This window comes from Achromobacter sp. UBA5777, assembly GCF_002418565.1.
In the GTDB taxonomy this organism is placed as follows: Bacteria; Pseudomonadota; Gammaproteobacteria; order Burkholderiales; family Burkholderiaceae_B; genus Achromobacter; species Achromobacter animicus.
The window spans coordinates 1-44,731 of record NZ_DIEJ01000038.1; the positions used below are offsets into that span (position 1 = coordinate 1).

46 protein-coding genes, 4 tRNA genes and 1 riboswitch are annotated in these 44,731 nt (G+C 64.7%); of the genes, 25 read left to right on the plus strand and 25 right to left on the minus strand.

Annotation, left to right across the window (positions count from 1 at the left end; translation table 11 throughout):
• The coding region (locus B3446_RS02485) for a monooxygenase (protein WP_291377197.1) at nucleotides 1-807 on the minus strand (807 nt) is incomplete at its 3' end.
• A gap of 78 nt (nucleotides 808-885) precedes the next feature.
• On the opposite strand from B3446_RS02485, the gene B3446_RS02490 reads away from it, so the two are divergent.
• Nucleotides 886-1,350, plus strand: coding sequence for an NINE protein (locus B3446_RS02490; RefSeq protein ID WP_191577727.1), 465 nt, complete (start codon nucleotides 886-888; stop codon nucleotides 1,348-1,350).
• Nucleotides 1,351-1,366: 16 nt separating this feature from the next.
• Here the strand turns inward: B3446_RS02490 and B3446_RS02495 are convergent, their stop codons facing one another.
• The gene (locus B3446_RS02495) at nucleotides 1,367-2,710 is read right to left on the minus strand and encodes an aminopeptidase P N-terminal domain-containing protein (protein ID WP_191577726.1); all 1,344 of its coding nucleotides are present in this window, start codon (nucleotides 2,708-2,710) and stop codon (nucleotides 1,367-1,369) included.
• A gap of 146 nt (nucleotides 2,711-2,856) precedes the next feature.
• Nucleotides 2,857-3,048, plus strand: a riboswitch (yybP-ykoY riboswitch).
• Between the two features lie 43 nt (nucleotides 3,049-3,091).
• On the opposite strand from B3446_RS02495, the gene B3446_RS02500 reads away from it, so the two are divergent.
• The 5 genes from B3446_RS02500 (at nucleotide 3,092) to B3446_RS02520 (ending at nucleotide 10,261) form a co-directional block, all read left to right on the plus strand.
• Nucleotides 3,092-4,096, plus strand: a complete 1,005-nt coding sequence (locus B3446_RS02500; RefSeq protein ID WP_175123193.1) for a sodium:calcium antiporter — start codon at nucleotides 3,092-3,094, stop codon at nucleotides 4,094-4,096.
• A 438-nt stretch (nucleotides 4,097-4,534) separates the two neighbouring features.
• Nucleotides 4,535-4,867 carry a hypothetical protein gene (locus B3446_RS02505; RefSeq protein ID WP_175123192.1) on the plus strand — a complete coding sequence of 111 codons (333 nt, stop codon included), beginning with the start codon at nucleotides 4,535-4,537 and terminating at the stop codon, nucleotides 4,865-4,867.
• Between the two features lie 429 nt (nucleotides 4,868-5,296).
• A complete protein-coding gene (mgtA, locus tag B3446_RS02510) occupies nucleotides 5,297-8,125 on the plus strand; it encodes a magnesium-translocating P-type ATPase (protein WP_291377202.1) in 2,829 nt (942 codons plus the stop codon).
• A gap of 51 nt (nucleotides 8,126-8,176) precedes the next feature.
• The gene (locus B3446_RS02515) at nucleotides 8,177-9,280 is read left to right on the plus strand and encodes a porin (protein ID WP_291377203.1); all 1,104 of its coding nucleotides are present in this window, start codon (nucleotides 8,177-8,179) and stop codon (nucleotides 9,278-9,280) included.
• 108 nt (nucleotides 9,281-9,388) lie between these two features.
• Nucleotides 9,389-10,261: a cytochrome c oxidase assembly protein gene (locus B3446_RS02520; RefSeq protein ID WP_291377205.1), complete on the plus strand. Its 873-nt coding sequence runs from the start codon at nucleotides 9,389-9,391 to the stop codon at nucleotides 10,259-10,261.
• Between the two features lie 52 nt (nucleotides 10,262-10,313).
• On the opposite strand, the gene galU is transcribed toward B3446_RS02520, so the two are convergent.
• Nucleotides 10,314-11,165, minus strand: a complete 852-nt coding sequence (galU, locus tag B3446_RS02525; RefSeq protein WP_175123188.1) for a UTP--glucose-1-phosphate uridylyltransferase GalU — start codon at nucleotides 11,163-11,165, stop codon at nucleotides 10,314-10,316.
• A gap of 56 nt (nucleotides 11,166-11,221) precedes the next feature.
• Between galU and B3446_RS02530 the strand changes: the two genes are divergently transcribed.
• Nucleotides 11,222-12,745, plus strand: coding sequence for a M48 family metalloprotease (locus B3446_RS02530; RefSeq protein ID WP_191577722.1), 1,524 nt, complete (start codon nucleotides 11,222-11,224; stop codon nucleotides 12,743-12,745).
• Nucleotides 12,746-12,752: 7 nt separating this feature from the next.
• On the opposite strand, the gene B3446_RS02535 is transcribed toward B3446_RS02530, so the two are convergent.
• The 4 genes from B3446_RS02535 to B3446_RS02550 all read right to left on the minus strand — a co-directional run bounded on the left by B3446_RS02535 (nucleotide 12,753) and on the right by B3446_RS02550 (nucleotide 15,562).
• Nucleotides 12,753-13,853 (minus strand): YheT family hydrolase, encoded by a 1,101-nt coding sequence (locus B3446_RS02535; RefSeq protein ID WP_056568815.1) that lies wholly within the window; start codon nucleotides 13,851-13,853, stop codon nucleotides 12,753-12,755.
• A gap of 17 nt (nucleotides 13,854-13,870) precedes the next feature.
• Nucleotides 13,871-14,293: a YybH family protein gene (locus B3446_RS02540; protein WP_056321209.1), complete on the minus strand. Its 423-nt coding sequence runs from the start codon at nucleotides 14,291-14,293 to the stop codon at nucleotides 13,871-13,873.
• A gap of 40 nt (nucleotides 14,294-14,333) precedes the next feature.
• Nucleotides 14,334-14,552: a zinc-finger domain-containing protein gene (locus tag B3446_RS02545; RefSeq protein ID WP_056568810.1), complete on the minus strand. Its 219-nt coding sequence runs from the start codon at nucleotides 14,550-14,552 to the stop codon at nucleotides 14,334-14,336.
• A gap of 89 nt (nucleotides 14,553-14,641) precedes the next feature.
• Entirely contained in the window at nucleotides 14,642-15,562 is a 921-nt protein-coding gene (locus tag B3446_RS02550; protein ID WP_291377212.1) for a branched-chain amino acid transaminase, read from the minus strand.
• A gap of 173 nt (nucleotides 15,563-15,735) precedes the next feature.
• Between B3446_RS02550 and B3446_RS02555 the strand changes: the two genes are divergently transcribed.
• From B3446_RS02555 to B3446_RS02565, 3 genes are all read left to right on the plus strand, one after another.
• Nucleotides 15,736-16,485: an AzlC family ABC transporter permease gene (locus B3446_RS02555; protein ID WP_175123182.1), complete on the plus strand. Its 750-nt coding sequence runs from the start codon at nucleotides 15,736-15,738 to the stop codon at nucleotides 16,483-16,485.
• On the plus strand, nucleotides 16,482-16,817 hold the full coding sequence (locus B3446_RS02560; RefSeq protein WP_175123181.1) for an AzlD domain-containing protein: 336 nt from the start codon (nucleotides 16,482-16,484) through the stop codon (nucleotides 16,815-16,817). The genes B3446_RS02555 and B3446_RS02560 overlap by 4 nt, the downstream gene beginning before the upstream one ends.
• 283 nt (nucleotides 16,818-17,100) lie before the next feature.
• Entirely contained in the window at nucleotides 17,101-18,582 is a 1,482-nt protein-coding gene (locus tag B3446_RS02565; protein WP_191577720.1) for a DEAD/DEAH box helicase, read from the plus strand.
• Between the two features lie 92 nt (nucleotides 18,583-18,674).
• Here the strand turns inward: B3446_RS02565 and B3446_RS02570 are convergent, their stop codons facing one another.
• On the minus strand, nucleotides 18,675-19,058 hold the full coding sequence (locus B3446_RS02570; protein WP_291377216.1) for a thioredoxin family protein: 384 nt from the start codon (nucleotides 19,056-19,058) through the stop codon (nucleotides 18,675-18,677).
• A 63-nt stretch (nucleotides 19,059-19,121) separates the two neighbouring features.
• On the opposite strand from B3446_RS02570, the gene B3446_RS02575 reads away from it, so the two are divergent.
• The 3 genes from B3446_RS02575 (at nucleotide 19,122) to B3446_RS02585 (ending at nucleotide 21,789) form a co-directional block, all read left to right on the plus strand.
• Entirely contained in the window at nucleotides 19,122-19,931 is an 810-nt protein-coding gene (locus B3446_RS02575; RefSeq protein ID WP_291377218.1) for an EI24 domain-containing protein, read from the plus strand.
• Nucleotides 19,932-19,962: 31 nt separating this feature from the next.
• Nucleotides 19,963-20,778 carry a competence/damage-inducible protein A gene (locus B3446_RS02580; RefSeq protein WP_175123177.1) on the plus strand — a complete coding sequence of 272 codons (816 nt, stop codon included), beginning with the start codon at nucleotides 19,963-19,965 and terminating at the stop codon, nucleotides 20,776-20,778.
• Between the two features lie 147 nt (nucleotides 20,779-20,925).
• A complete protein-coding gene (locus B3446_RS02585) occupies nucleotides 20,926-21,789 on the plus strand; it encodes an IclR family transcriptional regulator (RefSeq protein ID WP_175123176.1) in 864 nt (287 codons plus the stop codon).
• Nucleotides 21,790-21,890: 101 nt separating this feature from the next.
• On the opposite strand, the gene B3446_RS02590 is transcribed toward B3446_RS02585, so the two are convergent.
• Nucleotides 21,891-22,868, minus strand: coding sequence for a tripartite tricarboxylate transporter substrate binding protein BugD (locus B3446_RS02590; RefSeq protein ID WP_056568785.1), 978 nt, complete (start codon nucleotides 22,866-22,868; stop codon nucleotides 21,891-21,893).
• Nucleotides 22,869-23,249: 381 nt separating this feature from the next.
• On the opposite strand from B3446_RS02590, the gene phaP reads away from it, so the two are divergent.
• Nucleotides 23,250-23,828, plus strand: a complete 579-nt coding sequence (phaP, locus tag B3446_RS02595) for a TIGR01841 family phasin (RefSeq protein ID WP_105237564.1) — start codon at nucleotides 23,250-23,252, stop codon at nucleotides 23,826-23,828.
• 128 nt (nucleotides 23,829-23,956) lie between these two features.
• Here phaP and B3446_RS02600 read toward each other — a convergent pair whose 3' ends face one another.
• The 5 genes from B3446_RS02600 to B3446_RS02620 all read right to left on the minus strand — a co-directional run bounded on the left by B3446_RS02600 (nucleotide 23,957) and on the right by B3446_RS02620 (nucleotide 28,176).
• Complete coding sequence (locus B3446_RS02600; RefSeq protein ID WP_286894584.1) at nucleotides 23,957-25,000, minus strand: quinone-dependent dihydroorotate dehydrogenase; 1,044 nt, start codon at nucleotides 24,998-25,000, stop codon at nucleotides 23,957-23,959.
• Nucleotides 25,001-25,062: 62 nt separating this feature from the next.
• The gene (locus tag B3446_RS02605; RefSeq protein ID WP_291377224.1) at nucleotides 25,063-25,800 is read right to left on the minus strand and encodes an arginyltransferase; all 738 of its coding nucleotides are present in this window, start codon (nucleotides 25,798-25,800) and stop codon (nucleotides 25,063-25,065) included.
• An 84-nt stretch (nucleotides 25,801-25,884) separates the two neighbouring features.
• Nucleotides 25,885-26,655, minus strand: a complete 771-nt coding sequence (gene aat / locus B3446_RS02610) for a leucyl/phenylalanyl-tRNA--protein transferase (RefSeq protein WP_291377226.1) — start codon at nucleotides 26,653-26,655, stop codon at nucleotides 25,885-25,887.
• Nucleotides 26,652-27,233 (minus strand): NUDIX hydrolase, encoded by a 582-nt coding sequence (locus B3446_RS02615; RefSeq protein WP_191577715.1) that lies wholly within the window; start codon nucleotides 27,231-27,233, stop codon nucleotides 26,652-26,654. The genes aat and B3446_RS02615 overlap by 4 nt, the downstream gene beginning before the upstream one ends.
• A 10-nt stretch (nucleotides 27,234-27,243) precedes the next feature.
• On the minus strand, nucleotides 27,244-28,176 hold the full coding sequence (locus tag B3446_RS02620) for a LysR family transcriptional regulator (RefSeq protein ID WP_224776865.1): 933 nt from the start codon (nucleotides 28,174-28,176) through the stop codon (nucleotides 27,244-27,246).
• A 131-nt stretch (nucleotides 28,177-28,307) separates the two neighbouring features.
• Between B3446_RS02620 and B3446_RS02625 the strand changes: the two genes are divergently transcribed.
• Together B3446_RS02625 and B3446_RS02630 are read left to right on the plus strand one after the other, a co-directional pair.
• On the plus strand, nucleotides 28,308-28,709 hold the full coding sequence (locus B3446_RS02625; RefSeq protein ID WP_191577714.1) for a DoxX family protein: 402 nt from the start codon (nucleotides 28,308-28,310) through the stop codon (nucleotides 28,707-28,709).
• A gap of 118 nt (nucleotides 28,710-28,827) precedes the next feature.
• Entirely contained in the window at nucleotides 28,828-29,283 is a 456-nt protein-coding gene (locus B3446_RS02630) for a nuclear transport factor 2 family protein (protein ID WP_291377227.1), read from the plus strand.
• A 15-nt stretch (nucleotides 29,284-29,298) separates the two neighbouring features.
• Here the strand turns inward: B3446_RS02630 and B3446_RS02635 are convergent, their stop codons facing one another.
• The 6 genes from B3446_RS02635 to B3446_RS02660 all read right to left on the minus strand — a co-directional run bounded on the left by B3446_RS02635 (nucleotide 29,299) and on the right by B3446_RS02660 (nucleotide 31,071).
• Nucleotides 29,299-29,898, minus strand: coding sequence for a DUF2946 family protein (locus B3446_RS02635; protein ID WP_291377228.1), 600 nt, complete (start codon nucleotides 29,896-29,898; stop codon nucleotides 29,299-29,301).
• Nucleotides 29,899-29,900: 2 nt separating this feature from the next.
• Nucleotides 29,901-30,236 carry a hypothetical protein gene (locus B3446_RS02640; protein WP_175123169.1) on the minus strand — a complete coding sequence of 112 codons (336 nt, stop codon included), beginning with the start codon at nucleotides 30,234-30,236 and terminating at the stop codon, nucleotides 29,901-29,903.
• Between the two features lie 100 nt (nucleotides 30,237-30,336).
• A tRNA-Cys gene (locus B3446_RS02645) sits at nucleotides 30,337-30,410 on the minus strand.
• 55 nt (nucleotides 30,411-30,465) lie between these two features.
• Nucleotides 30,466-30,541: transfer RNA gene (locus B3446_RS02650), tRNA-Gly, on the minus strand.
• Nucleotides 30,542-30,697: 156 nt separating this feature from the next.
• Nucleotides 30,698-30,773 (minus strand) — tRNA-Gly (locus tag B3446_RS02655).
• 222 nt (nucleotides 30,774-30,995) lie between these two features.
• A tRNA-Gly gene (locus B3446_RS02660) sits at nucleotides 30,996-31,071 on the minus strand.
• 215 nt (nucleotides 31,072-31,286) lie between these two features.
• Here B3446_RS02660 and murB point away from each other — a divergent pair.
• The gene (gene murB / locus B3446_RS02665; RefSeq protein WP_291377229.1) at nucleotides 31,287-32,327 is read left to right on the plus strand and encodes a UDP-N-acetylmuramate dehydrogenase; all 1,041 of its coding nucleotides are present in this window, start codon (nucleotides 31,287-31,289) and stop codon (nucleotides 32,325-32,327) included.
• A 111-nt stretch (nucleotides 32,328-32,438) separates the two neighbouring features.
• On the opposite strand, the gene dapB is transcribed toward murB, so the two are convergent.
• Both dapB and B3446_RS02675 read right to left on the minus strand, forming a co-directional pair.
• Complete coding sequence (gene dapB / locus B3446_RS02670) at nucleotides 32,439-33,230, minus strand: 4-hydroxy-tetrahydrodipicolinate reductase (RefSeq protein WP_291377230.1); 792 nt, start codon at nucleotides 33,228-33,230, stop codon at nucleotides 32,439-32,441.
• A gap of 15 nt (nucleotides 33,231-33,245) precedes the next feature.
• The gene (locus tag B3446_RS02675) at nucleotides 33,246-33,782 is read right to left on the minus strand and encodes an outer membrane protein assembly factor BamE (RefSeq protein ID WP_291377231.1); all 537 of its coding nucleotides are present in this window, start codon (nucleotides 33,780-33,782) and stop codon (nucleotides 33,246-33,248) included.
• 154 nt (nucleotides 33,783-33,936) lie between these two features.
• Here B3446_RS02675 and fur point away from each other — a divergent pair, with 154 nt between their 5' ends.
• A complete protein-coding gene (gene fur, locus B3446_RS02680) occupies nucleotides 33,937-34,356 on the plus strand; it encodes a ferric iron uptake transcriptional regulator (protein WP_056321269.1) in 420 nt (139 codons plus the stop codon).
• A 146-nt stretch (nucleotides 34,357-34,502) separates the two neighbouring features.
• Here fur and recN read toward each other — a convergent pair whose 3' ends face one another.
• Both recN and B3446_RS02690 read right to left on the minus strand, forming a co-directional pair.
• The gene (recN, locus tag B3446_RS02685) at nucleotides 34,503-36,164 is read right to left on the minus strand and encodes a DNA repair protein RecN (RefSeq protein ID WP_291377232.1); all 1,662 of its coding nucleotides are present in this window, start codon (nucleotides 36,162-36,164) and stop codon (nucleotides 34,503-34,505) included.
• A 13-nt stretch (nucleotides 36,165-36,177) separates the two neighbouring features.
• On the minus strand, nucleotides 36,178-37,077 hold the full coding sequence (locus tag B3446_RS02690) for an NAD kinase (protein WP_191577707.1): 900 nt from the start codon (nucleotides 37,075-37,077) through the stop codon (nucleotides 36,178-36,180).
• 141 nt (nucleotides 37,078-37,218) lie between these two features.
• On the opposite strand from B3446_RS02690, the gene hrcA reads away from it, so the two are divergent.
• The 7 genes from hrcA to dnaJ all read left to right on the plus strand — a co-directional run bounded on the left by hrcA (nucleotide 37,219) and on the right by dnaJ (nucleotide 43,963).
• Complete coding sequence (hrcA, locus tag B3446_RS02695) at nucleotides 37,219-38,223, plus strand: heat-inducible transcriptional repressor HrcA (RefSeq protein ID WP_056568743.1); 1,005 nt, start codon at nucleotides 37,219-37,221, stop codon at nucleotides 38,221-38,223.
• Between the two features lie 45 nt (nucleotides 38,224-38,268).
• Nucleotides 38,269-39,384 (plus strand): ferrochelatase, encoded by a 1,116-nt coding sequence (gene hemH / locus B3446_RS02700; RefSeq protein WP_291377233.1) that lies wholly within the window; start codon nucleotides 38,269-38,271, stop codon nucleotides 39,382-39,384.
• Complete coding sequence (locus tag B3446_RS02705; protein WP_175123163.1) at nucleotides 39,374-39,610, plus strand: hypothetical protein; 237 nt, start codon at nucleotides 39,374-39,376, stop codon at nucleotides 39,608-39,610. Before hemH ends, B3446_RS02705 begins: the two co-directional genes overlap by 11 nt.
• 126 nt (nucleotides 39,611-39,736) lie before the next feature.
• The gene (gene grpE, locus B3446_RS02710; RefSeq protein ID WP_175123162.1) at nucleotides 39,737-40,294 is read left to right on the plus strand and encodes a nucleotide exchange factor GrpE; all 558 of its coding nucleotides are present in this window, start codon (nucleotides 39,737-39,739) and stop codon (nucleotides 40,292-40,294) included.
• 14 nt (nucleotides 40,295-40,308) lie between these two features.
• Nucleotides 40,309-40,713, plus strand: a complete 405-nt coding sequence (locus B3446_RS02715) for a thioredoxin family protein (RefSeq protein WP_175123161.1) — start codon at nucleotides 40,309-40,311, stop codon at nucleotides 40,711-40,713.
• An 84-nt stretch (nucleotides 40,714-40,797) separates the two neighbouring features.
• Nucleotides 40,798-42,723 carry a molecular chaperone DnaK gene (gene dnaK, locus B3446_RS02720; RefSeq protein ID WP_175123160.1) on the plus strand — a complete coding sequence of 642 codons (1,926 nt, stop codon included), beginning with the start codon at nucleotides 40,798-40,800 and terminating at the stop codon, nucleotides 42,721-42,723.
• Between the two features lie 109 nt (nucleotides 42,724-42,832).
• Nucleotides 42,833-43,963, plus strand: coding sequence for a molecular chaperone DnaJ (gene dnaJ / locus B3446_RS02725; protein ID WP_175123159.1), 1,131 nt, complete (start codon nucleotides 42,833-42,835; stop codon nucleotides 43,961-43,963).
• Between the two features lie 134 nt (nucleotides 43,964-44,097).
• On the opposite strand, the gene B3446_RS02730 is transcribed toward dnaJ, so the two are convergent.
• Nucleotides 44,098-44,379 (minus strand): DUF4148 domain-containing protein, encoded by a 282-nt coding sequence (locus B3446_RS02730; protein ID WP_291377234.1) that lies wholly within the window; start codon nucleotides 44,377-44,379, stop codon nucleotides 44,098-44,100.
• Nucleotides 44,380-44,731 lie beyond the last annotated feature (352 nt).

A 44,731-nucleotide genomic window follows, 5' to 3' on the forward strand; every position in this document is an offset into this window, starting at 1 on the left:
GGACAGCGCCAGCGGGAAAACGTGGCGGGGCGCATGGCTGGACAGGCGGCCCAGGCGTTCGCCGAAGGCCTGCGTCAGTGCGTGGGAAAACGCGGTGTTGTCCAGCGCCGCCAATTCGGCCGCACGGTCCGGCGCGCTGCACCAGACGACTGAGTAGGCGTCCGGCGTCTGCGGGTGCGGCAGCAGCGCCAGCGGGCCCTCGGACGTGAACCGTTCCCACGCCCAGCCGCGCCGGGGCAGGGTGGCGTGCGCGGTGGTCAGCACGGCGTGCTGGTCGTAGTCGCGCCGCACGTCGGTGGCGCCAGCGCCGTCGGATTGCACCGCAACGCCGCAGAGGATTTCCGTTTCGCCCTGCTGGATGCGCACGCCGTCGGCATCCTGGAGGCCGATCTGCGCCGGCGGACCCGCCAGCACGGTGACGCCGGACGCCGCGACGCATTCGTCCAGCTTGGCATACAACCCGGAATAGGCCACCACGCTGCCCAGTTGGGGCACGTTGAAATCGGAGTGCTGGATCAGCGTGCGGCCCAGCCGGCCGCGCTGCGACACATGGATGTTGCGGATGTCCGCCGAGCGCTCGGGCCAGGCATGCAGCGACTCCAGCAGCACCCGGCTGCCGTGGTTCATGGCGAGCACGCGGGGATCTGCAGCAGGAACGGCCGCGGCTGCCGTGACAGGCGTTGGCGCGTTGCCCGCGAGCAGAACGATGCGCGCCGGATCGGGCGCCACGCGCGCCAGCATCAGGGCCAATACGCGGCCCACGGGGCCGGCGCCAAGAATCGCAATGTCGTAGGCGGAGGAAGTCATGCCCGGATTTTACTCGTCCACTACAATCGCGGCAGCCGCCGCAGCCCGGCGCCACGGCTCCCTTACCGGTTGATTGACATGACGCAGGCTCAGGCTTCCTCTTCGCTTTCCGCCGTTTCCACACGCCGCCCCCGCAGCAAGGTTGTGGTGGGGCTGCTGGCCTGCCTGCTTGGCGCCTTCGGGGCGCACTGGTGGTATCTGGGCCGGCGCTACGCGTGGGTGGTCACCGCGTTCGCCGCCGTGTGCCTGTTCTGCGCCTTCCGCTTCTACCCGGTCTGGTACGACAACCCCGCGTTCTTCCTGCTGTTCATCCCGATGATCGACGGCTTCATCGAAAGCGCGGTCTACTCGCTGATGCCGGACGAGAAGTTCGATCGGCTCTGCAATCCGGGCTTGGGCAAGGTGTCGTCGACGGGCTGGGGGCCGGTGCTGGTGGCGATCCTGGCCTGCCTGGTCGGCGCCATCGTCACCATGTTCGCCATCGCCATGGTCGTGGTCTACGTGTGGGTGGCCATGGGTTGGCTCGACGGCTACGTGCTGTAAGCCTAGCCCCGCCGCGCTATTCGCGCATCAGCGCCTCGATCTCGGTGGCCTGCACCGGCACGCCGCGGGTAATCAGTTCGCAGCCTTCGTCCGTGACCAGCGCATCGTCCTCGGTGCGAATGCCGATATTCCAGTAGGCCTCGGGCACGTCGTCCGCCGGGCGCACATAGATGCCCGGCTCGATGGTCAGCATCATCCCGGTTTCTAGCAGGCGCCACGGCCGCTCCGCGCCGGTTGCCGTGCCCGGCTGGCGGTAGTCGCCCACATCGTGAACGTCCAGCCCCAGCCAGTGGCCGGTCCGGTGCATGTAGAAGCGGCTGTAGTCGCCCGATTCCAGCACGCCGTCCAGCGACCCCTTCAACAGTTTCAGATCGAGCATGCCTTGCGCCAGGACGCGCAGGGCGGCCTCGTGCGCGTCGTTGAAGCTGCGGCCCGGCGCCGTGGCCTGGGCCGCAGCGTCCTGCGCCGCCACCGTCAGGTCGTACAGCGCGCGCTGCGGGCCGCTGTAGCGGCCGTTCGCCGGAAATGTGCGCGTGATGTCGCTGGCGTAGCTGTCGACCTCGCAGCCCGCATCGACCAGCACCAGATCGCCGTCGCGCAGCACCGCTTCGCCGGCCGGATAATGCAGGACACAGGCGTTGGCCCCGGCGGCGACGATGCTGTTGTACGCCACCGACTGCGCGCCATGCCGGCGGAATTCATAGAGCAGCTCGGCTTCGATCTCGTATTCGCGCATGCCCGGCCGGGCAACGCGCATCGCGCGCGCATGGGCGCCCGCCGATATCTTGGCCGCGCGCCGCATTGCCGCGATCTCCGAGGCGTCCTTGATCAGCCGCATGTCGGCCAGCAGCGGACGCACATCCTGCTGCCGGGTTGGCGGGGTGTGTCCGCCACGGCTCTTTTCCTGCGCTGCGGCTAGCCAGCGGCGCAGGCGGCCGTCCGTGCGCTTGTCGCCGGCCAGCGGCGCGTACAGCGTGGGGTGGTCCAGCATCAGTGCGGGCACCAGCTCATCCAGCGCGTCGATGGGGTGGGCGTCGTCAAAGCCGAAGTAGGCCGCGGCAGCCTCGGGGCCGAAGCGCTTGCCTTCCCAGAGTTCATGCTCGACGTGGCGCGGCCGGCAAAACAGCACGGCCCGGTCCGTGGCGCCGGCAACCAGCACCAGCCACGCGTCCGGTTCGGTAAAGCCTGTCAGATAGAAGAAATCGCTGTCGTGCCGGTAGGGGTACTCCGCGTCACGGTTGCGGATGGCTTCCTGCGCCGTCGCCAGGATCGCGATGCCGCCTCCTGCTGCGCGCATGCGCTCCATCAGGCGCTGGCGCCGCGCGGCGAAAGGGGCGATGTCGTCGGGAGGCAGGCTCATGGCGGGCGGGTCGGGGCGGGCGCCCCGGCAAGGGAAAAAGATGGGGCCTACTTTACCCGCCATCCCGCGAATGCAACACCCCGGCAGCGAATCCGCGAGGGCGGCGCGGTGATGACTGGACGGCGCGCGAACCGCTGCTACAATCGCCGCTCTGTCATTGGGGAGTAGCCATCCTTTTCCCCTAAAGGAGTCAGCGTCAACAGACTTGGTGGTTCAGTGCTGCGGAGCAGCCGCTAGAACCCCATGGCGCTGACGGCACCCACGTCCGGCTTGCCGCCGCGTGGATCAGCCAGGCGAGACCTTTGGCCGCGTAGCGTTCACCCTTGGCCGGGCGAGCCGCTGCGTCGCGCCAATGGTATCTGCTCGTCCGGCCGCGTTCCCATGTTGCTCACCCTGTTTCTGTTCTTCCTGTCCGCGGCAGTGATCTACGTCGCGTGCGAGTTCTTCGTCAATGGCGTCGAGTGGGTCGGCCATCGCTTCCAGTTGGGCGCGACCGCCACCGGCACCGTGCTGGCGGCCTTCGGCACCGCGCTGCCGGAAAGCGCCGTCACCTTCATGGCTGTTGTCTTCGGCGATACCCCCGAGCAGAAGGACATCGGCGTCGGCGCCGCAATGGGCGGTCCCCTCGTGTTGGCCACGCTGGCCTACGCCGTGGTCGGCCTGGCCCTGTGGCGTGCGCGCCGCGGCCAACCCGCGCAGGCAGACTGTATCAACGCGGACCAGCGCCGGCTGGCCCGCGACCAGGCCTGGTTCATGGGCATCTTCATCTTCAAGGTGGGCCTGGGGCTGCTGGCCTTCGCCTGGAAGCCGTGGCTGGGCTTCGTGTTTCTGGCCACCTACGCGCTCTACATCAAGCGCGAGCTGAGCAACGACGAGGAATGCCTGGACTGCGAGGACCTCGAGCCGCTCAAGCTGCGACCCCGCGACGAGAACCCGACCATGTTCTGGGCCGCCACGCAGACCATCATGGCGCTGGTGGTGATCGCCGGCGCGTCGCACGTCTTCGTGAACCAGATCGAACTGCTCGGCATTGCGATGGGCGCATCGCCGCACGTGGCCGCGCTGCTGCTGGCGCCGGTGGCTACCGAATTGCCGGAAATCATGAACGCGCTGATCTGGGTGCGCCAGGGCAAGGAGCGTCTGGCGCTCGCCAACATCTCGGGCGCCATGATGATCCAGGCCACCATCCCCAGCGCGCTCGGCATCTTCATGACGCCGTGGGTGCTGGATGCGCCCCTGCTGGCCGCAGGTCTCTTCACCATGGTGTCCATCGGCCTGTTGTGGATGCGCTTCCGCCGCGCGGCCATGAGCGTGCCGGCGCTGTCGGCGGTGGGCGGACTGTATGCGCTGTTCGCCGGCTATCTGGGCTGGCACTTCTACGCCTGAGCGCAGTTGCCGGGCAGGCCTCTCCGTGCCTGTCCGGCTTTGCTTCATTTGTGTGTCAAAAGTGCGTCAGACCCTTGTCCATCAGTACAAACCCGCGTAAACTCGCCGTGTTTTCCATCCCAGGAGTTGTCTTCGTGAATACCGATTCCGGCGAAAGTTGTCGATCTTGCATCGACGTCGCTGTCTGACAGGATCCACGCAGAACTCCGTCTGCCGCATCCTGTCATTCAGGTTGCGGTGTATCCCAAGCGCCAGGCATCAGCCCGGCCCATAGTGCAGGCCTACGGTCTGCCGGGACTCCCCCCGACATAAACCGCCAGAACCGCCGCTAGTCGCAGCGCCAGCGTTCGTGCACGTTCGTCGTGCCCGCCGCAAGGGCGTTGTCCGGCTGCGCTCGTGTTCGCGATCACGCTCCGCCTTCTTGTCATGGAGGTCGTTATGCGTTTCTTCGACTTGTTCCTGCGCCGCGCTGGCGTGGACCGTGCCACCGCCCTGGGCCGCCGTCGCGGCACGTCCCGGCTGACGGTGATCTGTCCTCGCGGTGAGCTCGGCGCCCTGCGCAAGCAGATCTGCCTGGACTTCAGCGCCGCCGGCCTGGATGTCGCGCAAGTGCAGATCGATCAAGGCCAGGAGCCGGATCTCGCATCGGCTTGCATCACCGTCAATTGCCCCCCGGAGCTGCGGGCGGAACTGATGACGCAAGCGCGCCGTCTGAGCGCCAATCCTGCTGTCCGTCACGTGCATTTCGGCGCGCAGGCCGCATTGGCCTGATCGCGCCTTTTCTTTCAACCCAGGAGAAATCATGCCTAGCGCCTTAGACCCAGAGCCTCGATTGCGCCCTGTGCGCGGCTCCGGCATGCCTATCTGACCCGTCATCTCCCTGCGAGCCGACTGGCCGGATAGACATCCCGGTCCGTACGGAACCCGCAGGCTGGAATCCCCGGCCCAGCACGCGCCCTGCGCGCCCCGGCGCCCGGTCCTGATTCCACCGCCCGCTCCCTTTCCGTTTTCCGCACCCGGCGCGCCATAGACGCGATCCGGACACCGGCAACATTGCTCCGGCGCCTGCGCACGCCCGTCAGTGGCGGTCTCACGGCATTTCCTCGGAAACGCCGCGGCCCGCTGCTGCCCGCGCGCGGCCGCCGCCGGCAGGGTAGTCCGTGTCTCCCGCAACAACTTTAATAAATGCGGAGCACTCCCATGTTTGCTTTCCTGAAGTCCTTTTTTTCTTCCGCTGCGCGTCTGCGCCGCACCGGCCGGCACTTTCGCCGCGCCCCCATTCTCGAGCAAGGCGGGGATCAGGCCGCGGCATCGTCCGAAGCCGCCCGCCGCGCCAGCCAGCGTATGGTCGAGACGTCCCGGCTCGGTTTCGATTCGCTGTTCGAGCGGTTCGGCAGCGGCTGGGGCGGCCTGTCCGACGCCCAGGCGCTGGCCGCGCGCGAACGCCACGGCGCCAACGAGGTCGACCACGAAAAACCGCTGTCCTGGCCAGCGCACCTGTGGCTGTCGTACCGCAATCCGTTCAATCTGCTGCTGACCGCGCTTGCCGTGCTGTCGTGGCTGACCGACGTGCGCATGGCCGCGCCCGAGGAACAGTCCTGGACGGCCGTCGCAATCATCGGTTCGATGGTGGTGATCTCGACGGTGCTGCGCTTCGTGCAGGAGCAGCGCTCGAACCGCGCCGCCGAAGCCCTGAAGGCGATGGTGCGCAACACCGCGACGGTGCTGCGCAGCGATGCCGGAGCGCCGGCCGCCGGATCGCCGGCCGCCGGATCACCGGACGCGGGCAATGGCCGGCGCTTCTTCGGCGCGGCCCTGCATGCCACCGGCTCGCTACAGCGCGAAGTGCCGCTGGCCGACCTGGTGCCCGGCGACGTGGTGCTGCTGTCCGCCGGCGACATGGTCCCCGCCGATTGCCGCATCCTCAACGCCAAGGACCTTTTCGTTGCGCAGGCCGCGCTGACGGGCGAATCGCTGCCCGTCGAAAAGCACATGTCCCCGCGTGAGCAATCGGCCAATGCCCTTGAGCTCGAAAACATCGCCTTCATGGGCACCAACGTGGTCAGCGGGGCGGGCAGCGCGCTGGTGGTGGCCACCGGCTCGGACACGTACTTCGGCCAGTTGGCGGGCCGCGTCACGCAGACCTCCCGCGCGCCCACGCAGTTTCAGCAGGGCATCAACCGCGTGAGCTGGATTCTGATCCGCTTCATGCTCGTCATGGCGCCGGTGGTGATGCTGATCAACGGCTTCACCAAGGGCGACTGGCTCGAAGCGCTGCTGTTTGCGCTGGCCATCGCGGTGGGACTGACGCCTGAAATGCTGCCCATGATCGTCACCGCGACGCTCGCCAAGGGCGCCGTGCGCATGTCGCGCCGCAAGGTCGTGGTCAAGCGCCTGGATGCGATTCAGAACCTGGGCGCCATGAACGTGCTGTGCACCGACAAGACCGGCACGCTGACGCAGGACCGCATCGTGCTCGAGCGCCATACCGACGTCTATGGCGCGGCCAGCGACGACGTGCTGGCGTACGCGTATCTGAACAGCTACTACCAGACGGGCCTGAAGAACTTGCTGGACGTGGCGGTGCTGGAGCATGCCGAGGTCGCGCGCAGCCTGGATCTGGCGGGCCGTTACCGCAAGATCGACGAGATTCCGTTCGACTTCTCGCGCCGCCGCATGTCCGTCGTGGTGAACGAGACCGAGAACGGCCGCGACCACCACGAACTGATCTGCAAGGGGGCGCTCGAGGAAATGCTCTCGGCCTGCACGCGGCTGCGCGTGGGCAACGAGGTGCATCCGCTGACCGACGCCCGCCGCGCCGATATCCGCCGCGTGACCGCCGGGCTGAACCGAGACGGTCTGCGTGTCATCGCGGTGGGCGTCAAAGAGTTGCCGCCCACGCAGCAGGCCTACGGCGTCGCGGACGAATCCGATCTGGTGCTGGTGGGGTACATCGCCTTCCTGGATCCGCCCAAGGAGTCGACGGGACCCGCGCTGGCCGCGCTGAAGGACTCGGGCATCGAGGTCAAGGTGCTGACCGGCGACGTTGAACTGGTCACGCGCAAGGTCTGCCGCGAAGTGGGACTGGACGTGCGCAAGGTGTACCTGGGCGCCGAGATCGAGGCGATGGACGACGAGGCGCTTGCCGCGGCCGTGCACGAGGCCAACGTGTTCGCCCGCCTGTCGCCCATCCACAAGGAACGCATCGTGCGCAGCCTGCGCGCGCAGGGCAACACGGTGGGCTTCATGGGTGATGGCATCAATGACGCGCCGGCGCTGCGGGCAGCCGACGTGGGCATCTCGGTGGATTCGGCGGTGGATATCTCGAAGGAGGCCGCCGACATCATCCTGCTGGAAAAGAGCCTGATGGTGCTGGAGGACGGCGTGATCGAAGGCCGCAAGACCTTCTGCAACATGCTCAAGTACCTGAAGATGACGGCCAGCTCGAACTTCGGCAACGTGTTTTCGGTGCTGGTCGCAAGCGCCTTCCTGCCGTTTCTGCCGATGCTGCCGATCCACCTGCTGCTGCAGAACCTGATGTACGACATCTCGCAGACAGCGATCCCGTTCGACAACGTCGACGAGGAACTGCTGAAGCAGCCGCAGCGCTGGGATCCGGACGGCCTGGGCCGCTTCATGGTGTTCTTCGGCCCGATCAGCTCGATCTTCGATATCGCCACCTATGCTGTCATGTGGTATGTATTCCAGGCGAATGCGCCCGAGCACCAGACGCTCTTCCAATCCGGCTGGTTTGTCGAAGGCCTGTTGTCGCAGACGCTTATCGTGCATATGATCCGCACGCGCCGGATTCCCTTCCTGCAAAGCCGCGCCTCATGGCCGCTGATGGGCATGACGCTGATGGTGATCGCGCTGGGCCTTGTACTGCCGTTCTCGCCGTTGGCGGAATACTTCCAGCTGCAGGCGCTGCCCTGGAGCTACTTCCCCTGGCTCGTCGGCATCCTGCTCGGGTATTGCGTGCTGACGCAGGCGCTGAAGGGTTTCTGGGTGCGCCGCTACGGTTGGCAGTAGGCTGATGCAACCGGCGGCGGGCTCGACCCGCCGCCAACGCAAGGAAAGAGCATGAGAATTGCATTTTGCGCCGCATTCGCGGCGGCCGGCCTGATTCCGCCCTGTACCGCGCTGGCCGCGGACGCCGGGACCGGGCTGCAACTCTATGGCGTGGTGGACGCGGGCGTTGCGGTGACCCGGGTGTCAGGGCAGGGCAGTCACAGCGGCCTGTTGAACGGCGGGCTGACGGATTCGCTCTGGGGGCTGCAGGGGGCGGAAGACCTGGGCAGCGGTTGGGCCGCCAACTTTCAATTGGAAAGCGGTTTCGATCCGTCCAGCGGCGCCGCGGCCGATGGCAGCCGCCTCTTCAACTATGGCGCCTGGGTCGGCCTGGCCCATGCGGACTATGGCGACCTGCGGTTTGGCCGCCAGTACACCGTTGGCCAGACCTACGGCGACGCGCTGGAGATCGCCTCCTGGAAGGACATGGGCATGGGCGCCACCTTCAAGGCGTCCGACAACTACCAGTTCAGCAACATGGTGAACTGGTATTCGCCGCAGTGGCGCGGTTTCCAGGCCGGAATCGGATACGCCTTCGACGCCGATGGGCAGGACAACTTCCGCACCAACCAGAACACTCGGGCAATCAGTGTGGGCCTGAAGTATGAGGACGGTCCGCTGCTGGCCGTGGCGACCTGGGAACAACTGCGCCTGGCCGACCCGCCCGCGGCGGCCGAGGGGCGTCCGCAGGCGGTGCAGCTGGGCGCCTCGTATGACTTCGACGTGGCCAAGGTGTCGGTGGCGTGGTCGCGCCAGCGCAACGGTTACGTGGGACTGGACGGCGGCGATCCGGATGGCTTGGGCGTCGGACTGGGTCCGGCGGCCTTCGTGCAGGGCGGCACGGTCGATGCCTGGCTGGTCGGGGTCAGCGTGCCCGCCGGGCCGGGCGCGGTGTTGGTGCAATGGTCCCTGGCCAAACCCGACTGGCGTTGGGCCAATGGCATGACGGCGCGCAATGCGCAGGTCGCGACGCTGGGCTATACCTACGACCTGTCCCCACGCACGACCCTCTACGCCTTTGCCGGCTACGCGACGAACTACACGCTGGACAACCAGTTCGATCCCGGTAATTCCCACACCACGCGCATCGGCACGGGCGTGTCGCACCGTTTCTGACGCGTTCCTCCCCCGGCGGCGCCCGGCAGCGGACAACGGCGGGGTCTACTACAATCGCCTGAGATCGGCGCCCGGCGCGCTGGTCCTTGTCTTCGCGTCGTTTCTCGGATGGCCCGCATGGATAGTCTCGAATGGCTCGTACCCTGGGAGTTCTCTCCCACGCTGGTGGCTTCCTTCCTGGTGGCCATCGTGCTGTTCGTACGCGGCCAGCGGGTCCACCACGTCACGCGTGCGCGCAACATTCTGTTCTGGACGGGGATGGTCCTGCTGTACCTGTCCCTGCACACCCGCCTCGACTATTACGCCGAGCGCATGTTTTTCATTCATCGCATCCAGCATCTGGTCCTGCATCATCTTGGACCGCTGCTCGTCATGGCGGCCTTCCCCGGACAGGTGATGCGGGCGGGCCTGCCGATGCAGTGGCGCGTGCGGCTGCGCGACTTCCTGCGCACGGGCACGGGCCGCGCCACGGTGGCCGTGCTGACCAACAAGATTTTCGTGCCGGCCCTCTTCGTTTTCCTCGTGCTGGTCTGGCTGATCCCGTCGGTGCAGTTCTATTCGATGCTGGATTGGCGCCTGTACCGGCTCATGAACTGGTCGGTGGTGATCAGCGGCTTCATGTACTGGAACCTGATCCTGGACCGCCGTCCCGCGCCCCCGGCGGCCATGTCGCCCGGCGGACGCGTGATCTCGCCCGTGGCGACCATGCTGCCGCAGATGGTCGCGGGCGCCGTCATCGCCTTCACGGAAAGCGACATCTACCCGCTCTTCGAACTGTGCGGCCGGGCCATCGCCATGTCGGCGCAGACCGATCAGACGATCGGCGGGCTGACGATGTGGATCCCCGCCGCGCTGGTGGAAGTGATCGGCCTGATGGTGGCATTGGGAACGCTGATGCGGCTTTCCGCCAAGGGACGCCTGCGCAAGGCGGATCGCGATGCGCGCGCGCGCGCCAAGTCCGGCGCGGCGCTATCGTCGTAAGCCCGGCCGGGAATGCCGCGCTGATTGGCGCATTCCCGTCGGGCCGTGCCGGTCATTCCGGCAGCAGGCCGTGATACTTCTTGCCCAGCGCCACGGTGGCCTGGAACATGCCCGCCTTGTTGCCGCAGTCGTAGCGCACGCCGTCGAAGCGATGCGCATAGACCTCGCGCTCGCGCATCAGCGAGGCGATGCCGTCGGTCAACTGGATCTCGTTGCCCGCGCCCATCTTGGTCGAGCGCAGGTGGTCGAAGATTGCGGCTTCCAGCACATAGCGGCCCACAACAGCGAGCGTCGACGGTGCGGCCTCCGGGTCCGGCTTTTCGACGATGTGCGTGACGCGCTCGGTGCGGCTGTCCGCCGGCGTCTCGCCGGTATGGGTGGCCACGATGCCGTACTTGCGCGTGTCGGCGCGCGGCACGTCCTGCACGCCCAGCACGCTGGCGTTGCGCGCCACGGCCACATCCACCAGTTGCTTCATCGCAGGCGTATTGGCGTCGATCAGGTCGTCGGCCAGCAGTACGGCAAAGGGTTCATCGCCCACTGCGGGCGCGGCCGACAGCACGGCGTGGCCGAGGCCCAGCGGGGCCGACTGGCGGATATAGAGGCAATTGACGTGCGCGGGTAGAATGCCCCGCACCATTGCCAGGAGTTCATGCTTGCCCTTGCTCTCCAGGTCGGTTTCGAGCTCGGGCGCGGAATCGAAATGGTCCTCGATGGCGCGCTTGTTGCGGCCGGTCACGAAGATGAGATCAGTGATGCCGGCGGCGACGGCCTCTTCCACCGCGTATTGAATCAGGGGCTTGTCGACCACGGGCAGCATTTCCTTGGGCATCGCCTTGGTGGCGGGCAGGAAGCGTGTACCCATGCCGGCGACAGGGAAAACGGCTTTACGGACGGGACGCATTGATACCTCGTTGAGGATTCGATGAAACATTTTAAGCTCATCGCTATCATAGGCTTATGAACCGCAGGAACATGCCATCCATTTGCTCGATTGCGAAACGGGGCGCGATCGCTAGCCTTTGCGCGGCGCTCGCCATTCCCGTTGCTCCCGTCACTGCGTGGGCGCAGCCCGTCGGGTTGCCTTCCATGGGCGCCGCCTCGTCGTCCGACCTGTCGCCCATGCTGGAGCGCACGCTGGGCGAAGCCATCATGTCGCAGGGCCGGCGCGATCCCACTTACATCGACGACTCCGAACTCAGCCAATACCTCACGACGATGGGGCGCAAACTGGCGCAGTTTGCGCCGGGCGGCGTGCCCGAGGTCGAGATGTTCGGCGTGCGCGATCCCGAAATCAACGCATTTGCGATGCCGGGCGGCTTCATTGGAATCAACACGGGTCTGATCGTGTCGTCGGCCAGCGAGTCCGAACTTGCGGCCGTGGTCGCCCACGAAATCGGCCACGTCGTGCAGCGCCACATTGCGCGCGGCATGACCCAGCAGAATCAGAACGGCATGCTCATGCTGGCCAGCCTGGCGGGCGCGTTGCTTGCGGCGCTGGCGGGCGGCGGCGGCAATCTTTCCATGGGCGTGGCCGCCTTCGGCCAGGCGGCGGCCATCAACCGGCAGTTGGGCTTTTCGCGCGACGCCGAACGCGAGGCCGATCGCGCCGGCCTGCAGATGCTGACCAAGGCCGGCTACGACGCCGCCGGCATGTCGCAGATGTTTGCGCGGCTGATGAACGCTTCGCGCCTGAACGAAGGCGCGGGCGGCGGCTCGTGGGCCAGCACCCACCCGCTGTCGATCGAGCGCATGTCCGACGTGCAGAACCGCGCCCGCGCGCTGCCGGCAACGCGCCATCTGGATAGCGACGACTTCTGGTACATCCGCGCCAAGATGCGCGTGGTGCAGGGCCGCGATACGGTGGGCCTGCGCACCGCCGGACAGCAATTGCAGGACGAGGCCCAGGCTCTCTCGGGCGTGCGGCAGTCTGCCGCCTATTACGGACTGTCCCTGCAGAACTATCAGCGCAACAATCTTGCGGAAGCGGAACGCTATTGGAATCTGGCGTCCGCCGATGGGCGCAGTTCGCCCCAGTTGGCGAAGCTGGGCGTGGACATCGCGTTGGCGCGTAAGGATTTCCCGCAGGCGCTGTCACTGGCCCAGGCGGGCACCAAGCGCTATCCGGACCACCGGGCGCTGGGCATCGCGTACGCGCAGGCGCTGCAGGGCAATGGCCGGCACGCCGAGGCGCAGGACTACCTGCGCGCCAAGATCAAGCAATGGGGTAGCGACGAGCCCAGCCTTTACCAGATGCTGGCGCAAAGCGAAGAGCGCAACGGCAAGCCCGTACAGGCGCGCCGCGACCTCGCGCGTTATTACGTCATGACGGGCGCGTACGCCGCCGCCGAATCGCAGCTGCAACAGGCGCGCGGTCTGTCCAAGGACTTCTACGAGCAGTCGCAGATCGACGTGCAGATCAAGGAAGTGAAGGACAAGCTGGCTGAAGAGCGCCAGCTGCTCGAGCGCTTCAAGTCGGGCTGACAGGCGCTCAGAGACCCGTTTCGAAGAACCGCCCCAGGCGCTGCGGCAGCCAGTTCAGATGCCCAGGAAAGCTGCCTGTCGGAAAGCCTGCGTGCCCGCCATCGGAAGGCTGGTGCAGCAGGATGCCCGGCGCGCACTCGTCAGGTTTCGGCAGCGAAGCGGCAGGAATGAAGGGATCGTTGCGCGCGTTCAGCACCAGCGTCGGCACGGCGATCTTGGGCAGCCACGGCTTGCTGGAGGCGCGCGTCCAGTAGTCCAGCGCATTGCGAAAGCCGTGCATCGGCGCGGTATAGGTATCGTCGAACTCGCGCAGGTCGTGCGCGTGCGCGATCCGCATGACGTCGATGGACCCCGGAAACCGGTGCGCCTTTTCCAGAACCTTGTGCTTGAGCGTCTTCAGAAAGTGCGCCGTATATACGCGGCGGTTGAAGATGCCGGTGGATAGCGTCTTGCCGCAGGCGACCAGATCCAGCGGCGCCGACACGCCGGCGCAGGCGGTGAGCCACGTGGTGTCTTCCTGGTGTTCCCCCAGGTACTTCAGCAGCGCGTTGCCACCCAGCGATACGCCAACGGCATGCCAGCGCGCGTGGGGAATGCGCTGGCGCACGGTGTTCAGTAGAAATCCGACCTCGGCCGAGTCACCCGAGTAATACGCGCGGGCCAGCCGGTTGGGCACGCCGGAGCAACCCCGGAAATGCGCGATGACCACGATCCACCCGCGCGCCCGGAAGTAATGCGCGACGGACTGCGCATAGCGGCTGTTGCTGCCGCCCTCCAGGCCGTGGAACAGGATCAGGGCAGGGGTGTCGGGCGTTTGCGGCAGCGACTTCCAGTCTGCGTCCGTCATCCAGCGCGCCGCGGCGGTCTTGCCATTGCCGACCGGACGCTGGCCGCTTACCGGCGCGCCGTCGGCGGCCTTGTGCGGAAACAGACCGGGGCCTGTCCAGTCGAAGTCGACGAAGTCCGTATCGGGCGTGTCGACGCGATCGCGCACGAACGCGATGCGGTGATACTGCGCGAACAGGGCGGCGTAGACCGTCTGGCTGTCGCCCCCGGGAAGCCAGGGCGGGACAGGGCAGGGCGTTGTGTCAAGACGAGCAGCGGCCAACTGGGAATCCACCGCGTTCAATGAAGCATGTCGGGCACGTCGTGCAGGTCGAGCACCCCGGCTTCCGAGGGCGCCTGCGAGGCATGGTGCATGACCATGCGCCAGCCCGTGGGGCCCTTGTGGTAGATGTTGGTGGCGTAGCAGTTGGCGAACTGCGTGCCCTCACGCGTGCGCACCGCCACCTGTTCGACCAGGACATGCACCGCGCACATCATGCTGAGCATGACGAGCGGGCGCAATGGACGCACATGCAACGGACCGTTGGACAGCACCTGTTGCCAGGACTCGTGCACCGCGGAATGGCCGACGACGCGCAGCCCTCCCGGATGGATGCATACGACTTCCTCGTCGTCGGCCCAGACCTGCATCAGGCGGACGGCGTCCGCCTGCTCAAGGGCTTCGTAGAACGCGTGTTCTGCTTCTTCGGGCGTGGCGAACATGGCTGCTGAAACGGTTAAGCGTGTTATGGGGCGGTGCCGCTCAATGGTGGCCGTGCAACACCGTGCCGGCCTTCAGGCGGTACTCGGCGCCACAGTAGGCGCAGCTTGCGGAACCGGTGCGGGCCACGTCCAGGAAGACGCGGGGGTGCATGCTCCAGAGCGGAGCCTTGGGGCCGGGACAGAACACGGGAAGGTCTTCGGCGCCGACCTCGATGACTTCGTTAGCGCGGGAGACGGCGGCCGGGGCAGCAGCGGTCATGGATATTCCTGAAAAAAGAACCGATAGACGGCAGGTTGAAACAATGATGCGGTCTTGCTGGGCAAAAGCGCGCCAATCAGAATTGAGAATCAGACTTTACTTAGCCAGTGATGGTACTTCGGGTTGCGGCCATTCACCACGTCAAAAAACGCGTTCTGCAATAGTTCGGTGACTGGGCCGCGCCGGCCCGAGCCGATCTGGCGGTTGTCGACCTCGCGGATGGGCGTGACTTCAGCGGCCGTGCCGGTGAAGAACGCCTCGTCCGCGATGTAGACGTCGTCGCGGGTGAGCCGTTTGGTCACCACGCGCAGGCCGAGGTCGGCCGCCAGGGCGTGAATGGTCGAGCGGGTGATGCCGGTCAGGGCGGAGGCGATCTCGGGTTCGCAGAGCACCCCGTCCTTGACCAGAAAAAGATTTTCGCCGGAGCCTTCGGCCACGAAGCCGTCGGTGTCCAGCAGCAGGGCCTCGTCGTAGCCGTCCTGCAGGGCTTCGGTATTGGCCAGGATGGAATTGGCGTAGGTGGTGGCGACCTTGGCGCGCGGCATGGTGACGTTCACGTGCTGGCGCGCAAACGACGACACCTTCACGCGAATACCGCTGGACAGCGCCTCTTCGCCCAGATAAGCGCCCCAGGGCCATGCCGCGATGGCCACGTGCACCCGGGCGCCCTTGGGCGACACACCCATTTTTTCGGGGCCGTAGAACACGAGGGGGCGCAGGTAGCCGGATTCAAGCTGGTTGTCGCGCACGACCGTCCGCTGTGCCTCGTTGATCGTGTCGCGATCGAACGGCATGGGGATCTGGTAGATGTGCGCAGAATTGAAGAGCCGGTTGGTGTGGTCTTCGAGGCGGAAGATAGCCGTGCCGAGGGTGGAGTTGTAAGCGCGCACGCCTTCGAAGACGGACAGCCCATAGTGCAGCGAATGCGTCAGGACATGCGTCGTCGCGTCTCGCCATGGGACGAGCTTGCCGTCATACCAGATGAAACCGTCGCGGTCAGCCATCGACATGGTCTTCTCCACACAGTGCGCACCAAACCTGCCGCCGCGCGCCAGGCCATGGGGGCCAAGAATCTCGAGGGCGCTATTGTATCAAGCAGCGAGGTTACAATACGGGCCTATTCGCGCAGTTCATTCCCATCGAGTATCCATGTCGTCCTGCCTGAATCGCCAGGGGCCAGCCGTTGTCCTCTGAATCCGCGCTTCCTGAATCCGAAGACCCAGCCCTGGTCCGCCAGGAACGCGTGACCGCCTTCCGTGCCGGCGTTCACGCCATCGTGCCCGCCCTGATCGCCACCGCGACCTGGGGATTGGTGACCGGTGTGGCGATGGTCAAGTCCGGACTGACGGAATCCATGGCGCTCGCCATGACGCTGCTGCTGTACGCCGGCTCGGCCCAGCTCACCTCATTGCCGCTCATCGCCGCCGGCGCGCCGCTGTGGCTGATCTTCGCCGCCGGCTGCGTCGTGAATCTGCGCTTCATCATCTTCGGCGCCGCCCTGCAGCCCTACTTCCGCCACCTGTCGTGGCCCAAGCGCCTGGGACTCGGCTATTTCACAACCGACATGGGCTTCGTGCTGTTCATGCCCCGTTTTGGCGATTCTGTCGAACGCGGCACCCGCGAGCAGCTCTGGTTCTTCCTGGGTTCCATCGTGCCGGGCTGGCTGGTCTGGCAGTCGTCGTCGATCATCGGCATCTACCTGGGCGCGCAGGTCCCCACCGATTGGTCCCTGGATTTTGCCGCCGTGCTGGCGCTGCTGGCCATCACGGTGCCGCTGGCCAGTTCCAAACCGATGCTGGTGTCGATGCTGGCCGCCGGTGTTGTCGCCTGGGTGGGGCAGGCAATGCCCCTGCGTCTCGGGCTGGCTGCGGCGGTGATCTCCGGTGTCATCGCCGGCATGTGGGCCGAACGCTTCTTCAAGGCGCGTCCATGACAAATTGGTCCTGGGAACTCTACGTCTATTCCGCCATCCTCCTGCTTGCCCTGTGCAGCGTATTGACGCGCGCCGGGTTCATGCTGTTTGGCGATTACATTCCGCTGTCCGACAATGTGCGCCGCGCCTTGCGCTACGCACCCGCCGCGGCGCTCACTGCCATCGTGGTTCCCGATCTGCTGCCCTGGAAAGCCGGGCTGGGCCCCGTCTTCGACTACAAGCTGGTCGCCGGGCTCGTCGCCATCCTGGTGTTCCTGCGCACCCGCAGCGCGGTGCTCGTGATCGTGGTCGGCATGCTGGTGCTCTGGGGTTTGCGCTGGCTGGCCAGCTGACGGCCGCGAATCGAGGGTCGAGTCGTCCATCTGGTGGACACTTCGGGCACTTTTTTTGCCTCGGTGGGCCGTTGGATCGTGCTGCTGACCGGCCCTCAAACACACCCTTTGACCGTGTGGTAAGGCGGCTGCGCTAAAATTCATCAATCCACAGCAATCCGGGCCTGGTACTGCCCTCATAAGTATCGAATCCAGCATGGATGCCCCGATGCCTTATGTAGCAGTGCATGCAGCACTCTCGTTTTGTTCTTTTTCACTGGTCCCGGTACTTGCCTAACCCCTGATGACTGAATCCACTCAAACCGCAGCACCCACCGCTGACGCGCCCGCGCCGACGTTCGACGATTTCGGATTGCACCCCCTGTTGTTGCAGTCCATCGCCGAAACCGGCTACACCACCCCCACGCCCATTCAGGCGCAGGCCATTCCCGTCGTGGTGTCGGGTCGTGACGTCATGGGCGCCGCGCAGACCGGCACCGGCAAGACGGCGGCCTTCACGGTGCCGATCCTGCACCGTCTCATGCCGCTGGCCAACACCAGCGCCTCGCCCGCCCGGCATCCGGTGCGCGCGCTGATCCTGGCGCCCACGCGTGAACTGGCGGACCAGGTCTTCGAGAGCGTCAAGCGCTACAGCAAGAAGACGCCGCTGCGTTCGGCCGTCGTGTTCGGTGGCGTGGATATCGGTCCGCAGAAAGAAGCGCTGCGCCGCGGCTGCGAGGTGCTGGTCGCCACGCCGGGCCGCCTGCTCGACCACGTCGAACAAAAGAACGTGAACCTCAGCCAGGTCGGCATCCTGGTGCTGGACGAAGCGGACCGCATGCTCGACATGGGTTTCCTGCCGGACCTCGAACGCATCATCCGGCTGCTGCCCGCGCAGCGCCAGGGTCTCCTGTTCTCGGCCACGTTCAGCAACGAAATCCGCAAGCTGGGCCGTTCGTACCTGAACCAGCCTGTGGAAATCGAAGTGGCGGCGCGCAACGCCACCGCGACGACCATCACCCAGATCGCCTACAAGATGACCAGCGACGCCAAGCGCGCCGCCGTCGTGCATCTGGTGAAGTCCCGCGGCCTGAATCAGGTCATCGTTTTCTCGAACACCAAGATCGGCACCGCGCGCCTGGCGCGCGACCTCGAACGCGACGGCGTCAAGGCGGAATCGATTCACGGCGACAAAACCCAGGCCGACCGCATGAAAGCGCTGGAAGCCTTCAAGGCGGGCGAGCTCGAAGTGCTGGTCGCAACCGACGTGGCCGCGCGCGGCCTGGATGTGGCGGGCGTGCCGTGCGTCATCAACTACGACTTGCCGTACAACGCTGAAGACTACGTGCACCGCATCGGCCGCACGGGCCGCGCGGGTGCGTCGGGCGAAGCCATTGCCCTGTTCACCGCTGACGAAGAGCGTTTCCTGCTCGACATCGAAAAGCTCATCAAGCGCGAAGTGCCTCGTGGCACGCTCGACGTGCCGGCCGATCTGATCGCCCGCAGCCATCGCCGTAGCGACGGCGGGTCGCATTCGCGCGAAGGGCGCGAGAGCGGTCGCGAAAGCCGCGGCGACCGTGGCGATCGCGGCCGTTCTTCGGACCGCCGCTCCAGCCACCATGGCGGCGGCTCGCGCCAACCGGTGGACGACTTCTTCCTGAAGCCTTACGAGCCCTCGACGACTGCCGCGCCGGCCGAAGAACAGGATTCGCGCAGCAATGCCGCACCGTCGTCGGCGCCCAAGCGCCAGCTTGCCGTCCTGCTCGGCGGCAGCCGCAAGCCCTGATCGCACGCGACACCGGTCGCCGGTCCGCGGACCGCAAAAAAACCCGCAAGGCCTTCAGGCGTTGCGGGTTTTTTGTTGGGCGCGCCGCGATGTCAGGCGGCCAGCAATCGCGGCAGATCGGGTAGGGCGGTAGTCACGGCCGCGCTGTCTTCGTCAAGGCTTTCCAGCAGGCGCTCCAGGTGGCCGATATGCGGCAGCATGGGGCCGTAGAACACGACACGATCGCCGATCTGCACCAGCAGCGTAGGGAAGTTTTCGACGTCCACGTCGCCCAGCAATTCAGCGTGATCCTCGATGTCGACCCAGGCAAAGACGTGCTGCGGCAAGGCGCTGGCCAGGGCCTGCAATTTGGGCTTGTATTCCTCGCAGGTGTCGCACCAGGCGGCGCAGAAACAGGCGATGAGCCAGGTGTTGGGCGAAGCGCCCAGCCGCGCGCGCAGCGGGGCAAGATCGGTACCGGGAGTAAGCAGAGACATGTGAGCGGATCGGGGCGGGTTTGACTATCATACCCGGGTTGTTCACCCCTCAATTTGATTGCCATGACCGTCCTGCGTACTGATCCGCCCACCCCCGGAAACGGCCGCCTGTCTGGCGCCGGCGCGGGCGCCGTAAGCGTGGGGCAGGCGTTCAAGCGCGCGCTCGTGTCGCAGTGCCACCCGACCATGCTGTTCGCGGTGCTGCTGCCTTTCCTGATCGCCCTTGTTGGCGCCATCCTGCTGCTCTGGTTTTTCTGGACGCCTCTGACCGACTGGCTGCGCACCGAGGTGTCGCAATGGGACGTCGTCAATCGCGTCGACCAATGGTTAGTCGCGGTCGGCCTGTTCTCGCTCAAGATCTGGCTGATTCCGGTCATCGCCGCGGCCATCCTGTTGCCGGTGTCCGGCATCCTGGGGTTGGCCATCGCCGCCGTCTTCGTCATGCCGCTGGTGCTGCGTCACGTCGGTCAGCGCGAATACGCCGCGGTGGGCCGCCGCGGCAAGTTCTCCACCGCGGTCAGCGTGTGGAACGCCGTGTGGGTGTCCGCGGCGTTCGCCGCGGGGTGGGTGCTGACGCTGCCGCTCTGGCTCGTGCCGCCCATGGCCATCGTGCTGTCCATCTTCTGGTGGGCCTTCGCGTTTTCGCGGATGATGCGCGTCGATGCGATCGTCGAGCACGCCAGCCCGGATGAACGCAAACTGATCCTCGAACGGAACAACGGCGGCTTCTGGACCATCGGTCTGATTTGCTCGTTACTGAACCTGCTGCCGCCCGCGTGGATTATCCTGCCGGTGTTTTCCGCGCTGGTCTACGCGCACTACGGCCTGGAAGCTCTCAAGCGCCTGCGGCAGGACCGCGTCATCGACGTCTGATCGGCGTCTTCTCTTATCAATGGAATCGGACATGGCTGCAGAACCCACCGCCCGCCGTATCGGCCTCATCATCGTTGGCGATGAAATCCTGTCGGGACGGCGCCAGGACAAGCATTTTTCCAAGATCGTCGAAATGCTGGGCGCGCGCGGCATGCACCTGAGCTGGGCCGAATTCCTGCCTGACGAGCGCGACCGTCTGGTCGACGCCTACAAGCGCAGCTTCGCCAGTGGCGACGTCGTGTTGTCGTGTGGCGGCATCGGCGGCACGCCCGACGACCATACCCGCCAAGCCGCGGCCGCTGCGCTTGGCCTGCCGCTGGCACTGCATCCCGAAGCCGAGGAGGCCATCGCATTGCGCACGCGCGAAATGGCGGAAAAGGGGCAGGGCACCGCCGACATGAGCGCGCCGGAAAACCAGCAGCGGCTGCAGATGGGCATGTTCCCCGAAGGCTGCGAGATCGTCCCCAATCCCTACAACCGGATCCCGGGCTTCTTCATCAAGGATCACACCTTCGTGCCGGGCTTTCCCGTCATGGCGTGGCCAATGCTGGAATGGACGCTGGATACCCGTTATCGTGCGCTGCAGCATATTCGCGCCCACGTCGAGCATTCCTTCCTGGTTTTCAGCATGCCCGAATCGCGCATCACGCCGTCGATGGTTGCTGTGGAAAGTCGTTGGCCTGACGTCCGCGCGTTCAGTCTGCCCAGCGTCGGCGAGGCGGGCGGCACACCTCACATTGAGCTGGGCGTGAAGGGCGAACCCGAGGCAGCCGCTGCGGCACTGGAATTTTTGCGCGCCGAAGTCCTGCGCCTGGGCGGCAAGCTGGCGCCCCCGGCGGCGGCCTGATTTCCATGCTGGCAGGGACCGCCGGTGGCGCCGCCTGCTCAAATACCATTTGCCAAACCGGCCGGTAAATTTCACAATACGGGATAAGAACTGTTTGCTGCATTGCCGCAACGCGTGTCTTGCGTGGCGGCGCCAGCCCAAAATTCCATGGCCCGTCTTCCCACTCCTCGCAATCCGCTGGACGCCGAAACCGAAGGCGCTTCCGCCCATCCGATCGCCATTCAGGTCATCGAACGCGCGATGCGTCTACTCGACGCCCTGGCCGCGCAACCGGATCCGGTCACGCTCAAAGAGCTGTCGGCCACCACCGGCCTGCACGCCTCCACCGCCCACCGCATCCTGAACGACCTCGTGGTCGGCCGCTATGTCGAGCGGGTCGACAACGGGTTGTATCAGCTGGGCATGCGCCTGCTGGAGCTGGGATCGCTGGTCAAGGGCCGTTTGAACGTGCGCGAGGCGGCCATTCCCGCCATGCGGTCGCTGCACAAGCTGACGGGGCAGACCATCAATCTATCTGTCCAGCAGGGCGACGAGATCGTCTACATCGACCGCGCCTGGAGCGAACGCTCCGGCATGCAGGTGGTGCGGGCCATCGGCGGCCGCGCACCGCTGCACCTGACGTCCACCGGCAAACTGTTTCTTTCCACCGGCGACACCCGCCAGGTGCGCGCCTACGCGCTGCGCACGGGGCTGGCCGGCCATACGCGCAACAGCCTGACCGATCTGGACAAACTGGAACGCGAACTGGCCCTGGTGCGCCGGCACGGCTACGCCCGCGATAACGAAGAGCTGGAGTTGGGCGTACGCTGCATCGCCGCCGGCATCTTTGACGACACCGGCAAGCTGGTGGCGGGGCTGTCGATCTCGGCGCCGGCCGAACGGCTGCAGGACGACTGGATCAAGGCGCTGGTCGAAACTGCCGCCAGCATTTCCGAAGCGCTGGGCTACGAACCCTCCGTGTCCTCGGGTTTCAACGGATTGGGTCTGGCGGCCGAAGCCATGCGGCCGTAGCTGCGGCGCTCGCCAAAAAAGAAAGCCCCCGTGAGGGGGCTTTTTTTTGGGGCCGTTGCTGCAAGAGGCGCCGCCGAAGCGGGCGGCCTCTTGAAGCGGGCTTATTGCTTCTCGATGCCGGCCTTCTTGAACAGCTCGGCCCACTGCGGGACCTGCTGCTTGACCTTGGCGGTCAGGGCGTCGGGGTTGGCTTCCGAGGTCAGCACGGTGGCGCCGAGTTGCTTCATGCGCTCCTGGAACTTGGGATCGGCCAGACCGGCCTGCAGGCTCTTGACCAGCTTGTCCACGACAGGCTTGGGCGTGCCCTTCGGCACCCACATGCCATGCCAGATGCCCACTTCAAAGCCCTTGTAGCCGGACTCGTCCATGGTCGGCAGCTTGGGCAGCGTGGGAACGCGCTTCAGGCTGGTCACGGCGTAGGCCTTCACCTTGCCGCCTTCGATCTGCTGCGTGGTGTTGGTGGTCTGGTCGCACATCAGATCGACCTGCTTGCCCAGCAGGTCGTTCATGGCGGGCGCGGTGCCCTTGTACGGGATGGTCAGCAGTTGCACGCCCAGGGCTTCCACCAGCATCGTGCCGCACAGGTGGCTGGCGGCGCCGATGCCCGCGTTGGCGAGCGAGACCTTGTCTTTGTTCTTTTTGACGTAGTCGGCCAGTTCGGCGATGGTGTTGGGCGGGAAGTCCGAGCGGGCGACGATGGTCATGGGCACGTCGACCACCAGGCCCACCGGCTCAAAGCTCGTGAAGGGGTCATACCCCGGATTCTTGTACAGCGACGGGGCGGTCGAGAAACCGGCGTGCATCAACAGGATGGAATAGCCGTCCGGCTGGGCGCGGGCGACCTGAGTGGTGCCGATGGTGCCGCCGGCGCCGCCCTTGTTTTCAACGACGACCGTCTGGCCCAGGCTCGGCCGCATGGCTTCCGCAAGGGAGCGGGCGACGTTGTCCGTCGGGCCGCCTGCCGCGAACGGCACCACCATGTTGATGGGGCGTTCCGGATATTCCGCGTGCGCGGCGCCGGCCGCGAACAGGGCACCGGCCGCGAGCAGGGCCGAAAGCGTGCGGGGAATGAAAGTCATGAGGTCTCCGATTGCAGGGTTTTGCTTGCTGCGATTAGTTATCTTTCGCTGACATATCATTGGTATTTGTCTGTCATCAGCGTGAAAACAGTGTAGAAAAGAATTGATACCGCGTCATGTCCGGTATTTCCCGAGTTCCGGGAATTCGTTGAGCAGAATCAAGCCCCGGCAGGCGGGCGCACCGTTAAAGTGCAAACACTTGTTGCGCCGCACAAAAACTGCTTGACAAGTTTTTTACCCAGTCTAGAATGGCAATTGTGCAGTGCATCAAACGGGCCGGCGGTAGCTTGTAGTACCAGTTTCCGCGCACGTTTCTTATTTCGTCGCAGACAACCATCCTTACTGCCGGACAGCCTCCGGCTACCCTGAGAGGAGCATCCTATGAGCGCAATTCCGCAACAAGTTCTGGACCGTCAAAAGGCCAGCATCAACACCATCGTGGCCGCCCAGACCGCCGTCTTCGCCGGCTTCGAAAAGCTGGTCGAACTGAACCTGAAGGTCGTGAAGGCCACCCTGGACGAAGTCGCCCAGAAGTCGCAGCAAGCCGCTGAAGTCAAGGATCCGCAGGAAGCCGCCGCGTTCGCGACGGGCCTGCTGCAACCGGGCGCCGAAAAGGCCCTGGCCTACACCAAGCACGTGTATGACATCGTTGCCGGCGTGCAAGGCAGCCTGGTCAAGCTGACCGAAGAACAGATCGCCGAAAGCCAGCAACAGCTGAGCGAAGCCGTCGACCAGTTCTCCAAGAACGCCCCGACCGGTTCCGAAAGCGCCGTCGCCCTGATCAAGTCCTCGCTGGCCACCGCGACCAGCGCCTACGATTCGATGACCAAGGCTGCCAAGCAGGCCGCTGAAGTCGCCGAGTCGAACCTGAACGCCGCCGCCAACGCGACCTTCAAGGCTGCCACGGACGCCGCCGACGCCGCGACCAAGGTTGCCGGCCGCAGCCGCCGCAGCGCCTAAGTATTTGGCGCACGGTGCTGCGCGAAGCGCAGTAATGTAGTACTGTTGAGTGACAGAGCAGAGCTGGAATTAGGGCCACCCACAGGGTGGCCCCTTTTTTTGCCTGCGTTTTTTGTCTTTATTGGCTGTCAGCGGGACGCGACGGCGCGCACGCATTCGCCCACCAGGCCGGGGCCGCGGTAGATGAGGCCCGTGTAGAGCTGCACCGCGTCGGCGCCGGCTTCCATCTTCTCGCGGGCTTCCCGGCCGGACAGTACGCCGCCCACGCCGATGATGGCCAGGCTATTGCCCAGCCGTTCCTTCAGGCGGCGGATCACCGCCAGCGACAGTTGATGCACGGGCGCGCCGGACAGGCCGCCAGCCTCCTCCGAGTGGGCCTGGCCCTTCACCGCGTCGCGCGACAGCGTGGTGTTGGTGGCGATGACGCCATCGATGCCGTGGCGCGGAAGGATCTCGGCGATGGCGTCGATTTCTTCCTGTGACAGGTCCGGCGCGATCTTCACCGCCATCGGGACCCGGCGCTGGTGCTGGTCTTCCAGGGCGCGGCGCTTGTCGGCCAGCTGCGCGAGCAGCGCAGAAAGCTCATCGCCGCTTTGCAGCGCACGCAGGTTCTTGGTGTTGGGCGACGAGATATTCACGGTGACGTAGTCGGCATGCGGGTACACGCCGTCCAGGCCGATCAGGTAGTCGTCGGCGGCCCGTTCGATGGGCGTGTCCGCGTTCTTGCCGATGTTCAGCCCCAGGATCCCGCCTTGCTTGCGCCACGTGCTGCGCTGCACGTTGGCAAGAAAGGCGTCGAGCCCCTGATTGTTGAAGCCCAGCCGGTTGATCAGCGCATTGGCGCGCGGCAGGCGGAACATGCGCGGCTTGGGGTTGCCGGGCTGCGCGCGCGGCGTGACCGTGCCGACCTCGATGAAGCCGAAACCCAGGTTGCCCAGCGCGTCGATGTAGGCGCCGTTCTTGTCCAGGCCGGCGGCCAGTCCGATCGGGTTGGCCAGCTGCATCCCCATCAGCGTGCAGGGCGCCTTGGGCTGCGCGTGCATGAGCTTGCGCGTGGCGCCGCATTCATAGGCGCGCTGCAGGCCCGACAAGGTGACTTCGTGGGCGGTTTCCGCATCCATGGCGAAGAGCGCCGGGCGGGCCAGGGGATAGGCGTGGAAGAGGATAGACATGGGCCGGGATTGTAGAGCGATTTGCTCCGTCCCCGTCGATTGCAAACGACGCCGCAACAGATTCAGGCGGGCGGGCGCTCGGGACTGTCGCGCCATTCCCCGTCGACCAGGAACTGCGCCGGACGGAAGGCCGATTTGTAGGACATCTTGCGGCTGTTCGCGATCCAGTAGCCCAGATAGAGCCACGGCAGGTTCAGCGCGCGGCACTGTTCTACCTGCCAGAGAATGCTGTACGTGCCCAGGCCATCGGCGATGTCCGGGTCATAGAACGTGTAGACCGAGGACAGGCCGTCGTCCAGCACGTCGATGATGGAGACCATCACCAGCACACCCTCGGCGTTGCGGAACTCGACCAGCCGGGTGTTGACGCGACTGGTCAGGAGGAACTGCGCGTATTGTGTGCGGCTGTCCTCGTCCATGCCGCCGCCCGGATGGCGACCCTGCTGATACCGGGTATAGAGCCGGTAGTGCTCGGGCGACCACGCCAGCTCCGCCACGAACGACTGCAGATGTTGATGGTCGCGCCACGCGCGGCGCTGGCTGCGGTTGGGGGCAAAGCCCGCCGTATCCACGCGCACGGGAATGCACGCCTGGCAGTTGTCGCAATGGGGGCGGTAGGTGAAGAGACCGCTGCGGCGAAAGCCTTGTTCCACCAATTGGGAATATGTGCCCGCGTTGATCAAGTGCCCGGGCGCGGCAACCTGCGACCGGGCCTGGCGACCCGGCAGATAGCTGCAAGGGTAGGGGGCGGTGGCGTAGAACTGCAGCGTGGAGAAGGGAAGTTCTTTCAGCTGGCTCATTGGAGCTGGCTCATGGGAGCAGGCGTATCGGATATCCCGCGTGAAGGCGGCAAACCCGGGTCGGGAGTGGCTCCATATTAACGCTTAACTCGGACTGCAATCCGTCCCCTCGGGTGTATCCGGATGCAGCTGTCCGCGGGTGTCCAGCCGGCCGCGTGACCATCGAATGCCGGGCTGCTGGGTGGCTTGCCGGACATGACGCAGAAAGTGTTCCCGCGGCACGGGAGCAGCGCCCATGCTGGCCAGATGGCGCGTCTGCTGCTGGCAGTCGATCCATTCGACGCCCTGCGCGTCCAGGTAGCGAACCAGATGCGCGAGCGCGATCTTCGATGCGTTCGGGACGCGAGTGAACATGGATTCGCCGAAGAACATGCGTCCCAGGCTGATGCCGTACAGCCCGCCCGCCAATTCCCCGTCGATCCAGGTTTCGATGCTGTGCACGACGCCGGCGTCATGCCACTGCCGGTAGGCGTCCTGCATGGCAGCGGTGATCCACGTGCCCGGCTGGCCGTCGCGCGGCGCGGCGCAGGCCGCCATGACCTGCGCAAACACGGTGTCGACCCGCACCTGCACGGTGGGCATGGCTTCAAATTCCCGGGCGGCGATCTGGCGAAGCAGCTTGCGCAGCGAGTGCGACGGTGCAAAGTCCTTCACGGGCAGCACCATGCGCGGGTTCGGACTCCACCAGAGCACGGGCTCGCCTTCCGAGTACCACGGAAAGATGCCGTTGGAATAGGCCTGGGTCAGACGTTCCGGCGACAGGTCCGCGCCTGCGGCCAGCAGGCCGTCCGGATCCGTCAGCGCGAATTCCGCAGGAGGAAACGGGGTGTCGGCGGCGAGCCAGGGCAGTTTCAACGGTGGGATTCTAGGGTGTAGTGATGCGGGCCGAAGGTGCCGCGTTTGCGGTCCTCGAAGAACAGGCGCAGGGTGCTGGCGACGGTGCGGAAGGCCAAGTCGTCCCAGGGAATTTCGGCTTCGTCGTACCAGCGCGCTTCCAGGCTTTCCGGGCCGGGGTCCAATTCCGGACCGACCGCCTGGGCCAGGTAGAACACATGCACCTGCTCGATCTGCGGGACGTCGATGATGGTGTAGATGTCGCCTAATTGGATCTTGGCGCCTGACTCTTCCAGCGTCTCCCGCGCCGCGCCTTGCGCCGTGCTCTCGCCGAGCTCCATGAAGCCGGCGGGCAGGGTCCACGTGTTGTAGCGGGGTTCGATCGCGCGGCGGCAGAGCAGGATGCGGTTTTCCCAGACGGGCACGGTCCCGACGACCAGCCGCGGATTCTGGTAATGGATCGCCCCGCAGTGATCACAGATGTCACGCTCGCGGTTATCGCCTTCCGGCACGCGGCGGTTTACCGGAGAGCCGCACTGGCTGCAAAAGTGGGAACGGCGCGGGGCGGGGAAGTATTCGAGGGGCGATTTGGCGGTCATGGGTACGATTCTAACGGCTGCGGCGGGTCGTGGCGCGCCGGGCCGGCGGCGTGGGCGCCGGGCTGCCGAACCGCGCTTCCAGGTGTTCCACGAATGACCGCACCTTGGGCGACAGGAAGCGCCGATGCGGGTAGACGGCGACCATGGAAATCGGCGTATGGGCATAGCCGGTCAAGAGCGCGGTCAGACGTCCGGCGCGTATGTCATCCCCGACCAGGAATTCCGGCTGCAGGATGATGCCGTGGCCGGCCAGTGCGGCGGTGCGCAGCACGTCGCCGTTATTGGCCCGCAACGCCGCGTTCACGCGCACCAGATGCGTCACGCCGTCCTTCTCGAAATGCCATTCGTTGCCGGTGCTGGCGTAGGCGTAGTGCAGGCAGCGATGCTGCTTCAGGTCTTCAGGCACGGTCGGCGCGCCGTGGCGCTTCAGGTACGACGGCGCTGCACAGACCAGCAGTTGCTGCGGCGCCAGCGGCCTGGCCACCAGCGACGAATCCACCAGCGGGCCGATGCGCACCGCGACGTCGTACCCGTCCTCGACCAGATCCACCACGCGGTCGTTCAGATCCAGGTCGATCACCACGTCCGGATAGCGCTGCAGGTATTCGGCGATGGCCGGCCCCAGATGCAGGATGCCGAAGGACACGGGCGCGCTGACGCGCAACCGCCCGCTGGGCCGCTGGCCTTCCGCCTGCAGCGACAGCTCCAGGTCGGCGACCTCGGCCAGGATGGGCCGGACACGTTCGTAAAACGCACGCCCGGCGTCGGTCATGCTGAGCTTGCGCGTGGTGCGATTAAGCAGGCGCACGCCGTACTTCTGTTCCAGATAGGCGATCTGCCGCGTCACCACGGATCGCGCCTGGCCCATCTTGTCGGCGGCCGCCGCGAATGAGCCCAGTTCGACGACCTTGGCATAGGTCTGCATGGCGGTATGGGTGTCCAAGATTGTTTCCTATCGGGGAACAATAATTTGCAATTCTGCATGTTTATCTTTGTTTTTGGAATCGCAAGAATACGGCCCAAGAAGATCTGCCTGCTCCGGGCGATTCGCTTTTCTGCACAAGGATGATTGCAATGATTGATTCCCGTACCGCGCCGTATGCCGCGCTGCTCTTGCGCGTGGCGCTGGGCGTGATGTTCCTGGCCCATGGCCTGACCAAGCTGCTGGTGTTCACGCTGCCCGGCACCGCCCAGTTCTTCGCCAAGATCGGCTTTGCCAGCTGGCTGGCCTATCCTGTTACGTTTTTCGAAGTGGCCGGCGGCATCCTGCTGATCCTGGGCGTGGTGCCGCGCTGGGTCGCTGCGATTGCCGTGGTTCAGCTCTTTGCGGCGTCGACGGTCCATTTTGGCAATGGCTGGGGCTTCGGCAACCCGGGCGGCGGTTGGGAATATCCGATCTTCCTGACGGTCGCGGCTGCCGTGCTGGCGCTGCTGGGCGACGGCAAGTTCGCGCTGGTCAAAAGCGGCCGCGGCTGAGCCATAGCGGCGTCAATCCACTGCGCGCTGCGCGCATCAAACTGTTTACCGGGCCGGACGTGGCCCGGGCGAGGGCGGGGCCATAGAATGGCTTCGCCTTTTTTTATCTGGAGTCGATATGTCACGGCCTGTTTTCATACGCGCGTTCGCCGCACTGGTGTTTTCCGTCCTGGCCTGCGCCGCGCAAGCTAGTCCTGAACAGGAAGCCGCCAACAAGGCTGCCGTCCTGGCGTTCTATGAAAAAGGCTTGAACCAGAAAGACGCGGACGCCGCGCTCAAGTACGTGGGCAATCGCTATGTGCAGCACAATCCCAACGCGGCCGACGGCCCCGAAGGTTTCCGGCAGTTCATCGCATTCCTGCGCGACAGGTATCCAGCCTCGCACAGCGAAATCAAGCGCGTGTTTACGGATGGCGATTACGTCATCCTGCATGTCCACGCCGTGCGGGAGCCAGGTTCGCGCGGCAACGCCATCATCGATATCTTTCGCCTTGAAGGCGGCAAGATCGTCGAGCATTGGGATGCCGTGCAACCGATTCTCGAGAAGGCCGCCAACAGCAACGGGATGTTCTGAGTTTGCGCTGACCCGTCAGGCCGCGGGGGCGTGCGGGGCGGGGTCAAATCCGAGGCGCGCGGCGATGTCCGCCTGCGCGATTGCGTGCAGCGGCGCAGCCGCGTATACGTCAGGCCAGACGGCTGTCATCGAATGGCTAGCCGCCAGTTCGGCCAGCGCGTCCAACAGCGGAGCACCAGCTTGCGTCCGCATCATCTCCAGCAGCGGCTGCAGATCGCGGTCCAGCACGATGCCGGCGCCCATCGGTGTCGACGCGTAGAGCCGGCCTTCATCATCCAGCCACCACGCGCTGACTGCGTCGACGGACGCGTCCGTGTGCGTGATGAGGCCGCGATTGTCATCGGCAAGGCGCAACACAAAGGGCGCTGCGTCCAGACGCACGAACACCCGCTGCGGGCCGTTCTGGAAAAACCAGCGGCCGTCATCGTCGCGTTCGTAATTGCGGCTGATGAATTCCAGGATCTGCGTATTGGTGATCGGCTCGCCCGGCCCGCCATCATTGGCCTGGCCTTGCGGATGAAGGCGCCAGCGGCCGCGCGCATCCAGCGACAGCCATCCGTAGACGGCCGGCACATTCGGCCAGCGGGCGAGGGCGTCCTTTACCGATTGATCCATGGTCAGGGGCGGATGACGATCGTGGGCGAGATGACGATGCCAGGTTGCACCGGCATCACGGGCACCGCCACGGGTTGCGGCGCGTAGCCGTAAGCATAGTCGTCACGGCATTTGCGCTTTTCGCTGTAGTCGCCGTTGCGCTTCCATTTGCGCTCGACCTTGCAGGCGCCATCCCAATACTTTTCCTTGTACTCGCCGCCCTTGTGGCGGTGGTGATGGTGCTTGTCATGCGCCTCGGCGGCCAGCGGCGCAAGTGCGATCAGCGCGGCGGCGGACAGGCTCAGGAAAGCGGGGCGGGCAGTAAAGCGGCGCGGTTGCGATACCGGGATGTTGTGCATGGACTCATCGTTCAAATGAAAACGGGGTCACCATAACAATCATCCGGCTGACCGGGCGTAGGGATGGGTAACGAGATGCTGGGGGGAAGGGGAAAGATGCTGGAGGCGCAAGCCGGAATCGAACCGACGTACACGGATTTGCAATCCGCTGCATAACCACTCTGCCATTGCGCCAGCACTTGCAAGAAAAAAGGAAGCGCGGTGTTGGCCGATGCTTCCTCTTTGTATTTGGAGCGGGAGACGAGTCTCGAACTCGCGACCTCAACCTTGGCAAGGTTGCGCTCTACCAACTGAGCTACTCCCGCGGGGGTACTGCTGGGGTACTACTGGGGTACTACTTATTACTACAAAGCTACAAGCTTTCGCTTGTTTTGATGAATGCCTGTTTTGGTATCAGGGCTGTTCACCAAAGACAGCGATTGTACATACTTTTAAGGGTCTTTGCACGGCAGACCGAAATCTGGAGCGGGAGACGAGTCTCGAACTCGCGACCTCAACCTTGGCAAGGTTGCGCTCTACCAACTGAGCTACTCCCGCATTTGCTAATACCCTCGTCGCTGGCTGTGCGCTTGATTCTTCAAGATGAATCTTCAAGAATCTGGCAGCTGTCCAATCAGCGAGGCGAGAGTATACATTAATTTTTTCATCCATCAAGCAGGCCCGCATGTGCTGCACGAACTGGCTTCAGGCATGAAAAAAGGGCCTTTCGGCCCTTGCTTTCAAAGATCTGCAGCTTTGAAAAAGCTGCACATCAAAATCTGGAGCGGGAGACGAGTCTCGAACTCGCGACCTCAACCTTGGCAAGGTTGCGCTCTACCAACTGAGCTACTCCCGCATTGGTTCCGCAAACTGCTCAGAACCGCTTTTCTTATTCACTCTGATCAACTTGGTTATCGATCAGAAGGCGCGCAGTCTAGCACGATTTTTTGAGCTTGTCCTGAGCCGCTGTGGCTGCGCCGTGGCCGTTTCGATTCGAACTTCAAATCGGGTCAAGCACTCAATCAAGTAAACTGAGCGAAGACAGAAACTATAGCACACCACGTAGCACCCATGTCAAATTCCTTCGCCGGACCCGAGTCCGATTCGTTGTCTCCGGCCGTGCAGGACCTTACTCGGCTGAACACGCTGGGACTCGCGTCCCGGGCCGACGCCTTCGTCGCGCTGCGGGATCCGGCGCAATTGGCGGCCTTGTCGGCGCTCGCGCAAGCGGCGCCGTCGCTGCTGGTGTTGGGCGGCGGCAGCAATGTGGTGTTGCCCGAGCGCGTGCCGGGCTTGGTCGCGCGCGTGGCGTTCGAGGGCGTGCGTCTTGTGGAGGCGCGGCCGGACGCATGGATCGTCGAAGCTGCGGGGGGCGAGAGCTGGCACGGATTCGTAGCGGCATGCGTGGCGCAGGGATGGGACGGCCTGGAGAACCTGGCGTTGATCCCCGGTACCGTCGGCGCTTCGCCGGTGCAGAACATCGGCGCTTACGGCGTCGAGCTGCAGGAACGGTTCCACAGTCTGACGGCCTGGGACGTGCGCGAGGCACGCTTCGTGGAAATGCGCGCGGCCGATTGCAGGTTTTCATACCGCGACAGCACGTTCAAACATGATGAACCTGGCCGCTGGATCATCGTAAGCGTGCGTTTTGCGTTGCCGCGCCCCTGGCGGCCCGTGCTGGAATATCCCGATCTGCAACGTCATGCGCGGCTGGCAGAAGCGCCCAGCGCGCGCGACGTGTTCGAGGCGGTCTGCGAGATCCGGCGCGCCAAGCTGCCGGACCCCGCCGTCACAGGCAATGCGGGCAGCTTCTTCAAGAATCCGATCGTGCCGGCTGCGCAGCGTGACGCGCTGGCGGCGCGCTTTCCGGGTCTGGTGTCGTATGCGCAGCGCGATGGCCGCTACAAGCTGGCTGCCGGCTGGTTGATCGATCAGTGCGGCTGGAAGGGCAAGGCGTTGGGCGCCGCGGGCGTGCATGATCGCCAGGCGCTCGTGCTGATCAATCGAGGCGGCGCCACGGCCGCGGACATCATGGGCCTCGCCCGAGCGGTGCAGGATGCCGTGGCTGACCGTTATGGTGTGCGGCTGGAGCCGGAACCCGTCGTGGTGTGACCGGCCGCGCCTAGCCGGCCGCGCCTGGCCGGCCGCGCCAAAACAACGGCAATAGCAGGGCATGAAAAAGGACCCCGAGGGGTCCTTTGTTTTTTAGCGCCGTGATCCGGATCAGAGGCCCAGCACGGACTGCATGTCGTAGAGACCGTTGGTCTTGCCTTCCAGGAAACGCGCAGCGCGCAGTGCGCCTTCCGCGTAGGTGGCCCGGCTGGACGAGCGGTGCGTGATTTCGATGCGCTCGCCGATGCCGCAGAACGACACGGTGTGGTCGCCAACGATGTCGCCGCCGCGCAGCACCGAAAAGCCGATGGTGCCGGGTTTGCGCACGCCGGTGTCGCCGTGGCGGCTCCAGGTGGCGACGTCGGGCAGGGCGACGTCCCACGCGGACGCAATCGTTTCGCCCATCTTCAGCGCGGTGCCCGAAGGCGCGTCGACCTTGTTGCGATGGTGCGCTTCGAACACTTCGACGTCATAGCCGGCGTTCAGGATGCGGGCCGCCATGTCCAGCAGCTTGAGCGTGGCGTTGACGCCCACGCTCATGTTCGGAGCGAACACGATGGCCGTTTTTTGCGCGGCGACTTCGATTGCGGCGCGGCCATTGTCGTCAAAACCGGTGGTGCCGATGACGGCCTTCACGCCGTGCTTGACGCAGGCTTCCAGGTGCTTGAGCGTGCCTTCCGGGCGGGTGAAGTCGATCAGGCAATCGGCGCCGGCAAGGGCGTCCAGATCGTCCGTGATGGCCACGCCCGTCTGCTTGCCCAGCTGGGCGCCGGCATCGCGGCCCAGCGAAGCGGAGCCCGGAACGTCCAGCGCAACAGCCAGCTCCAGGCCGTCGGCCTTGAGAATGGCCTCGATCAGTATCTGGCCCATGCGGCCGTTGGCGCCGGCGATAGCAATACGCATAAAAAGTCCTTCGGATTAAAGCAGCGGCTCGGGCGCGTTGCCCGGCTGGCCTGGGTATTGGTTGAGCGGGCTGACGGGCGCATCGGCGTCGCGCTTCTGTTCGTCCTGCTCTTGCTTGATACGCTCTTCGTCCCGATTCAGACGCTTGTCGGCCTTTTCGTCGGCAACGGCATCCGGCGTGTTGATCTGGTAGGGCTGCAGATCAGGCTGCTTGTCGCCTTCCCAGCGCACGAGGCGGTCGTTTTCAAACCAGACGGTGAACTTGCGCTCTTGCGAGGTGCCGTAACCGGGCTTGAAGTAATACGGGTAGTCCCAGCGGTTGGCGTGCAGCACGCTGGTGAGCGTGGGGCTGCCGAGCGCGAAGCGGACTTGTTCGCGCGTCATGCCGGGCTGGAGCAGTGCTACCTGTTCCTGCGTGATCCAGTTACCCTGCTGGACCGGAGCTTTGTAAGGGAAGCCCCATTTGTTTGAGGTGCAGCCCGCCAAGGCGACGGCCAGGGCGGCGACGGCCAAACCGGTCTTCAGAGAGCGGGAGGGAATACGTGCAAACATGGACACTACGCGCCCCTATTATTTGGAAGCAAGCAAAACCGTTATCATAAAGGTTTCATCAGGATAGTTCCGCGAGGCGGCATGAATTCGGCGAGCCGGCTTGCGGTGACCCCAGTCCTTGCCCATGCCAACGCGGACGGAGAGCGATTACACCATGAGCGACCAAAGCGAACTGAAAAACATGGGTTTGAAGGCGACTTTTCCTCGCCTGAAAATTCTTGATATTTTCCGCAAATCGGGTGAGCGGCACCTGAGCGCCGAAGACGTATACCGCGCCCTCATCGGCGAAAACGTCGAGATCGGCCTGGCTACCGTCTACCGCGTGCTGACCCAGTTCGAGCAGGCCGGCATTCTGGCGCGCAGCCAGTTCGACAGCGGCAAGGCCGTTTTCGAGCTGAACGACGGCGATCACCACGACCACCTGATCTGCACCAATTGCGGCAAGGTTGTCGAGTTCTCGGATCCCGAGATCGAAAAGCGCCAGCAGAAGATCGCCAAGGACAACGCCTTCGCACTGGAAAGCCACGCGATGGTGCTGTACGGCATCTGCGGTAGCTGCCTCAAAGGTCGTTAAGCCGGGTCGTTAAGCCCGGCGCGGCAGGCTAGCGACCGGCCAGTCCGGCGGGTGCGCCGAAAAATAAAGCCCCTTCAAGTTGAAGGGGCTTTTTGCATTGTGCTGTTGCGCTTTAATTAATGAATGCCGCTCTTGCGGCACCACACTCAGGATGTCGTCTGCCCGAAGCCTTCCAGCATTTCGCGCGCGTGTTCGCGGGTGGTGGCGGTGAGCCTCATGCCGCCCAGCATGCGCGCGATTTCCTCGACGCGGGCCGAGGCGTCCAGCGGTTCGATGCTGGAGCGGGTCGTGCCGCGCGATTCGGCCTTGCTGACCAGGAACTGGTTGTTGGCGCAGGCAGCAACCTGGGGCAGGTGGGTGACGCACAGCACCTGATGGCGTTCACCCAGCTCGCGCAGCAGCTTGCCGACGGATTCGGCGACAGCGCCGCCCACGCCGCTGTCGACTTCGTCGAAGATCAACGTGGGGACGCGCGCCGCGCGGCTGGCGATAACGGAGAGCGCAAGCGAGATGCGGGACAGTTCGCCGCCCGACGCGACCTTGGCCAGCGGCCGTGGAGTCGTGCCGGCGTGGCCGGCGACCAGGAATTCGACCTGTTCGCTGCCGTGCGCGGAGGGCGCGGACGGCGCAAGCGCCGGTTCGAAGCGGCCGCCCTGCATGGCGAGCGTCTGCATGGCCTGGGTGACCTGCTTGCCCAGATCCTTGGCAACCTTGCGGCGCGCGGTCGTGAGCTTGGCGGCGGCCGCGTCGTATTGCGACTGCGCCGCGGCCGCTTGGACGCGCAGCGCGTCGATGTCGCCAGCGGCCTGCAGGGCCGCCAGCTCTGCATGCAGGGATTCCCGCAATTCGCACAACGCATCGGGTTCGGTGCGGAACTTGCGGGCGGTCTCGAACACCAGCCCAAGACGTGCTTCCACGTCTGCAAGCCGCTTCGGATCAAGTTCGACCCGGCTGACATAGTTGTTCAGGTCGGACACGGCTTCGCTGATGGCGATGCGGGCCGATTCCAGTTCGTCATGGACGCCTTTCAGGCCCGGATCGTGCCGCAGCATCTGCTGCAGGCGCTGGTTTGCGGCGGTTACGCGGTGATGCGCGGAGTCGCCTTCGCCGTCCAGGGTTTCAAGGATCTGCGAGGCCCCGTCCAGTAACGATTGCGAATGCGACAGGCGCGTGTGCTCGGATTGCAGGGCTTCCCACTCGTCCGGCCCGAGGTTGAGCTGGTCGAGCTCATTGACCCGCCATTGCAGGCTTTCGCGTTCTGTCGCGAGGCTTTCAGCGTCTTTTTCAGCGGATTCCAATTGGCGCGCCAGCGCGCGCCATTGCTTCCATGCCTGACCGACCGCCTGACGCAGATCGCCATGGCCGCCGTGCGCGTCCAGCAGGTCGCGCTGGGCATCGGGCCGCATCAGGCTTTGGTGCGCGTGCTGGCCGTGGATGTCGACCAGGCTGTCGCCGAGTTCGCGCAGTTGCGCCACGGTGGCCGGCGTACCGTTGATGTAAGCGCGGCTGCGGCCTTGCGCATCGATGACGCGCCGCAGCGAGAGTTCGTCGTCGGCGTCGATTTCGCGTTCGGCCAGCCATGCGTGCAGGGACTTGGGCGTGTCGAACACGGCGGTGATGTCGGCGCGGGTCGCGCCTTCGCGCAGCATGCTGGCGTCGCCGCGCTCGCCAAGGGTGAGGGCCAGCGCATCGACCAGGATGGATTTTCCGGCGCCGGTTTCGCCGGAAAATACGGTGAAGCCCGGACCGAAATGGATCTCGGTCTGTTCGACGATGACGAAGTCGCGGATGTGCAGGGTGCGCAGCATGAGGGGGCGCTAACTACTCTACGTTGTCGGAGGCTTCGGGCATCAGGTTCCAGTGCAGCTTGCGGCGCAGGGTGGAGAAGAAGCTGTAGCCTTCGGGATGCACGAATCGGATGGTGTAGGGGGCGCGCTGCACGACGATGCGGTCGCCCGGTTGCAGGTCGGACCAGGTCTGCATGTCGAAATGCACGCTGGCGCCGACTTCGACGCGGCCCATGGCGGTGAGCGTCATGTTGAGCACACCGGTATCCGGGATGACGATGGGGCGGTTCGACAGCGTTTGCGGCGCCACCGGCACCAGCACCATGGCGTTCATGCCCGGATGCAGAATGGGGCCGTTGGCCGACAGCGCATAGGCGGTGGACCCGGTGGGCGTGGCGATGATCAGGCCGTCGGCACGCTGGGTGTACATGAAGGCGCCGTCCAGTTCGACCCGGACCTCAATCATGCCGCCACGGCCCGCGCGGTTCAGGACCACGTCGTTCAGGGCCGAGGCGGAGTACATTTTTTGATCGCCGCGCCATACGCTGCCTTCGAGCAGCATGCGGTCTTCGATCTGGAAGCTGCCCTCGAGCACCCGGGCAAGCGCTGCGTGCGCGTCCTGCAAGGCGATGTCGGTAATGAAGCCCAGGCGCCCGTGGTTGATGCCGACCAGCGGCATGTTGTAGGGCGCGAGATGGCGGCTGGCGCCCAGCACGGTGCCGTCGCCGCCCATGACCACGGCCAGCGAGGCGGTCTTGCCGATTTCCTCGAGCGTGGCGATGGGGTATTCGGTCAGCCCGGTATTGCGCGCCGTGTCCGCGTCGATCAACACACGCCGACCCGCTTGCGTCAGCGCGTGCGCAAGGGCTCTCAGCGGTGTGTCCAGGCCGGTGTCCTGGTATCTGCCGATCAGGGCGACGGTGGGAAAGTGCATGGCTGCGTACAAATGAAAAAGGGCAAAACCGTAAAGCTGAATGTACCCAGAATGGGCCGATTAGCCGATTATATGGGGCCGTATATCGGGTTGCGGGACAAAAATCGCCCCAACCGAAAAAGATTCCCTAAAATAGCCGCTATGGATGACCGCGCACGCGCATTACTGAAAGCGTTGATAGAACGCTACATCGCCGATGGGCAGCCAGTCGGCTCGCGGACGCTATCTAAAGTCTTCGACTTGTCCCCGGCCACCATCCGCAACGTGATGGCGGACCTGGAAGAGCTGGGGCTGATCCACAGTCCGCATACCTCCGCCGGCCGTGTGCCCACGCCGCGCGGGTACCGCATGTTCGTCGATTCGCTGCTGGCGGTACAGTCGTATCAGCTTCAGCCGCACAACATGGGCGAAATGCTCTCTGCCGCCGAACCCACCCGCGCCGTCAATGCGGCCGCCGCGTTGCTGTCGAATCTGACGCAATTCGCGGGCGTGGTGCTCACGCCCAAGCGGGCCCAGGTGTTCCGCCAGATCGAATTCATCCGCCTGTCCGACAAGCGCGTCCTGTTGATCATCGTGACGCCCGATGGCGACGTCCAGAACCGCATTCTCTTCGTCCAGCGGGATTATGCCGAATCCGAACTCCTGGAAGCCGGCAACTTCTTCAACATGCACTTCGCCGGCAAGTCGTTCAATGCCGTGCGGCAGACGCTCTCGACCGAGCTGGCCCAGTTGCGCGAAGACATCTCGCGCCTCATGCAGGCCGCCGTCGAGGCCAGTGCCGAAGCCGCCGAGGACGGCGACGCCGTCGTCATTTCCGGCGAGCGCAAGCTGCTGGACGTGACCGACATCGCGTCCGACATGGACCGGCTGCGCAAGATGTTTTCGTTGTTCGAGAAAAAGACCGACCTGCTGCAATTGCTGGATGTCTCCAGCCGGGCGCAGGGCGTGCAGATCTACATCGGTGGCGATTCGCAACTGGTGCCCCTGGAAGACGTTTCCGTCATCACCGCGCCGTACGGCGTGGATGGCAAGGTGGTGGGCACGCTGGGCGTCATCGGTCCGACCCGCATGGCCTACGAGCGCGTCATACCTATCGTGGACATCACGGCGCGCCTGCTGTCCAACGCCCTCAGCCACAACCAGTAGTTCCATTCAAAGCTACATCCTCCTTGCGGAGGAAGGGGAGTTTTTGTGTTTCTTCGCCTGTTCAAGTATCTCTGGCCTGAGCGCTACCTTCCTGAACCCGAGCAAGAAGACCCCTTCAATGAAGATCCGCCGCCGCGCGTGCCCGGCAAGGTCGGCGTGCTGCTGGTGAACCTGGGCACGCCCGACACGCCGACGGCCAAGGACATCCGCAAGTACCTGGGCGAATTCCTGTCAGACCCCCGCGTCATCGAGATCCCGCGCTACCTCTGGAAGCCTATCCTGCACGGCATCGTGCTCGTGCGCCGCCCCAAGCGGCTCGAGCCCCGCTATGGCGGCATCTGGATGAAGGAAGGTTCGCCCCTGATGGTCTACAGCCAGCGGCAGACCGACGGCGTGCGCGCCGCCCTGCAGGCGGCCGGGGTGGATGCCGCAGTCGAGCTGGGCATGCGCTATGGCAATCCCTCCATCCCGCGCGCCATCTCCAACCTGCGCAAGCAGGGCTGCGAGCGCATCCTGACCGTGCCGCTGTATCCGCAATACGCCGCCAGCACCACCGCCACCGTAGTCGACGCGGTTACCCGCTACATGGGCAAGCTGCGCGATCAGCCGGAAATGCGCTTCATCAAGCGGTTCCACGACGACCCCGCCTACCTGGACCCGCTCGCCGCGCGCATCGAGCGGTACTGGAGCGAACACGGCAAGCCTCAGAAGCTGGTCATGAGCTTTCATGGCCTGCCGCGCTACTCCATCGAACTGGGCGACCCTTACTACCGCGACTGCATGGAAACGGCCCGGCTTCTGGCCCAGCGCCTTTCGCTGCCCCGCGACCAGATCGAAGTGACCTTCCAGAGCCGGTTCGGCACCGCCCGCTGGCTGGAGCCCTACACTGAGCCGACCCTCAAGGCACTAGCCGCATCGGGGGTCACCGAGGTCGATGTAGTGTGTCCGGGATTTGTGGCAGACTGTCTCGAAACCCTGGAAGAAATCAGCCTGGAATGCCGCGATGCCTTTCTCGAGGCCGGTGGCAAGCAGTTCCGATACATTCCTGCCATCAACGACGACCCGGCCTGGATCGCGGGGTTGTCGGCGCTGGTGGAACGATACTTGCAGGGGTGGGTTCCAGACACCACGGACTTGAAGGAGAAGGCGCATGCACCATGACCCGAAGACTGGCGAATCGGTCAAGAAGGGCAAAGTCAGCACTCCCGTCGACGAAGATCGCGTCGAACACGACCTGGACGAGGCCCTGGCCGACACCTTCCCGGCCAGCGATCCGGTCGCGATCCCGTCGGATCCAGACGCGGACGACAAGCGGGTGGACCGCGCACTGAAGGAAAGCTTCCCCGCCAGCGACCCCGTCGCTCCCGCGCAGCCAAGCAAAAAGTAGGAAACTGCCGCCGGGCGCCCGGCCGCGGCGCCGGGCCCTGGGGAATATTTCGCTTACCCGGGCTTGAATTAGGGGTATTGGCCCCCATTCATGTCTCCGAAAGCCATTCTTTTTGGAGGATTCCCCATGACGGCACCCCACGAGCCTGCTGACCAGGCGCCCGAAGTCGGCCAGAACGCCGATGCGGCACCCGCCGCCCAGGACGCCGCGCAGGCCGAGCTGAACGAGTTGCGCGCCCAGCTGGACGCCGCCCAGGCTACCGTCAACGAGCAGCACGACCAGCTTCTGCGTGTGCAAGCCGAAGCCGAGAACGTGCGCCGCCGCGCTCAGGAAGAAGTGTCCAAGGCGCGCAAGTTCGGCATCGAATCGTTTGCCGAAAGCCTGGTTCCGGTCAAGGACAGCCTGGAAGCTGCCCTGGCCCAGCCCGATCAGACGGTCGAAACCCTGCGCGAAGGCGTCGAAGTCACCCTCAAGCAGCTGGCCGCCGCCTTCGAGCGCAACCTGCTCAAGGAAATTGCACCGGCGCAGGGCGACAAGTTCGATCCGCACCAGCACCAGGCCATTTCGTCCATTCCGCATGAGCAGCCCGCCAACACGGTGGTGCAACTGCTGCAGAAAGGCTATGTGATCGCCGACCGCACCCTGCGCCCCGCGCTCGTGGTCGTCTCGGCCGGCCAGGGCTGAACCGCCTTTCCGCCATGACCGACCCGCGCTTCGACCCGGCCCAGGTATTCCAGGTGTTCGGCATGCGCCATGTCGACACCGCGGGATTTGACGCGGCCGTGGTGCAAGCGCCCGGCGCGGACCTGCGCTGCGTCTTCCTGTGGGGCCAGGATTGCTACAACTGCAACCTGTTCAAGCAGGCGGCGCTGCTGCACCAGGAAACGCTGCTGGGGCTTGGCCTGACGTGGTTCGAAGCCGATGTCTACGCGGATGAGCCGCTGGGCCGCCGGTTTTCGTTGCATGGCGTCCCCACTTTTGTGCTGTACCGGTCCGGCAAGCGCCTTGGGCGCATCACCGGCTGGCCCGGATTGCCCCAGTTCACTGCGGCAATCCAGCGCCTGCAGGACCCGGACCCGGAAATTTCCAGCCCGGCGTCTTGAAAAACCCCACGGGCAGCCCCAGTTACGGGGAGACAAGCAGTTTTCCCCAAATTTTCATAGATTTAATAATCAAGGTAACCCACCATGAGCAAGATTATTGGCATTGACCTGGGAACGACCAACAGCTGCGTGGCTGTCATGGACGGCGGGCAGGTCAAGATCATCGAAAACGCGGAAGGTGCTCGCACCACTCCCTCCATCGTTGCCTACATGGATGACGGCGAGACCCTGGTCGGCGCGCCTGCCAAACGTCAGGCCGTGACCAACCCGCGCAACACGCTGTACGCAGTGAAGCGCCTGATCGGCCGCAAGTTCGAAGAAAAAGCCGTGCAAAAGGACATCAACCTGATGCCCTACGCCATTGTCAAAGCCGACAACGGCGACGCCTGGGTTGAAGTGCGCGGCAAGAAGATGGCGCCTCCCCAAGTGTCGGCCGACGTGCTGCGCAAGATGAAGAAAACCGCCGAGGACTACCTGGGCGAAGAAGTGACCGAGGCCGTCATCACCGTGCCCGCCTACTTCAACGACAGCCAGCGTCAGGCCACCAAGGACGCCGGCCGCATCGCGGGCCTGGAAGTCAAGCGCATCATCAACGAACCCACCGCTGCGGCGCTGGCGTTCGGCCTGGACAAGACCGAAAAGGGCGACCGCAAGATCGCCGTCTATGACCTGGGCGGCGGCACGTTCGACGTGTCCATCATCGAAATCGCCGATGTGGACGGCGAAAAGCAGTTCGAAGTGCTGTCGACCAACGGCGACACCTTCCTGGGCGGCGAAGACTTCGACCAGCGCATCATTGACTACATCATTGCCGAGTTCAAGAAGGAACAAGGCGTTGATCTGTCCAAGGACGTCCTGGCGCTGCAACGCCTGAAGGAAGCTGCCGAAAAGGCCAAGATCGAACTGTCGTCCGCGCAGCAGACCGAAATCAACCTGCCGTACATCACGGCCGATGCCTCCGGTCCCAAGCACCTGAACCTGAAGATCACGCGCGCCAAGCTGGAAGCGCTGGTTGAAGAACTGATCGAACGCACGATCGAACCCTGCCGCGTCGCCATCAAGGACGCCGGCGTGAAGGTTTCCGACATCGACGACGTGATCCTGGTCGGCGGTATGACCCGCATGCCCAAGGTCCAAGAAAAGGTGAAGGAATTCTTCGGCAAGGATCCGCGCAAGGACGTGAACCCCGATGAAGCCGTCGCTGCTGGCGCCGCCATCCAGGGCTCCGTGCTGTCGGGCGACCGCAAGGACGTGCTGCTGCTGGACGTCACGCCGCTGTCCCTGGGTATCGAAACCCTGGGTGGCGTCATGACCAAGATGATCCAGAAGAACACCACGATCCCGACCCGGTTCTCGCAGACGTTCTCGACGGCCGACGACAACCAGCCGGCCGTGACGATCAAGGTCTTCCAGGGCGAGCGCGAAATCGCTGCGGGCAACAAGGCCCTGGGCGAGTTCAACCTTGAAGGGATCCCGCCGTCGCCGCGCGGCATGCCGCAGATCGAAGTCACGTTCGACATCGACGCCAACGGCATTCTGCACGTGTCCGCCAAGGACAAGGGCACCGGCAAGGAAAACAAGATCACCATCAAGGCCAACTCGGGTCTGTCGGAAGACGAGATCCAGCGGATGGTCAAGGATGCCGAGGCCAACGCCGAGGAAGATCACCGCGTCGCCGAACTGGCTCAGTCGCGTAACCAGGCCGACGCGCTGGTGCATGCCACCCGCAAGTCGTTGACCGAGTACGGCGACAAGCTCGAAGCTGCCGAGAAGGAAAGCATCGAGGCCGCCATCAAGGACCTGGAAGAAACGCTGAAGGAAGGCGACAAGGCCGCCATCGACGCCAAGGTCGAAGCCCTGTCGACGGCTTCGCAGAAGCTGGGCGAAAAGATGTACGCCGACATGCAGGCACAGCAAGCCGCCGGCCAGCAGCAAGCGGCCGACAACGCGAAGCCGGTGGACGACAACGTCGTCGACGCCGACTTCAAGGAAGTCAAGCGCGACCAATAATGGCCGGGCACTGACCTGCCTCTGCCGCCCGGTAGCCGGAGAAATCCGCCTACCGGGCGTACTCATTCTGTAGCACTGAAAAGAAGGCTCGGTTTCGAGCCCACGGATCATGGCAAAACGCGACTATTACGAAATCCTGGGCGTGGCAAAAAACGCCTCGGACGACGATCTCAAGAAGGCCTATCGAAAGCTGGCCATGAAATACCATCCGGACCGCAATCCGGACAGCAAAGAAGCCGAAGAGAAGTTCAAGGAAGCCAAGGAAGCCTACGAGGTCCTGGGCGATGACCAAAAGCGCGCCGCGTACGACCGCTACGGTCATGCAGGTGTTGACCCCAACGCCGCCGGCATGGGCGGCGCGGGCATGGGCGGCGGTTTCGCCGACGCGTTCGGCGACATCTTCGGCGAGATCTTCGGCGGCGCCGGCGGCGGCCGTCGCGGCGGCGGACCCCAGGTCTACCGCGGCGCCGACCTCAAGTACGCCCTGGAAATCACCCTGGAACAAGCGGCCGCCGGTTTCGACACCGAAATCCGCGTGCCCAGCTGGGAAAACTGCGACACCTGCCACGGCTCCGGCGCCAAGCCCGGCACCTCGCCCAAGACCTGCCGCACCTGCGGCGGCTCGGGCGCCGTGCGTATGCAGCAAGGCTTCTTCAGCGTCCAGCAGACCTGCCCCACCTGCCACGGCAACGGCAAGGAAATCACCGACCCCTGCCAGGCCTGCGACGGCGTCGGCCGCATTCGCCGCAACAAGACCCTCCAAGTCAAGATTCCGGCCGGCATCGACGACGGCATGCGCATCCGCTCCAGCGGCAATGGCGAACCCGGCATCAACGGCGGTCCTCCCGGCGACCTGTATGTGGAAATCCACATCAAGCAGCACAAGATCTTCCAGCGCGACGGCGACGACCTGCACTGCGAACTGACCATCCCGTTCACCACCGCGGCATTGGGTGGCGAACTCCAGGTTCCCACGCTGGGCGGCAAGGCCGAGATCTCCATCCCCGAAGGCACGCAATCCGGCAAAACCTTCCGCTTGCGCGGTAAAGGCATTCGCGGCGTGCGCGGCAGCTACCCGGGCGACCTGTACTGCCACGTCGTAGTGGAAACGCCCGTGCGCCTGAGCGACGACCAAAAGAACATCCTGCGCCAGTTCGAGGCTTCGCTTAACGACGGTGGCGATCGCCACTCGCCGCAAAGCAAATCCTGGACGGACCGCGTCAAGGAATTCTTCAGCTGATCAGTCTTCAGCTGATCGCGCTGCCGCTCAGCGCAAAAAGCCGCGACGAAAGTCGCGGCTTTTTTTGTTTGCTCGCCAACAATGCTTGGCGCGACAGGGACGGTGCTGCGGAATCACGCAGAACCGCGAGCCCCTTAGCGGGCGCTCGGCGGGTAGTCGAGTTCGGCGAACGTGTACTCGCCGTTGGCCTTGGCGTGCTCAAGCTGGACGCGCACGTCCTGCTCGGTCAGGTTGGAGGTGCGAGGCTGTGCCGCCGGGTAGTCCTGCTCGCCGAAAGTGTATTGGCCGCTGACCTTGGCTTCCTGCAGCTCGGCCGCCACCTGGGAACGGGACTTGGATTGTTCAACGCCAGCTGCGTGCGCGCCGGCGCCCGCCAGGGCCAGGTAAACAAACAGCGTCGTGGCCAGGATTTTCATGAGTGAGACCTCCAGATTGCTTTAAGTGAAACCGAGTCCGGCGGCCCATCGTCGTGATCCATCTGATGATCTCGATGGCCAGATGCAGCACGCCAAATCCCGGCAGGAACCCGAACGGCATGAAACCACCTTCCAAATTGGCGAGATATCGAAGGGCTTCTAAAAATTACGCAACTGCGGGAATACGCAGTCCAGGAAGCTTTCGCCAGCATGCAATGCACAGCCTGCATGCAGGTGCTACACCAGGCGCTTCAATAGGGCGCAACGCAGCGCTGCCATAAGCTCTCCACCAACGCGCAACGCACACTTCTGCCCCGGGGCTCTCCACCATCGCAACGCCCACTTCTGCCTA

Coding starts and splice junctions, on each gene's coding strand:
- dnaJ (WP_175123159.1), top strand. CDS start 42,833: ATGGCAAAACGCGACTATTACGAAATCCTGGGCGTGGCAAAAAACGCC.
- B3446_RS02560 (WP_175123181.1), top strand. CDS start 16,482: ATGACAAATTGGTCCTGGGAACTCTACGTCTATTCCGCCATCCTCCTG.
- murB (WP_291377229.1), top strand. CDS start 31,287: ATGTCAAATTCCTTCGCCGGACCCGAGTCCGATTCGTTGTCTCCGGCC.
- hrcA (WP_056568743.1), top strand. CDS start 37,219: ATGGATGACCGCGCACGCGCATTACTGAAAGCGTTGATAGAACGCTAC.
- B3446_RS02585 (WP_175123176.1), top strand. CDS start 20,926: ATGGCCCGTCTTCCCACTCCTCGCAATCCGCTGGACGCCGAAACCGAA.
- B3446_RS02515 (WP_291377203.1), top strand. CDS start 8,177: ATGAGAATTGCATTTTGCGCCGCATTCGCGGCGGCCGGCCTGATTCCG.
- dapB (WP_291377230.1), bottom strand. CDS start 33,230: ATGCGTATTGCTATCGCCGGCGCCAACGGCCGCATGGGCCAGATACTG.
- B3446_RS02615 (WP_191577715.1), bottom strand. CDS start 27,233: ATGACCGCCAAATCGCCCCTCGAATACTTCCCCGCCCCGCGCCGTTCC.
- B3446_RS02715 (WP_175123161.1), top strand. CDS start 40,309: ATGACCGACCCGCGCTTCGACCCGGCCCAGGTATTCCAGGTGTTCGGC.
- B3446_RS02520 (WP_291377205.1), top strand. CDS start 9,389: ATGGCCCGCATGGATAGTCTCGAATGGCTCGTACCCTGGGAGTTCTCT.
- fur (WP_056321269.1), top strand. CDS start 33,937: ATGAGCGACCAAAGCGAACTGAAAAACATGGGTTTGAAGGCGACTTTT.
- galU (WP_175123188.1), bottom strand. CDS start 11,165: ATGCGTCCCGTCCGTAAAGCCGTTTTCCCTGTCGCCGGCATGGGTACA.
- B3446_RS02605 (WP_291377224.1), bottom strand. CDS start 25,800: ATGAGCCAGCTGAAAGAACTTCCCTTCTCCACGCTGCAGTTCTACGCC.
- B3446_RS02705 (WP_175123163.1), top strand. CDS start 39,374: ATGCACCATGACCCGAAGACTGGCGAATCGGTCAAGAAGGGCAAAGTC.
- B3446_RS02625 (WP_191577714.1), top strand. CDS start 28,308: ATGATTGATTCCCGTACCGCGCCGTATGCCGCGCTGCTCTTGCGCGTG.
- B3446_RS02565 (WP_191577720.1), top strand. CDS start 17,101: ATGACTGAATCCACTCAAACCGCAGCACCCACCGCTGACGCGCCCGCG.
- B3446_RS02575 (WP_291377218.1), top strand. CDS start 19,122: ATGACCGTCCTGCGTACTGATCCGCCCACCCCCGGAAACGGCCGCCTG.
- B3446_RS02730 (WP_291377234.1), bottom strand. CDS start 44,379: ATGAAAATCCTGGCCACGACGCTGTTTGTTTACCTGGCCCTGGCGGGC.
- recN (WP_291377232.1), bottom strand. CDS start 36,164: ATGCTGCGCACCCTGCACATCCGCGACTTCGTCATCGTCGAACAGACC.
- B3446_RS02675 (WP_291377231.1), bottom strand. CDS start 33,782: ATGTTTGCACGTATTCCCTCCCGCTCTCTGAAGACCGGTTTGGCCGTC.
- B3446_RS02540 (WP_056321209.1), bottom strand. CDS start 14,293: ATGTTCGCCACGCCCGAAGAAGCAGAACACGCGTTCTACGAAGCCCTT.
- B3446_RS02690 (WP_191577707.1), bottom strand. CDS start 37,077: ATGCACTTTCCCACCGTCGCCCTGATCGGCAGATACCAGGACACCGGC.
- B3446_RS02635 (WP_291377228.1), bottom strand. CDS start 29,898: ATGGATCAATCGGTAAAGGACGCCCTCGCCCGCTGGCCGAATGTGCCG.
- B3446_RS02530 (WP_191577722.1), top strand. CDS start 11,222: ATGAACCGCAGGAACATGCCATCCATTTGCTCGATTGCGAAACGGGGC.
- B3446_RS02590 (WP_056568785.1), bottom strand. CDS start 22,868: ATGACTTTCATTCCCCGCACGCTTTCGGCCCTGCTCGCGGCCGGTGCC.
- B3446_RS02550 (WP_291377212.1), bottom strand. CDS start 15,562: ATGTCGATGGCTGACCGCGACGGTTTCATCTGGTATGACGGCAAGCTC.
- phaP (WP_105237564.1), top strand. CDS start 23,250: ATGAGCGCAATTCCGCAACAAGTTCTGGACCGTCAAAAGGCCAGCATC.
- B3446_RS02490 (WP_191577727.1), top strand. CDS start 886: ATGACGCAGGCTCAGGCTTCCTCTTCGCTTTCCGCCGTTTCCACACGC.
- B3446_RS02600 (WP_286894584.1), bottom strand. CDS start 25,000: ATGTCTATCCTCTTCCACGCCTATCCCCTGGCCCGCCCGGCGCTCTTC.
- B3446_RS02630 (WP_291377227.1), top strand. CDS start 28,828: ATGTCACGGCCTGTTTTCATACGCGCGTTCGCCGCACTGGTGTTTTCC.
- B3446_RS02570 (WP_291377216.1), bottom strand. CDS start 19,058: ATGTCTCTGCTTACTCCCGGTACCGATCTTGCCCCGCTGCGCGCGCGG.
- B3446_RS02640 (WP_175123169.1), bottom strand. CDS start 30,236: ATGCACAACATCCCGGTATCGCAACCGCGCCGCTTTACTGCCCGCCCC.
- B3446_RS02545 (WP_056568810.1), bottom strand. CDS start 14,552: ATGACCGCTGCTGCCCCGGCCGCCGTCTCCCGCGCTAACGAAGTCATC.
- B3446_RS02505 (WP_175123192.1), top strand. CDS start 4,535: ATGCGTTTCTTCGACTTGTTCCTGCGCCGCGCTGGCGTGGACCGTGCC.
- B3446_RS02500 (WP_175123193.1), top strand. CDS start 3,092: ATGTTGCTCACCCTGTTTCTGTTCTTCCTGTCCGCGGCAGTGATCTAC.
- B3446_RS02495 (WP_191577726.1), bottom strand. CDS start 2,710: ATGAGCCTGCCTCCCGACGACATCGCCCCTTTCGCCGCGCGGCGCCAG.
- mgtA (WP_291377202.1), top strand. CDS start 5,297: ATGTTTGCTTTCCTGAAGTCCTTTTTTTCTTCCGCTGCGCGTCTGCGC.
- grpE (WP_175123162.1), top strand. CDS start 39,737: ATGACGGCACCCCACGAGCCTGCTGACCAGGCGCCCGAAGTCGGCCAG.
- dnaK (WP_175123160.1), top strand. CDS start 40,798: ATGAGCAAGATTATTGGCATTGACCTGGGAACGACCAACAGCTGCGTG.
- B3446_RS02580 (WP_175123177.1), top strand. CDS start 19,963: ATGGCTGCAGAACCCACCGCCCGCCGTATCGGCCTCATCATCGTTGGC.